This is a genomic window from Leptospira alstonii serovar Sichuan str. 79601 (assembly GCF_000347175.1).
Classification (GTDB): domain Bacteria; phylum Spirochaetota; class Leptospiria; order Leptospirales; family Leptospiraceae; genus Leptospira; species Leptospira alstonii.
Genome location: NZ_ANIK01000099.1, coordinates 1 through 45,477, shown reverse-complemented (window position 1 = coordinate 45,477; position 45,477 = coordinate 1). Strand labels below are relative to the sequence as shown.

Genomic DNA, 45,477 nt, shown 5'->3' with positions numbered 1-45,477 from the left:
TCGATTCCATGGAAGTCTTGAGAAGAGTTCCCGGAGCTTCGATCCGCTATCAAGATACGGGTTTGATTTTAAATATAGGCTTTCGAGGAGTAAATAACGATCTCGGAAGAAAAGTACTCATTTTAGAAGACGGAATCTTTACTTCTCTCAATCCCTACTCCGCGCCGGAACAATATTACACGCCTAACATCGATCGTATGGAAAGAATCGAAGTCGTGAAAGGATCGGGGGCGATCCTTTTCGGACCTTCCACAATCGGAGGAGTGATCAACTTCATTACAAAACGCCCCTCGAAAGAACCTACATTTTCCGTTTCTGCACAAGGAGGATCTTACGGATTCTTTTCTTCTCAAATATCTTACGGAGGAACTTTCGGAAATACTGGAATCGACATTTCGATTCTCAGAAAACAAGGCAACGGATTCAGGGATCACCAAGACTTTCGATTGCATGAATTTTCCTTTAAGTCCGTAACCGATCTGAATGAAAAACACACTCTTACTTCGAAATTCTTAGCCACCGCCCAAGACGCGAACATGACTTACCTCGGTCTGACGACCGCTCAATTTTGGGACAATCCTTCCTCCAACTTTGCGGAACAGGATAAACGAAAACTCCAGAGATATTCCGGAGACATCGGCCACGAATGGAAGCTCACCGATCATTCCAAACTCGTGACAAAAGTTTACGCGGCTTATACGGAAAGAAACTGGGCAAGACAGAACTACGTTCGAAACACGGGTTCTTACTTCAATAAACCTCCGGATAACGTAATCAAATTCTACGATACCGAACCTTTTGTGAACCGCCCCGGTGACACCATTTACATGTTGGACAAAATCGGGCATAGAGATCGTTCTTTCCGATTTGTAGGAGTTGAATCGCGTTATCAACAAGACTTTCAGTTTTTTGGAATCAAAAATCAACTCGACGCGGGTCTTCGTTACCACTACGAAACTGCGGACATCAAATACATAGACGGACCGTCTACTCCCGATTATGCGATCTACGGCAACGGTTTTGAAAATCCGCCGACGGGCGCCGCTTCCTCCGAATATTCTCTTTCTAAATCCGGGACCTTAAGGGATCACGAAGTCAATTATACAAAGTCCGTTGCGGGTTTTGCTCAGAACAGCTTTAAGTTCTACGATTCTTTTTCGGTCATTCCGGGCGTTCGTTACGAAACTTTCACCCAGAACAGATCGATCCTTCGTCAGCAGGTTCGCGATCCGATTACCAAAAAATCCTCTTCTCAGGAAGTGGACAAGGAGACCCAAAATGTGTATCACGTTGTGATCCCGGGTCTCGGTCTTACGTACGATATCCGAAAGGATCTGATCTGGTTTGCGGGCGCCCACAAAGGTTTTTCACCTCCGCGATATCAGGAGGCTCTCAATAACACGGGACTTATAAATCGAGTCGATCCGGAATATTCCTATAACTACGAGACCGGCTTTCGAGGAGATATTACAAAAACCTTAAATGCTCAGGTGACCTACTTCGATCTGAACTACATCAATCAGATCATCGTCTCTTCCGCCACTGTCGGAAACGTATCGACTTCTTCGCTTAAGAATGGAGGAAAAACATACAGTCGCGGTGTTGAATCGAGCATCACATTCGATCCGGCTACATTGTTCGACGCTTCTTTTAAACTTCCGATCGATTTGATTTACACTAGAGTCGATGCAAGAATCAATCAATATTCCATCGACGTTTCGAAGATCGCCCCAAATCAATCTTTGATCGATTTTGCGATCACCCAAAAAGATAAAAACGGAAATTACGTTCCTTACGTTTCCAAGGATACTGCGACTCTTGCAATCGGATTCATTCATCCGAAGGGTTTTTACGCGAGAACGGAGTATCAATATTTCTCCTCCCAATATCACGATGACACAAACACAAATGCGGTTTACTGGGCGGACTTGATCACGGACTCTAATGTCAAAAAAGCATTAAGATATTTGAATATTTCTTCCAATAGCTCGGGTCAGACCGGAAACATACCCGCATACGGACTCGTCAACGCTTCCTTCGGTTATAAGGACCCTATCAAACGTTGGAGTGTTTTTATAACGGGTAAAAACTTGGCCAACGCTCGTTACATTTCCGGACGTATCCCCGAAGGAATTCAAGTCGGTCCGTTTCGCCAGGTTAATGTCGGCGCCACTTTTGAACTCTGATCTTTTTCTTTACAACAATGTTCGACTTCATCAGCATTTAGGTCTTTTAACTCCCGATTTTGTTCATCAAGCAGCCTGATTTCTGTCAACATGATGTAAGGACTTTAAAAGGACTGATCTTGCCTGTCAGACATTGACCCACGTTGCGACCCGTATGGGAGCAACGTGTTTGAGTTCATCTCTTTGACCGGTGTTTTCCTATTCCCACTGACATCTAAAACGCGTTAGTGAATGATTTACTAACGTGAAATTCATTTTTATTTTAAGAATTACGGAACCGATTTTAAAAAAATTTAGAATTTCTGCGGCCGACTTTCCTATAATTCAGTAAGGATTCTAAATCCTTACGCGAAATCCTGTTTCCCCAAGAATTAAATAGTTTTGACTAAAAACAAAAAGATAAAATCTTCCCAAATCATGATTTTTTTTAAGAAAGTTACAACTTATAATTCTCAAAAAATAAAAAACGAGCAAAAGCTTGAAAACACCTTGTTATAACAAATACGGGTAAAGCTGTTCGCTTATGCGAATGGAGAAATTCGTTTTGAAGGAATTGTTTGAACTACCAAATAAAGAAAACATTTCCATCCCGTAAAAAAAAGTTTCTGGAAAAATAGGAAACAAAAACAACTAAAGGATTCGGATGTGGAAGAGGTTGAATATTATTCTTTAGCGGCAACGTTATACTTTATGATTGCCGCATTCGGGTTTTTCAAAAAAAATAGACAAAGAAAAATCGGCTCTCCGGTGCTGTTTTTCTTAATGTCCTGTGTTTTTTGGTCTTTTACGGCCACGATTTTTATTTCGGAAAATATACTCGCAAAGAAGTTGGCCCAATATTTTTACGCCTACTTTTCGGTAGCGGTTGCTTTCTTTTTTATGAACTTCGCCGCAAGCGCTAAGAACGGCAATTTTCCGTATGCTTACGCGGATTTTACGGCCCTTCGAAAATTGCTTCTTCGCAGTTTTGCCTCCACCGCCGCCATTGTCGTCGTTTGGGATTTGCTCGATGAATTCAAAATTCCTAATCTTTCCGAGATAGTATCTTTAGGAATTTTTTTGTTTTTCGTCTATCTTCTATTCCAAACCTTAATCCTTTTGCGTTCTTCGAAAAACAAAGAAACTTTGATCAAAATTCTTCCTTCCATCGGTTTATTACTCGTTATCAAACTTACGGAAGTGTTCCGTTATTTCGAGGGTTCCAAAATCATCGAGCCGATCAACACGATCAATTATTACTTCTTAATCCTTTCTCCGATTATCTTGAGCGAATGTATTTCGATGATCTCCGATATTCAAAAAACTCAAAAAGAATTTCTATTGAGCGACGATTCGGCCGGAGAAAACAACACGGACAAACATCTTTCCCATCGCGATTCAGTTCAGGAAAAAAGATCCCTTTTGGAAGATCTCAACATTGAAAAAGTAGAAAGCAAACTCACCGAATTGATGCAGAATGAAAAGATTCATTTGGATGAAGAACTTCGCCTTCCCTCTTTAGCTTCGGAGATGGGCCTGTCCGTACATCATCTTTCCGCTTTTTTGAACGAACATATGGGAATGAATTTCAATTCCTTTATCAATCATCATCGAGTGAAAGAGGCAAAAGTTATGCTTCTTGAGGAACCGGATCGTTCCATTCTTTCGATCGGAATGGCGGTCGGATTCAGCTCTTCTTCCGCTTTTCACAGAGCATTTTTGAAAGAAGCTAAAAAATCTCCAAAGGCGTTCCGAGAAGAGAATCTTCCGAATTACAAAAATAAGGAAGATGAAATGCAAGACTTGCGCTCCAGATATTCGCATTCCATCTAACAGCACTTTGACGAAAAAACGTCGTTAGAAAACTTTACAAAGGATCGGAAATCCGATCCGTTTTGGAAAATGAAGGATTTTAACGTCCTCAAAAAATTCCCGCGACGAGGATCGAAAAACGACGCGGTCTCGTTACCCGAAACGGAAAAGAGGTCCGCAGCGAAACCGATCGGCGTGGATTGTTTTGAGTTTAAAAAACTTTGCGATGATTTTAGCGCGGGTCGTGACGGTGAGAACGATTTCTTCCTATGATCGTATATAATCCCTTTGCGACCGTTTGAAGCATCCTTGTCATCACACCTTTCAATTTGATCTTTAGAAACAGTTCCAAAACGAGTTCCCTAAGCGCGAGATCGAAAGGTAAGTTATAATTCCGCCATAAAATCGTAAAATGAAACGGATAACTCTGTTCGGGTTTATCCTGAGAATGCGGAGCGAAATGAATCAGAGTTCCTTCCACTGTCGTTTCCTCCGAATTGATATGTTTGAATTCCACATAAATCCGAACCCTATTTTTGAGAAACGGAAGGGGAATCACCTGCAACCCCGCGAGTTCCGACCAAGTGATGTCGCTTAAAGATAAAAATCCTCTCGTTTCTCCGGCTAAAACGCCGATTTTGAGAGTTCCCCTTTTGCCGAGTCTACAGGATCCGCTTTTGGTTCTAAAAAGAATTTCAAGAGGGGAACCCGAATCCATGTATCCGCCTTCGATCGCTATATCGTGCAGTTGAATCGAATACGTGGGAGTTAAGGTTTTATCCACGATGGAAATCGATCCGTTTTCTATTTTCATATTTTGGAATACGATTTTTCCGCGTTTTGGCATGAGTCCTATTTTTTTATGGGGACTTATGATGTTCGTATAATCCATATGAAAATTTTTGAATATAGAAGAGGGAATTCTCAACTTTCCCTTAAAGAGGGAAAAAAAATCGATCTTCAGATTTAAGGAGGAAACTCTCGCATAAACCTGATCCGTTTTTAATATTCCGGGAAATTCGATCGTACAATTTTTGGAGATTACGTAAAAGACCGGAAGTAGAATTCCGGAGGAGATCCATCGGAATTTGAAATGACGAAACGAAAAAAAATTAACGAGGAGTTGCAGAACGGGACCGGAAACCAAAAACTGAATACCGGCGTAACCGATAAGAAGATAGAATAACGTTTCCCAAAACCAATTCATACGGATTTTACGCGCGTGAGAAGGCCGCGCCAAACGGAAGGCGCGTTATGCGTTCTTTGTGAATGGAAAAATCGTCGGTTTTAAAGGAAACCGAAAAGAAAAGATGATCGTTTTTCAATAGAGGCGTTTACTTCTTTTTCCCAAGAATTCTGCTTTCTATATTCTTCTTATCCATCGAAGATATTTCGAGCTCCTTTGAGAGATCGTCCAAAAATTCTCTTTCCTTTTTAGTAAGAGCCCCGTCCATCGAAACGATGACACAAGCGTCCTCGTAAAACCCGGCCGCCATAATCGGATTCCCATCCGAAAAATTACGAACCGTTTTTACGGGAAGAGGATTTTCAAACACGTCCGATAACTCGGCGATGATGGAAGTTTTTTCGCTTTGATGATCGAAGAAAATACAACCTTCTTCGAAAAGCGCTTTCACCATTTGCCCGACCAGACTTCCTTCCTTTTGATGAAAGATTCCGTCGGCCATACAAGAATAGGACCAAATGCTGACGAGAACCTTCGCGTAGTTCATCTTCAGATGGAATATTTCCTGCTCCGGGTTCATTTCTTCTCTGAACTTTTCATAGAATTCATGCCCCGGCAGGACTTTACTTGCAAGGGATGAAAGATTCTCCATTGGCATCGGGAGTTCCTCCAGGTTTTCAGAAAATTCTATCCGAACCATTGATTTTGCAATGAAAATCCGAAAAGAAAGACGTTGATTTTGACCTAAATTTTAAGAACCTGACTTTTGTGAACTCTTCTTCATCTCAAAGAAAGATATTGGTTACTTCCGCTCTTCCTTATGCAAACGGACCGATTCATTTGGGCCATGTGTTGGAAGGAATTCAAACGGACATTTGGGTTCGTTTTCAAAAAGCGATCGGAAACGAATGTTATTTCTTTTGCGCGGACGATACACACGGAACCCCCGTGATGTTGGCGGCGCGCAAAGAAGGAATTACTCCCGAACAACTTATCCAAAGAGTCGGCCAAGAACACCGTCAAGACTTAACTTCTTTCGGAATTCGTTACGATAATTATGATTCCACACATTCCAAAACGAATCAAGAAATTTCCGAAGATATTTATCTGAAACTGAAAGAGAAAGGTCATATTTCGAGAAGAAGTATCGAACAGGCTTATTGCGAAAAGGATCGGATGTTTCTTCCCGATCGTTTTATCAAAGGTGTTTGCCCCAATTGTAAATCCAAAGATCAGTACGGCGATAATTGCGAGGTTTGCGGAGCGACTTACAGCCCCAAAGATTTGATCGATTCTCACTGCGCCTTATGCGGAACTTCTCCCGTCGTTAAGAACTCGGATCATATCTTTTTCAAACTCGGAAACTTTCATAAGAAAAACGAACAATCGCCGCAACTCAAAGATAAACACGCGACCCTCCCGAATGCGGATTTCGATTTGCAATCCTGGGTGGAAACGAGCGGAGTCGTTTCCGAATCCGAAGGTGTTATAAAAAAATTAAGGGAATGGTTCGATGCAGGGCTGCAAGACTGGGACATTTCCAGAGACGGGCCTTATTGGGGTTTTGAAATTCCGGGCGAGAATAATAAATATTTTTACGTTTGGTTGGACGCTCCCGTGGGTTACATGGCTTCCTCCAAAAACTTTTTTGAAAAGAATTTTCCGAACGATCCGAATCGGTTCGATTCTTTTTGGAAAGATAGAAGTTCGGAGATCGTTCACTTTATCGGTAAGGATATATTATACTTTCATACTTTATTTTGGCCGGCGATGTTGGAAGGAAGCGGTTACAGGGCTCCTTCCAAAGTTCACGTACACGGTTTTATCGGCGTGAACGGAGAAAAAATGTCCAAGTCCCGCGGAACGTTCATCAAGGCGGAGACGTTCGTAAAACACTTGGATCCGGAACATCTTCGCTTTTATTTGGCCGCAAAATTAGGTCCCGGAATGGACGATATCGATCTTTCCTTTGACGACTTTGTGAATAAAGTAAACGCGGATCTCGTGGGAAATTTGATCAATTCCGTTTCCAGGGTTTCGACCACGATTTTGGATGCGTTGGATCGGACGTTAGGAACCGTTCCTCCGGAAGGCCGCGTTTTACTCGAGGAAATTCTCAACCAGTCCGTAAAAACGACGGGTTCCGGAGAGGATTCGATTCAGAATATTATAAAAGCTGCATACGAACAAAAAAACTACGCGAAAGTGATGAGGGAAATCACCCGTCTCGGCGACCGGGTAAATCGTTACGTCAACGACAACGCTCCTTGGAAGCTCATCAAGGAAAATCCGGAAAAGGCAAGGGAAGTCGTGACGACGACGCTGAATGCGAGTCGATTTCTTGCGATTTACCTTTACCCCGTGGTTCCTAAAATCTCCGAACAAATTTACCAGTTGTTGAATCTGAAAGATTCTCCCGGATTTAAGGATCTGGATATCTTTAAAATATTAGAAAAAACGAAAGTAAATCCGTACGAAATGATCACCAAACGCGTGGATGAAAAGGCAATCAAAGTTATGTTGGAAGAAAACAAACAATCCGAACTCCCTAAAAAGGAAGAAACTCCCAAATCCTCCGACAATTCTGGCAAGGAAGAACGAATCGAAATTTCGATCGAAGAACTTTCCAAGGTGGAACTGAGAGTCGGTCAAATCGTGGAAGCCGGTCCGGTGGAAGGCGCAGATAAACTCGTGAACGTAAAAGTGGATCTCGGCGAACTCGGGATTAAAAACGTTTTTGCGGGTATCAAAGTCGCTTATCAACCGGAGGATCTCAAAGGTTTGAAAGTTGTCGTCGTCGCCAATCTTAAACCGAGAAAGATGAAGTTCGGAATTTCGGAGGCGATGTTGCTCGCTTCCGGAGAGGGAGAATCCTTGAGTTTGTTCGTTCCTCACAAGGATGCGAAGCCGGGTGATAAGTTGAAGTAAAAATACGAAGGATAAAAAATCTCCCGAATTTTACGGAGAACGAACTAAAAGTCTCGAACAAGAAAATTTTTACGGTAAAAGTTTGTCGGAATAATTAAAATCAATTTAAGAGAAGTTGACAATGAGAAGCAGAAATTTTAGGGACGGAAACCGCGTCGTTTTCAAATGTAGAATCGAAAGCCGATTTTAGAAAAGAGTCATCCGTTCCTTCTTTCTATAAATCAAACGCTTCCGATAAGTCCGATATTAAGAAAATAAGAATCTATTTCGTAACGTAATATGCCCTTACAATTGGATATCACATACAGTTTTCAGAGACTCTTGGAAAAGAGTAAAAACGTGGGCGGTCGGCTCGTATCCAGACAACTGACTCACATCGTGGATTCTTTTATCCTTTCTAAATTTGAAAGTTCCAAAGTCGGATTAAAATCCGGAGACGAACTCTGTATCGTTGCCATGGGCGGTTACGGAAGGATGGAGATGGCTCCTCATTCCGATATCGACCTATTGTATCTGCACAACGGAATCAAAGAACAAAGACTGGAATCGATTATCTCCAAGATCAACACCTATCTCTACGATTCAGGAAAGGAAGTCGGACATTCCTGCAGAACGATCAAGGAATGTTTTCGATATCTGGATGATATGTCTTCTTATCACGCGTTTTTGGACGCCCGTTTTCTCGCGGGATCGAGAACTATATTCGAAAAGTTTAAAACGAATTTTTTGGAGAAAATTCCCGTAAAATGGACCAAACGTTATAACGAAATCAAGGAAGAAATTTTAACCTCCCGGTTTCTCAACGAAGAACGCCCCATTTTGTTAAGCGAACCGAATCTGAAAACGGATCTCTGCGGGCTCCGAGACATCCAGTATATGTTTTGGATGGAAAAACCCGTCCGAAATCTGCCTTCTCTGGGAGGATTGTCCATATTACCGGTTTTTCAAAGAGGAGAAATCCAACTCCTTCAGGAAGCCTACGATTTTATACTACGCACAAGAACCGCGATGCACAGGATCACTTCTCGAAAGACGGATCGATTGGACCTGAGTCTTCAACAAGAAGTCGCCGAGTATTTGGGTTACGGAAAAAAAGAGGAGCTTTCTTCCGTAGAAAAATTCATGCACGCATTGTATCACCATCAGAAGAATATCTATTTCATTATCCGCACGTATTTGGACTCCATCGTCGAAAAAAGAAAAAGTTCGAAAGGAGAAAGTTTTCCTTACGAGGATCTTCACTTTTTTAAGATAGACGACACGGTTTTTCCGCCCGCAACCGGAACGTTGTTTACGAACCCGCATACGATTTATAGGGACGTTATGCGTTCTTTTCGAATGATTCAGGAAAAGAATCTGCAGATTTCCGGAACTTTGTTAAACGAATTCAGATTTGCGGCGAATTTTTTGGACGACGACTTCAAGTATTCACCCGAAGTGAACGAAGACTTTTTAAAAATTCTAAGAACCCCTTCTCGGAGAGGAAATATTTTGAAGTTGATGCACGAATCGGGCGTTTTAGGCGCGATTTTGCCGGAGTTCGGGGCATGCACCAATTTTCCGCTGTTCAGTTATCATCATGAGTTCACCGTAGACGAACATACTTTATTGATTTTGCATGAACTCGATCTTCTGGATCGGGGAGAATTTCAGGACGCAGAAGTTCAAAAAGCGTATCGGGAATGTTCCAAGATAGAGTTGTTGGCTCTCGCAATTTTATTACACGACGCCGGAAAAGTGAAAGAAGGAGACCATTCGGAATACGGAGCCGAACTCGCGGTTTCGGTCGGGGACAGACTCGGGCTCGACGAAGAGGATACGGATCTCTGTCGTTTTCTCGTGGAAAAACACACTCTTATGTCCGAGTTGAGCTCCAAGAGAGACATAGGCGATCCGAAGTTGATTTTGGACTTTGCGAAAATCGTAGGAAGCAGAGAAAGATTAAGAAAACTTTATATTCTTACGATAATCGACACAAAGTCCGTGGGGACGGGCGTTCTCACCAACTGGAAAAGCTCGATCTTGAATACTCTCTATCAAAATACGATTCCTTATCTTGTAACCGACCCCAAGGACGATTTTGAGGAAGACGGTCCTACTCGCGACGTTCAATTGGAAAATTTAAGGAACTACCTCGTCGCTAAAGAAGGTTTAAACGAAGAGATCGTTAAATCCGTCGTAACGTTCGCGAACGAAGTGTCTCCTTCTTCGTATATCAACACGGTATCCAATCGTAAAATATTCAGGAATTTTAAATCGATCGGAACACTTGCTCAAAACCCGGCGTTAGGAATGATTTTCGAAACGGAACAAGATCCTGCTTTCGTGACGATCGACGTTGTAACGGCCAATCAACCTGAAATTCTTTTGGATCTATCCTGTGCCGTTTCTTCCGAAGGCCTGAGCCTTTTAGGAATGAAAAGTTATACTCTCGGAGAATATTGGATCACGACGGTTCAGTTGACCGATTCGGCGGGAGGCGGAAATCTTTCGCACGAAAAGCTGAACTGCATCGAAGCCAAACTCAAATCGATTTCTTCCGGAAATTTAAAAAGAGAAAGTATCGCCTTTCAAAGGACGGATTGGAATCCCCGCAAACCGGCTCCGGAAAGTATCGTCAATCGATCGGTTCTGTTTTACAACGGAGATCTTCCGGATGTAACGATCATGGAAGTAAGAATGCCGGACGTCGTCGGTTTGGTTTATAGAATTCTTCAGATCATTCTTCATCTGGATCTAAAAGTGCGTTATTTGAGAGTTTCGACAAGCGCCGATTATGCGTTTGATTCTTTTTACCTTCAAACATCCAACGGAACCAAACTGGAAGATCCGGATCTTCTGTTTACGTTACGGGAAAAAATTCTTACCATCCAATTCGGAGAACAAATCTTGGAAGAATCCTCCGCCTAACAACTGAAATGTGAGAACTCCCATTCTAGTGGATAGATTTCAGGAATCAGATTTCAGTAAATTTACAGAAAAGGAAAATTAACCTTTGTTAAAGTCTGATCCCTCTATTAGGAAAATGTAACTGAACCCTGATTTCTATCCACTGACCCCTAAAACGTGCGTTCCGGTTCGTTTGTTTTTTCCGTTTCTTTTTCGCTCGCGTTTAAAACCGCGCAAAGTTATACTTTCCAAAAAATCCCTTTTCAAAATGTTAAGAGCCCGGCCTATAATCTCAAAGAAAATATACAAATGTGCGGGAGTTCCGCGTCGGATTTTGGAACGGACAGTAATTTGGTTTCGAAAGAATTCAGTAAATTAGGAGAAAATAATGCAGCATCCTTTAAATCAATCCGCAAACCCGGGTCTTGCACCCTTTGATATTTCTAATTACCGAGGGAATCGGGGAAAGAATTTTTACGAAGAAGACCGAGTATTACAAACCCTTGTTGAAAAATATTCCAAAGGTTACGACGCCGCACATAAGAAAGAGATGATCGAACATCTTTTCGGTTACGGCGCGTTAGTCGGTGGAGTTCTGGACGAACTCACGGACGCTTCGCACAAGGAAGGAAAATACGGAGAGGTTGTTAAATACGATCGAACCGGAAATCGAATCGACGCGGTGGTATATTCGAACGAACAAAAACTTTCCAGAAAGATTTCCTATGATTATGGAATCGTAAATCTCAACTATCATTCTTCCTGGAAACATCCTTTTACCGACTTGCATCGTTATGCGCTCGCTTATCTCGCCAATCAAAACGGAGAAGGTGGAGTCACTTGTCCCCTTGCGATGACCGAAGGTATGATTAAGGTTTTGGAAGCGCTCGGAACTTCGGAACAAAAAGAAAAGTATTTGCCTCTTGTCGCGGGAGAAGGAAGCGACTCTCACTTTATGGCCGGTCAGTACGTGACGGAAAGAGTTGGCGGTTCCAACGTAAGCGCAAACAGAACGATCGCGAGAAAACAGGAAAACGGCAAATGGATTCTTACCGGTGAAAAATGGTTCTGTTCCAATCCGGGTGATCTCTGGGTGACCACCGCAAGAGTGGAAGATACGAACACCATCGGAATGTTTTTGGTTCCGAGAATCAAATACGACGGAACGTTAAACGGACATCATATTCTCCGTAAAAAAGACATCATCGGTTCGAGAGGAAAACTCACCGTCGAAATCGTATACGACGGTGTCGAAGCGGAGGCGCTCGGAAGACCGGCCCACGGAATCGCGAACCTGATCAAATACGTGATCGGAATTTCAAGACTACACGTATCCATAGCCGCATCCGGAATTTCAAGAAGAGCTTGGATGGAAGCTTACGAATACGCGAAGTTCAGAACCGCTTACGGAAGTAAAATATTAGAATTTCCTTCTTTACTCAAGCAACTCAGCGATCAAAGACTCAAACACACCGCTATGTTGACTTCCATCTTCAGACACTTTCATACTCCCGAGCCTTTGAAACTGGCGGGAGAAGTGTTGGCTCCTCTTTTAAAATACAAATGTTCCGCCACCTCCACCGAGATCACATACAACTCGATCCTTGTATTGGGCGGAAACGGAATCGTCGGGGATTTTTCCGCGCTTCCGAGATTACATAACGATTCCATCATAAACGAAACCTGGGAAGGAACCCATTTGTTGTTAAGCGAACACGTCCTGCGCGGTTTTAAAAGGGAAAAGGTCGCAAAGGCGTTCTTCAAATACGTGGAAGAAATCACTGATATTAGCTCGTCGGCCGCGGAAACGATCCGAAAAAAATCTGAACTTTTGCAAGGATTGTTGGACAATTCAAGTTCGCAGGAATTGGATCTGAATCGGATTTACATCGCCGATTTGGCTTTCGAGACGTTCGCTCTGGCTGCGTTATCCGATATCTCCGGTAAAAATTCTCCGAATCCCCAAAAAGATATGTCGGTTTTCCGGGACGGTTACTTGGAATTGCTGAATTCCTCCCAAACATTTGTTAAACAGGAAAGTTTTTCGGGAAATGCGGAACGTCTCAAATCGGTGATTCATTTCTAAAAGAACTTTAGAATTTACTCATGGACTCAGGTCGTCGCGGGTCCGTGAGCGATTCTGAAAAATCTACGGATTCCGTTCTCGATTTTTTACGGCTTGTTCCGACCGTATTCCGTAAAAATAACCTCGATTCGTTTCGTTGTATTACGATAAAAAACTAAGGTGCACCGCTCTTATATCATGACCGAACGTGAATTTGCGGAGAAAGTTTGGGCGAATCCGGCCCCGGCGTTGCGAGTGGCTCGCACGAAATTGAGAAATCCGCGCTTTCGCATTTGTTATACCTAACTCCCGTGAACTGACAACCACACTATTTTGAATCATACGATTTCCTCGGAAAGAATCGACGTTTTGGAATGAGTATCGACCTCCCCTAATGGATAACGGTTTTGGAAATGGAAACCGCGGATTGAATTTTCGAGAAAAAAAAGAGGAATGCGGAGTTTTTCCCGCTTTTTTGCACCAACGGTAAACTCCCATCTCTTCCGTCCCGTAAGATAAAACGGAAAAATTTTAACCTGACATCTGACCCCTAAAACGCGTGAGCGATCGAGGTGGAAATACTGCAATGCACCGTTCAAAAACGGAACAATAAAGACAAAAAACGAAATCATTTATATATTAGAAAAATATAAAATGGTGCTTTGCAGATTGAAACCGAGAGCGCGACCCGGCGGAGTAAGACAAAGAGAGTTTCGCCGGGGCACGCCCAACGGTTTCAGTAAGGAGTTCCCGCGTTTTGAAAATCCGGTCGGAGCGCGTTTTAGACGTCTTTTACCGTGCCTGCGATCAAAAGAGCCGCTCCTAAAAGGGAAACGTCTTTCAAAAGTGCGATTGTGGAAGCCTGGTTACCGGCGGCGGCGGCCGGTAAATGAACCAAAACCACGAAAATTCCCAAAAGAACCGCAAGAAGAACCGTCGCCAAATGCGTTTTGATTCCGGTAATAATGGAAACCGAAGCCGAAATCAAAGCCAATCCGGTTAGATATACCCAGACGATCGGAAAAGGAATGTAAGAAGGAACGATTCCCGTCATCGTTCCGCCCGAGATAAAGTGAAACAATCCGAAAATCGCAAAGGGAACCGCATATACGATTTTACCTATTTTTTTCATATTAACTCCTTGATTCATATCTTTCAGAGTAAAATTTTCCAAATCGGTCATTTTATCCGAAAGTCGAATTTTGAATCTTGATTGAATATTGGACTTCCGCAACTATAATTTGACCAAAAAATGAAAATGAGTTCCGACCTTGAATATAAAAATTCTCAATAAAACCGACCTGGATTGGCTTTTTGCCTTGGAAGAAAATTGTTTCGGCAGCCGCGCCTGGACAAAGGAAATGTTAGATTCCCATCTTCAGGAGTTTTCGGGAATCGGTTCGACCGATCTCTGTTACATCCTTTACAAAGTCTCAGGAGACGAAATCGAAATCTTTCGGATCGCGGTTTATTCCCGCCAAAGAAGGAAAGGAAAGGGAAAAGAACTTTTGGAATATCTTTTGAATTCCGAAAAGGATAAAACTTTTTTTCTGGAAGTCGACTCTACAAATTCTCCGGCAATCGCTTTGTATGAATCCTGCGATTTCCAAAGAATTCACGTGAGAAAACATTATTACGAAGACGGCTCGGACGCCCTGATTTATAAAAAAGCCGCGATCGACGTTTTCGAAAATTTCAGTTTCGACGTTTCGGATCCCTAAGGTTTTTCGGCGGACCCTCGGCAAAACATTCTATTATTTTAATATAACTATAAGTAGGCTTTGTTCTGCCTTGGGCATTCTCCCAAAGACAAATACGACCGATTTTTAAGAAAACTTTTTGCGCGCCCTATTTTCCATCTATCTTTGATTTATAATATTCTAATAAATAAACGATTTTATAGCTTATCTCAAAAACGACTCTTAATGTGTTTCGATTTAAAGGTTCGAGTTTACCGTTCGTTTAGAAACGCGGGAGTTCCCGCAATATCGATTCACCCAACCTACCGGATTTTTTAAATATACGAATCCGTCCTCCGACTTAACCTCGTTTTAGAACCGCCTCTTCATCCTCGACGTTATAAAATATGTTACTGATTTGAAACCAACCTTTACTATAACCGATGATTTTGAACATTGTACCGCTCGGCACGGAGGTAAGAATTTTTCCAGATGTAATTATCATGAACAACGACTTTATCGATCTTGCAAATCGTTAAGATCGTTTTCCCAAAAGAATCGTACAAAAAGTTCCGATCCCTTCCTGTCTGCCCAAGGCTCCCATTTTTTCGGTTGTTGTCGCTTTCACGGAAACACAATCCTCGGGAAGATTCAATAAACTACTTAAGGATTTTGTAATTCTTTCTTTGAGAGGTGCGATTTTGGGCCTTTCTCCGATTACGGTGCAATCCACGTTAACAAGATCGAAATGTCTCCCTTTCATCAAATCGAGACATTTGGAAAGAATGATCTTACTATCCATATTTTTCAGTTTTGGATCCGTATCGGGAAAATACCGGCCGATATCCCCCAAAGCCAAAGCCCCCAGAATCGCGTCCGAAATCGCGTGTAGGATGATGTCCGCGTCCGAATGTCCCACGAGCGCAAACTCGGACTCGCATTCGATTCCACCCAAGACCAAGGGCCGGTCCGGATTGATTTCCAGCTTATGAAAATCGATTCCGTTTCCGATTCTATACATTTAAATATTCCAAAATCATACTATTCTTTATTGGCGTAGAATAATTTTTTCTTTGTCCGAGTTGTTGTTTTTTAAAAAGCAAGTCTTTTTCGTCACCGTCGATATTTCTTCCGACAAACGATTTCACAAAAAAATGGGTTTATCCGGACCTTAAGAACTTGTCCCAAAATCTTGAAAGGAAATTTGCAGGAGTTCCTACTTTTTAAACGAAAGATCCAACATCCTTTGAACGGACATTCTCCCCTTTTTTATCACTTCCGGATCGAGATGAATTTCGTACCGATCGTATAACAAAGCGTCCCTGATTTTTTCCAGAGTGATTCTTTTCATGTGAGGGCAAACCTGACAAGTGGAAACAAAATGCCTGTCCGGAAATTCGGAACGAAGATTGTCGCCCATGGAACATTCCGTGATTAAAAAAATATTCTTCGCCTCCGATTTACGAATGAATTCGCTCATCTGAGAAGTGGAACCGGAATAATCCGAACGATCCACGACTTCGGTTTTACATTCGGGGTGAGAGATCACGGTAACGCCGGGAAACTGTCTTCTCGTAAGTTCGATGTCTTCCGCCGAATACATCTCGTGCACCATACAACTTCCGGGATGAGTGATGATTTTTTTCTTGGTAAGATTTTGAACGTTTGCAGCGAGATAACGATCGGGTAAAAAAATTACGGTATCACCTTCCAAGGATTCGACCACTTGCAAAGCGTTGGCGGAAGTACAACAGATATCGGTCTCGGCTTTTACGTCCGCCGTGCAATTGACGTACGTAACAACGGGAACACCCGGATATTTTCGTTTGAGATCGATCACGTCCTGTCTCGTGATACTCTCCGCAAGAGAACACCCCGCTTTGAGATCCGCGATGAGAACTTTCTTTTGGGGAGACATCAGTTTGGCCGTCTCCGCCATAAAATGAACCCCGTTAAAAAGAATGATATCCGCGTCCGTATCCGCCGCGACCTTACTCAGATAAAGAGAATCGCCCGTGATGTCCGAAACTCCGTGAAATACGTCCGGAGTCATATAATTATGTCCGAGAAGAACCGCGTTCTTTTCTTTCTTCAATTTTTGAATTTCTTGAATCAGAGGTAGTTTTTCTTCCACCTCGTGTTCCATATAAGTGTTTTTGAGAGCTTTTGTAACTTCTTCGAGGGTTTTCATGGGTAAGGCCAATAAACGTTAGTAGTCGAAATCCCTTTTAACTTCGGAAAGGAAGAATCCGTTCCCGTGTTACAATTAGACTGACATTGCCTCCAAAGATTCCCGCTATTTGTGGAACCGGAACGTTTGGCTGTGACGTAATCGGATTCGGTTTCAAAAGAACAGGACGAACCGGAAGGATGACTCAGGAAAAATGTGGAGTTACACTTGCTCCAACAACGCAGAAGTTCTTCCAAAATCTCCCTCTTTTGCAGATTAGCCGGTTGAATTCCGTTTTGAAATCGATCCATTTCCTGGTCGGAACATTTCTCACTGATCGACTTGGGAGATTTTAAACATAAATTCTCCTGAGAATAATAATCGAAACAGGCGGGATTTGAGTTGGAAGTTAAAATCCAACCTATAAGTTGTTGATTAAGCGTATCATCTTCCTTTTTAGAAACGATACATGTAGTTACAAAACCGAGAAGTAAAATCCAAACGGTTTGTTTGCGCTTAACAAAACCCATTACAACTCAGTTTCTTTTACGAGAAGCTTCGCTACAATCAAAAAATCGAAAACACAAGGCCGGTTCTTCAAATCCGATAAACTCGATTCTAAAATCTATTGACACGATTCTTTTTAAATTTTAAATGAACCCTTATCCCCAAAATCAAATAGGATTGGTGTTACTTTACCATGAGAAAATCATATTCTCTAATCGCTGTGCTATTTCTCCTTATATTCTTAGGAAATTGCGCACCGACCATTGACGTAGAATATCCGGTATTCCCGAAAGATAAGGAAGGCCGTGCCCTTCAAAAGTTCCTCGGAACGATTCGTAACGTAGGTTTGGCGGTTGAGCCTCCCAAGAAAAGTCTTTGGGAAGCGATCTTCGGAGAAGGTTCCAGTTTCATCGATCAAATGCCTTCTAAAGTTTTCGAGGCATTCGATAAGGAATCTTATTACAAACTTACAGACCTCAGTAAACGCGCGGACGCAATCAACGAAGCGAGCCTTTCTCTAACGGGAATCACTAAAAACAGAGCGAAGATCGGAAACCTGATCGGTGCCGAAGCGATTCTTTACATCGGATATCAAAAACCTTATACGGAATGCGGTACCGAGAACAAAGTTGATATGGTTGCGGCAGGAATGAAAGTAGCCGGATTTGCGGCATCTATGGCAACCGGAAAAGATGTAAACACCGGAAACGAACCTGTTTCTAAACCGACAGGAGTTCGGATGATGTTGATTCCTTTGGATGCCACTTTGATCAAAGTGGAAACAGGGGAAGTGAAAAAAGCGGTTGTTTCCAGCCCGGCAAAAATTTACAACAGCGTTGGAAATTTGGAATGCCCTTCCATTCTGGATTCATTCGGACAAGGTCTGGACGAAGCCGCGGCTTATATCAAAGGCAGACTTTCTCCGATCGTTAAAACGGAAAGAATCAAGGTTTTTGTAAAAGACGAAGATGAAGAAGTAAAAGAACTTCTGCAAGAAGGTCTGGAAGAAGTTTCCGGTGAGACTCCAAGTTTCAAAAAAGCAAAAGAAGCCTGGGAAAAAGCCGACAAAAAAGCCAAAGGCCAATCTTGGGGAGCGAAAGCAAACCTTGCAACCTATTACTTCTCCGCCGGTGATTTCGAAAAATCCATTAAACTCTATGAAGAAGCTATGAAACTCAAAGACGCCGATAAGAGCTATCTGAGAGAACTTAGAAAGAGAGTGGAAGCTACGTTTGCAGTTGACGAAAGCAACGCAAAGTAATCTGATTCCTTTGAAATCGCAAAATTGCAGGAAAAGCGGGCTAAGGTCCGCTTTTCTTATTTCTATCCTAACGTTTTCAAACCTCTTTCTCCTTGATTGTAGAAAAACCCCGACGGAAGAAGAGTGTGTGGAAAATCAAATGCACAACGTAAAGTTGATCGCGCAGGCCGATGAAACGGAAATTCCTCCGACGATGCAGCAAATCATGCTGAAACAGATTCTCCAACCGGAAATATCTCGGGCCATTGTTCTTCGTTGTATGTCCCATAAAACTTTGAAACAGGTTCAGTGCGAACTCGGTAAGGAAAAGTTCTTAGACTTGAAAGAATGCAAACAATTCGGGAAGGAAGAGGTGAAATAAGCCTAAGCCGTTTTGTCGGTGGTCGACAGAGATCTTAAAGAATGAAAATTACGCACTATCCTGAAACGGATTCAATTTACATCGATTTATCGAACCGTCCTTCTTTTGAAACGAAAGAAATCAACTCCGATCTAAATGTAGACCTGGACGAAGATGGCAAACCCGTTGGAATCGATATTCACGGACACGCGTCCAAATACGTGGATATTTCAACGATCCTTTTTGAAACGGCAAAGTTTTAATACGCTCGAAAATATCATTTCTAAAAATGCGGGAACTCCCTAAAATCTTCGATCGAAGCGTATTCTTTAAATTTTAAAATCAAATGGTTTCGGATTGAAGAAAACGCGGGAGTTCCCGCACTTTTCTCCTTCAATACAACCGGACCTGGATCGATCTCTCAAGGACCGGAGCTGTTTCTTCTCAGATACGCGGGGATGTCGTAGTCTTCGGCTTTTGGAGAAGAACTATTCGAAGAACGAAATTTCAGCGATCCCGGATTCCGATTGGATTCTCCATTCTCATCCTGAAAAAAATCTTTTTTCTCAGGAGAAGAGTTTTCCATACCCACAGCCTTTCTTTGAAAACCGTAATTCTCCTGAACTCTCGTAGCTAAGTCTTGATTTTGAATCAGTTTGCCGGAAGAAGAACGTTTGTTAAAACCGGTCGCGATTACGGTCACTCGAATTTTGTTGGAAAGACTTTCGTCTTCGTGAAGACCGATGATAATGTTCGCGTTCGGGTCCACTTGAGAAGTAATGATTCCGGAAACCTCGTTCCAATCCGAAATCGTAAGATCCTTTCCACCGGAAACGTTAATAAGAAGAGACGACGCGCCCGCAATCGAAGTGGAGTCTAACAGCGAATTGTTGATCGCGTATTCGACCGCTTCTTTGACCTTACCTTCTCCGCTCCCCTCTCCGACTCCCATAACGGCGTCGCCTGTGTCGCGCATGATCGTTTTAACGTCGGCAAAGTCCACGTTGATCAGTCCCGGATTGTTGATGATGTCGCTGATTCCCCTCACCGCGTTGAGAAGAATATCGTCTATCACCTGAAAGGCGAGATCGATCGGAGTATTTTTATCCACGACTCTGAAGATGGAATCGTTATTGATGAGAATCAAAGTATCCACGTGGGAACGAAGTTGTTCGATTCCTTTACGGGCAAGTTCCATTCTTCTTCTACCTTCAAAAGAAAAGGGAAGAGTTACGACTCCGACAACGAGACATTTCATTTCTTTGGCGATCTTTGCGATCACAGGGGCGGCTCCGGTTCCGGTTCCTCCGCCCATTCCGGCGGTGATAAAGACCATGTCGGCTCCGCGGACAACGGACTGGATTCTTTCCTTGTCCTCTTCTGCGGCCTTATAGCCGAGTTCCGGATCGCCTCCGGCTCCCATACCGCGAGTGGCTTTCGTTCCTAAGATGATTTTGTTTTCCACAGGAGAACGAAGTAAAACTTGTTCGTCGGTGTTTAGAATCGCAAACTCGACTCCTTTTAGAGTGGAGTTGGACATTCTTGTAACCGCGTTCATTCCGCCGCCGCCGACTCCGAACACCTTGATCACCGCGGGGTTTGTTTTTGTTTCTTCTTCAAATCGGATCATATTGTTTTTCCTTACGGGTCAAAGATTGTCTTCAATCCATCGTTTGATTTTTTTCGACCAACCTTCCGAACGGTCCACGGATTTTTGATCCATGTCCGTCATTTTATCTGCGTATTTGATCATTCCGATCACCGTGGAGAATTCCGGAGAAGACGCTTTCTCCGCGAGTCCGCTGATTCCACCCGGCCTCGCTCTGGATGACGTTAGACGAAACACGTCTTCGGCGAGAGTGTCGATTCCTTCGAGAAGACTTCCTCCTCCGGTGAGAATCACTCCTCCCGCGAGAAATCCTTTTTTACCGGATTTTACGAGTTCCTTATCCGCCATCTCGAAAATTTCCCTCATTCTCGGTTCGATGATGGAAACTAGTTCTTCTCGTAGGACTTGTCTTGCGGGTCTTCCGCTGATCGGAGGGATTTCGATCGTTTCGGTGGGATCGATTTCGGATAGAACGGTATGCCCGTATCTTTTTTTAAGCAGTTCGGCGGTTTCTAATGTGGTTTTGAGTCCGATGGAAATATCGCTCGTAACGTTGATTCCTCCGAAAGGAATCACGCAAGAATAGGAGATTCCTCCGTCCACATATACGATCAAATCGCAAATTCCCGCGCCGATGTCGAGAACCGCGGTCCCGAGGTCTTTTTCTCCCGAAGTCAAAACCGCTTCGGAAGAAGCGAGACTGGAAAGAATCATCACCTCGCAACCTAAACCCGACGATTCAACACATTTTTCTAAATTATGAATCGCTGTTATTCCGGCGGTCACGATGTGAACTTCCGCCTCTAAACGGACTCCGGTCATTCCGATCGGATCTCGAATACTCGACTGGTCGTCCACCGAAAATTCTTTGGAAAGTACGTGTAAGATCTGTTGATCGGCGGGGACTCGAATCGCTTGAGCGGCTTCGATCACTCGAACGACGTCCGGTTCCGTCACGGTTCTGTCCCGGTTCGTGATTGCGACGACTCCCTTGGAATTGTCCGCCCTGACCGTTTTGCCCGTGATGTTTACGGCTACGCTTGAAATTTCTTGACCGGACATAAGTTCGGCTTCGCTCACCGCTTCGATGATGGAACGTGTTGTGGATTCTATGTTGATGATGGATCCGTTTTTAACTCCGGAGGAAGGATACACGCCGGTTCCGATGATCTCCACTTCGTATTCGGAGATAGGCCGGGCCACGACTACTTTCGTCAAAGAAGTCCCGAGATCCAATGCGGCGATGATCCTAGGTTCCGACATATCAGTGATAGACCGCGTCTTCTCCTCTGATATCCACCAGTTCGGATTGGATCCGATCTTTTTCAAAATATGCTAATATAGCGTAGAGTTTTCTGACTTGATCCTTATGAAGAAGCGTGCCGATTTGAATTCTCAATTGAATCGGTTCATCCGCAAAGAAAAAAATTTCCCCGTCCTCCTGCAATAGAACTTCGGAGATTCTCGGCTTTAAAGCGGGATACATTCGAAAAGCCTGTTCTACGGAATTGTAAAGATCGCGGAAACTCGCGTCTTGAATCGCTCCGTTTTTTACGGGAAAATTTCCGGAAAGAACACAAAGATCTTTTTCGCGAACGTCGTCTTTGGAAAGAAGTCGCAACTCCGAATCGATCTCGTAGAGATGTCCGTCGGAGTTCACGACGTAGTCGGCTTTTCTTTCCGTAAGTTCTATGAGAAGTTGGTCTTCCGACTTTTTAGTGATACGAACGAAATTGACCCTGGGAAGTCTGGAAAGTTTTTTTTCCAGAAGATCCAAGTCCAGAGTATCAAAGGAGGTTCCGGGTTGAATTTCGAGCATTCTTACGATTTCTTCCGTTCTGAGCTTTTCATGTCCCGTAATGATTAACTTATTCAATTCTCTGGGAATCATCCCTTGATAACCAAACCCGAGAATCATTCCAACAACGCTCAAAATCCCAATTAGGAGAGCCAAAAGCAGGATGTTTCTCCTTTTCTGCACAAATTCTTGTAAAAAGTCAATCAGATTATGTCTCATAATAAATTCTTCGGGGAAATTTCTTCTGTAGTTTCCATATCGGGATTTTTGAATCAGCCTACATCTTGTTTTTGTGTGTGGGAACTCCTCATTTAAAAAAAAGAAGGTCGCCTCGAAACAACCGCCTTATAAAATCCGATCCTATAATAAACCCATTCGTTTTATGAATCTTTCTAAACACATAGCAGTTCTTACGGGCATTATCTTCTTCTTAGGATTTTCACTGGGAATGTATATTTCCGTGATTGAAAAAGCCGGAACCAAGGACGAATATCCTTATACCATGAAAATTTACTATCCTCGCTTGGAAGGAATTCATCCGGGTGCGCCGGTTCGAATTTTGGGAGTAGAGAGAGGGATCGTTCGGAGTTTAGACGTGGTTTCTATCGACGAAGTAGGAGATCAGAGATTTCTAAACAAAGACCAGACAAAGGCGATCGAGATCGTCATTCGCCTCAGGGAACCGATCACACTTTGGGACAATTATAAGATCACGTTTCAGACCAATACGATTCTTTCGGGAAGAACCATCGATATAGATCCGGGTTCTTTCGACAAAGAAGACACGGCTTTTTTTCAACCTACATACTTGGAAGAGGAACAAAAACCTCCCGACTTTCTACCTTCCGCCGATTACTTTGAAGATTTTTTCGCGGCGTCCACCGGAGTGATCCGAGAAAACCGGGAAGATATACGAGCCTCTTTCAATAATTTCTACGAGATTTCGGAAAAACTGAAATCGAATCGGGGAACAATCCCTCGGATCATCAATTCTCCGGAAACGTACGATAACGTGTTGGAACTTCTTTCCGACGCGAGAATTTTCGGAAACGACGCGCGCCGTTATATGGAAGGATATCGTAAGATAGAACGTTCGGCTCCGATTCCGCTCTCGATCAATTTATATCGCAAAACGACCCTGATCGGGAACGTAGGAGGCAACTACTATTTCAAAAAATTATAATATATTGTTTTACGGATATGACATCAAATTTACCATCTCGGACTATACCTCCAAATTCCAGGCCTCGAATCATAACTCTTCTCCCGATTTCAAACCATGACCCAAATATTATAATTTCATAATTATAACAAATACCGATTCGCATTAACTTTTTAAGTATTATTTCGAAATCGCCCGCGTAAATGAAAATCGAGCGGTTGGTCGAACTCGTTCGTTTTCGATTCCAAAGCCGAGCACCTATGTCCAAAACGGAAACTTTCAATCGACCCTTCCGATAGAACGCCGCCAATTCTCCTCGACGAGAATCATTCCCTCTAAGATCCTTGTTATGTATGGAACTGAGTTTTCCTTCTCCCGGAAATCCTATCTTCGATTACGTTCTCCTCCCTTGTTTTATCTTTCTCTCTCGAGTCACCGACGTATCGATCGGAACGATCCGAGTCATTCTTCTCACCAGAGAGAAAAAGGCGATCGCGGCCTCTCTCGGGTTTTTAGAAGTTCTTCTCTGGGTCATCGTAATCACTCAGGTCATCAAAAATCTAAACAACGCCCTTTGTTATCTCGCTTATGCCGGGGGATTTGCTACCGGCACTTTTATCGGAATGATTCTCGAAGAAAAGCTGGCAATCGGTTTTTCTCTTTTGAGAATCATATCTCCCGAAAACGGGGACACAATCGCAAACAAACTTTCAGAAGCCGGATATAGGGTTACGACGATGAACGGTCAAGGAAGCCGCGGTCCTGTAAAAATCGTTTTTACGGTTTTAAAAAGAAAGAAAATCAGTCAGGCAATGACAATCGTCAAGAAGGTGGAACCCGACGCATTCTATTCGATAGAAAACGCGCGTAGTACAAATACTGCAGCGTTTGAAGATTCTCCAGGACTTCTCAGAAGAGGAATCCTGGAAAGAATCCTAAAGGTTAGAAAGTAAGATTTTCGTTTTAAGCCGTTTTACGTTTTATACTGGAATTTTAACGTAAAGTTTTTTGATTTCTTTTTGAATGAATTTCGGAAAGTTCATCTGATATTCGTGAACCAGAAGTTTCCAATCGTCTTTCCGAATGAATTTTCTGCAATTTGCAGATCCGCAGCCGCACTCGAAGGTCTGATCGAAGTTTACGATGAAATTTGCGTAGTCGATGGTAAGCTCTTCTCCCGCTCGAATTTCTCTTTTTGCTACGATGTTGTCGTCCTGATCATACCACATATTCGGATCACAGGAGTGATTCATAAAATTGGAGTGATTGATTACGTACTGATCGCTGGTCGGCCCGGTGACTAGACCGAAGTCCACATCGTATCCGTATTTCATGAAGATGTCCTTTTCGGAATCGGGAAGCGACTCGGCTTCGTCGACCGTCAGAACTTTCCATCCAAATTCTTCGTCCTCGATCCACTCGCTGTAACTGAACAGCAAGGTTCCTTTGGGGATGGTCTCCGTTGCGAAGGTCCCGTTCTCCCCGAATTTGTTGATTCGTTTCTCGATCATGCAGATGATCCCTGCGTTTATCGCCAATGGCAAAATTTTTATCTATCAAGAATGGTATAAAAAAAACTTCAATTAAAATACTAAATTCGAGTAATATTTAATGCAACTTCCGTCGAGCTTGTCTCAAGAGGAAAATTCCATTCCAAAAACGTAAATGATTTTTCTAAGACCGACTTTCAAGCAAACCTCCGGGGATCCATGGCTCCAAAAAAATTTCCTTCTTTCGTTTGAGACAAATCCGTTCGTAAAATTTTGAAACCACTTCCTCCGATCTCTAGGACCAAAGTGGATTTGTGAAAGAGCCGATTGTGATTTCCGGATCTTTCTATGTTCGAGTGGACTTTGCCGGTCTCTAAAAAACAAAACGCGGCAACAAATTGTTCTTCGCTTGAGTCGGATCTAAAAGCACGATTATCAACAGGATCGAATTCGATTTTTTTTCAGACGATCCGGAATACGGATTTAAAACACATACCGATCGAACTAAATATATGTATAGCCATTTATTAATGCGACATGCGGATCCGTATCCGAATTTCATAAATGTGCTTTTTCAAAGATAAACCAAGGGACTTTGTAAAATGATTCCAATCGCCGATTTAGTAAAGAATTTCGATACTTCGAGTTCGAGAAGAATTTTCTAAATGAAATTCTTTCTAAAAACAAAACCGGAAGAAGCTCCGGATACGCTCACACATCTTTATCTCAATCCTGAAAATTCTTCCTGGGCCAATCTGGGTTATTGGAAAAACACGAGCGATTATCCGACCGCTTGCAGAACATTGGCTCGCCTTCTCGGCAAAAGAGCGGATCTCAAACCCGGACTCAAAGTACTGGATCTGGGTTTCGGATGCGGGGATCAATTCTTCGTCTGGAAGGAAGAATTTTCCCTCGACTTTGCCGATCTGATCGGAGTCAACACCTCCGTGGTCCAAGTCGAATTTGCAAAAAATCTGATAGAGTCTCGATCCGATTCTTCTCCTAAACTGATCTGTTCTCCCGTCGAAGAAACGATCGTCTCCTTTCCGCACCAGTCCCTGGACCGAATCCTTTGTCTGGACAGCGCGTATTTCTTTTCCGATCGAAAAAAATTTTGCGAGCAGGCCTTTCGTGTTCTGAAACCGGGAGGTCGTCTCGTTTCCGCAGAACTGATTTTGAAAAACTCCAAACTGGGAATCCTAGACTCTTGGCTGAGAGATCTGATTTGTACATTCAGTTCGATCCCGAAAAACAATCGAGTCACACCCGATTCCCTTTCCGGGCTTTTAAAATCTTCCGGGTTCGTCTTGGACGGTTTTGATTTTTTAGAGGGGGACATCTTCGAAGGTTTTTCGAATTTTCTCAAAAATAAAACGAATCTCCCGCCGAGAATCGCTCGTAAATATTCTCGCTTTGCGGAGTTTCTAGGCGGGGAAAGAATGAAGAGATACTTTCAGTTCGTCCTTTACGCGGCGGTCAAACCCGCTTAACGTGGGTTAAGTTTTGACACACGCGTATCCAATGCGAAAACGCGCGCGTCGTTAAGAACGCATTGAATTTGCCACCCAGCGCCTTACGTCCAAGGATGTGGAAACCCCCGCTTCTAAAAGAGGAATTCCGTATCTTGCATAGGAACCGCAAAACCAGATTTTTCTTCCCGGTTGTTCTTGAAGAGCCTTCAACTCTTCTACGGTCTTTTGATTTTTCAGATCGATGATCGGCCTTTCAAATCGGGAACGGGAGATCAGAGTTCCCTGTTTGGCTTCTTCCAAAGGATTCCAAGTCTGAAAAATTTCGGCCTTTCCGATTTCGGGAAGCACCTTGTTCAATCGAATCGTGGCCGACGGTTTGTCCGTTTCCGGGGAAAGCGTAAAACATAGAGGCGCCCAATGTCTTTTTTTATTGGGCATAAAGGAAGAATCGGTGTGCATCAAAATTTCAGATTCTTCGTATCGAAACGCGGAAAGAAGTGTTTTCTCCCGAGCCATCTCGTCCGGAAGAAGTGAAATCGCCTGATTGGCCGGAGTCGCGACCACTACGCGATCGAATTCCTCCTTTCCGTTATCGAAGGAAACAAAAACTTTTTTACCGTTGAGCTCGATCTTTCTGGGATTGGATTTTAATCTAAGTTCCTTCGCTCCCGCCGAAAGTCTTTTCGTGATATCCCTGGTTCCCCGACTCGCGGTTAAAAAACGAAGAAACTTAAAACCCTTCGCGTGATAACCGATCACCGTTTCCGCCGGATAATTCTTCGCGCTTTTGAGAGTGCAAGTGTTGATGGTAGCGAACATGGGAATCAGATACTTATCTTGAAACTCTTTCGAATATCCGAATCTTTGTAAAAAACCCGAGATCGTAACTTGTTCTCCTTTGAGAGATTCCCATTGATTTGCGGATTGACCGTAAAAACGGATCGTATCCGAAAAAATTTTCCTGGATTCCCCGTTCTTAAAACAAACCGGAGAAACGAACGGATAAAAATTTCCACCGAACCCGAAAGTGCTGAATTGAAAGTAAGTCGACCCGTCCCTTTCGTTTAAAGAAAAAGAATAATCCACGGGCCTGAATGCAATTCCCGCTTCGTTGTACATTTCGATTAAACAAGGATAATAGTTTTGTTTGAACGCCCGGAAAGGAACGTCGAAACGAAAAATTCCGTCCTTTAACTCGACGTCCGTTCCATGCGCGTCCATTCCGGGAAGCGAATGACGTTCCATCAGAACCACATCGTGTTCCTTGCTCAAGTACCAACATGCGCTCAGTCCCGCGATTCCACTTCCCAAGATTGCGATTTTCATATTACGTTCTTAAAATTAGATTCTTTAAAAGAAAACATAGGATTTTTTTCTTTCGAGATGAAAATCATATCGGAATCCCATACTCTGTAACCGTTCCATTCCGAAATCGAACCTTTCTTTCGGGAGATCCGAATGTTCCACTTTAGAGTCTTGATTTTAGTCTGTGCCGTATTCTTTTTTTCCACTTTGATTGCGAATCCTAAAACGGAAAAGGCCACATTTGCGGGCGGTTGTTTTTGGTGTATGGAAGGCCCGTTCGAATCCCTTCCCGGAGTTATCTCGGTTATTTCCGGTTACTCGGGAGGAAAAGAAGTCAATCCGACTTACGAAGACGTGGGACACGGAAGAACGGGTCATAGAGAAAGCGTTCAGATCGAATTCGATCCTTCTAAAATTCGTTACGAAGATCTCTTAAAGGTTTTTTGGAAACAGATCGATCCGACGGACGGCGGAGGACAATTTGCGGACCGAGGGAATCAGTATAAAACCGGAATTTTTTATCGCGATAAAACTCAGAAAAAAGCGGCGGAAGAATCCAAACAACGAATCGAAAAATCCGGAAAGTTTTCCGGGCCGATCGTGGTTGAAATCATTCCTTTTACTTCTTTTTATCCCGCGGAAGGATATCATCAAAATTATTATAAAACCAATCCCGAACATTATAAATCGTATCGAAAAGGTTCGGGGAGAGAGGCTTACTTGGAAAAAATTTGGGGAAAACATTAAAACGAAAAAAAATCGGAGTCTACGGTTCGACTCCGATTCTTAGCGTTCTTAAATTCGGTATTAGCAGAGACGAATCAAAAACATCGTGAGGTCTTTGCAGTTTATCTCTTCCCTGACCCGGCTGGGCCAAATCTTTTTCGATTGTTTTTCTGTAAATCGCCTTAAGATGATTCTTTAGAGTTCCTGAATGTACTCCGAGTTGTTGAATCAAACAGGCTCTCGTTTGACCCGCGACTAAACGTTCGCAGATTTTAGCTTCCTGGCACGTTAGGCCGTATTCCTTTTGAAGTTGCGGTAAAAGAGATTCTCTGACTTTTCCGTTTTGAACCTCCTCCGCCGAAACCAAATTCTCTTCGGATACGGCCGTTACGATCTCCTCATCCGAAGGAAGATCGACTTTACATAAGAAATTTGAAATATTCCCCGCCTCATCCCGAAGAGGTGTGATTCTTTCCTTCCAAGAAATCGTCTCCCCCGATCCGTTTCGATTTAAAAAATTCCCTTCGTATTCCTTTCCGGAAAGAATGGTCTTCCACAATTCTTCGTAAAAATCGGAATCGTGAACACCGGCTTGAAATAATCTAGGATTTTTCCCAATCAATTCGTTTCGGTTATAACCGGAAATGGTTTCAAAAACGGGATTGATATATTCGATCATACCACATCGATTCGTGATAAACATCGCGTGAGGATATTGATAAAAATAAGAAATTAAAATCGAAGAAAGATTCATATTTCTCTCACCTCCTCAATTTTTACTTTCATGATAGACATAGATCTCCTCCATCTCTTAAGGAATAAGCGATTCTTGTGTATATTAAACCGCTATAAACACACCTAAGTATTTAGTTTGATCCGTCAACTAAGTGCCCCTAGAAAACGCTCAGAAATACGGATAAAAATCGGAAAATGATATTCCTTTAGTAATGGACGATCGAATTTGAGCATTTACATTCTCCCAATTCATATCTTTTTATAAAAAGAATCTGAATTCTTCTTATACAATGTTAAAGGAACCAAGAAATATTTATGAAACAAAGTTTAATGTCGAAAAAGAATCTGATCGGAATCGGAACCCGTACAAAAAATGAGAACGAAATGGGAGCGAACGGAAAAATTCCAAAACTCTGGGAAAGATTTTTCCAAGAAGTTTTTCCGAAACTAAACGACAAGGGAGATTCCATCTACGCGGTTTACAAGGATTATGAAAACGATGAAAATGGAGAATATTCTTATTTCATCGGAGTCGCTTCCGATGAAATAAGTTCTTTTGAAAATGTTCAACTTCCGGAAGGAAAGTATATGGAGTTGATTTCCTCCAAAGGGAAAAGTCCGGAGATCGTAATTCAACTCTGGCAACAAGTTTGGTCCGATTCGGAAATAAAAAATCGAAGAGCATTCAAAGTGGATTACGAAATTTATCCGATCGATTTTTCTACGACTCTCGAAACTCAGGTTCGTCTTTTTCTCTCGGATAAATTTTAGATGTCAGCGTATTAGGGTTCAGTGGATAGTTATTAGGAATCAGGGGACAGTGAATAGGGGTCAGATTGACCTTGCCGATTGCCTTAAATCCACTCGATAGATGGAGTGACAGCTTCGGTTCCACCGATAAATTTGGCCGCATGACAGATCTTCAACTTGTTATAGGCGACAAAAAATTATCCTCCTGGTCCATGCGACCTTGGATTCTATTAAAAGAAAAGAATATTCCTTTTACCGAAATTTCGCTGACCCTGAATACTCCCGAATTTCAAGAAAAGATAAAACTTTATTCGAATGCGGGTAAGGTGCCGGTTCTCGCGGACGGTGAAGTCAAAATCTGGGACACATACAGCATCGTAGAATACTTGGCCGAAACCTTTCCTGAAAAAAATCTTTGGCCGAAAGACAAAACCTTACGGGCCTTAGCTCGATCGATTGTCGCGGAGATGCACTCCGGTTTTACCGATCTTAGAAAAAATTTACCGATGAAAATAGTCGAAAAACTCCACGGCAAATCTTTTCCCGAAGAGGTTTGGAAAGATATTCAAAGAATCGAATCCATCTGGAAAGAATGTCTACACTCTTACAAAGGACCTTTTCTTTTCGGAGAAGAATTTACGATCGCGGACGCGTTTTATGCGCCCGTTGTGGGAAGGTTTATCACCTACGGAATCGAACTAGGGCCGGAAGCCACCGAATATATTTCCAAAATCAGCAATCTCCATTCTTACAAAGAATGGATCGAGGGCGCTTTGAAAAACAGTTAATTTGAATATACTATTTTTCTAAAATATCCCAACTGCAATGCGGCATAACTCAAAGCGAAAGCGATTATATGTTACGATCCATAGAGAGCGAAATTGAGTTTATTCCCCGAATTGCATCAACGCAGAGCTTTCAATTAACGCTCTCTGAACTCAATCTCACTCCCTGAATGCCGCCCCATAGGAAGGCATTCACTGAGTTTCCACGGGTCGTTCGATAGATCGCGTTTCAGGTCGTGAAATAGAAGGCGGGAAGGCTCGGGAGGCTTTTCTCTATCATAAAATCATACTTTTTGCAAGTAAAAAGCCTCATTCTTGTCGGAACACTTGCATTTTATTGTGTAAAATCCTGTCCACTAATCCCTAACAACTATCCACTTGAAACGTGCGTTTTGATCCTTCCTCTTCCAAAATCCTTCTCTACTTGCGGGTAACGTTATATATGAGTTCAATGCAACAGTATTCGATAAAATTCTAATATTTCTGATCGTATCTCCTATGACTTTGTAAATGGAATGATTCCATTTTTATCCGTATAAGAAAATAGGATACTAAAACCTATCCCCTAAACGTTTCAAACTCATTCATAATTTCTTTACTAATTCATTTTGTTTTCGATTTTTTACTTGATTGATTTCTCCCTATAAGTTAAATTCCACCGCGTTTCTAATTGAAAATTGATAAGGTGAATAAAATGAAAAAAGTGAATTTAAGAATTTTGTTAATATTAGCGTTTCTGATAACGAACGTTACATATGCGTCCGGGGGAGGCTCTTCCAGCAAACCTTTGTCCGGCAGTTATCCGATCATACTGGCTCACGGCTTGTTCGGTTGGGGAAACAATTCTACGGTTGTCGATTATTGGGGTGGTAACGCCGCATATCTTCGGAATCAAGGCGCGTATGTATTGACTCCTTCCGTCACGGCTTTGAATTCAAGCGCAAGTAGAGCCTCTCAGTTAAAGACCGCAATTCTCGCGGCTATGGCTGCGAACAATTACACCGGCAAGGTTCATATCATAGGACACTCGCAGGGTGGACTGGACGCGCGTTATATGGTTTCCAATCTTTCTATGAGCGGCAAGGTTGCCACCTTGACTACGTTAAACACTCCTCACCAAGGAAGTCCGGTCGCCAATATCGTCGCGGCAGTAATTCCGAGTTGGGCCTTGCCGTACGTTTCAACGGTTCTCAACGCGGTAATCGGTTTTGTATATGGAGATTCCAGTCAGAACGCGACCGCAGCCTTAAAACTCCTTACGACCGACGGCCTCAAAGCGTTAAACGCGGCGGCTCCGAACGTTGCCGGAGTTAAATATTTTTCTTACGGATCTACGATCAGCTTTCCGGATTTGATTCAACATCCCGCAATGGGAATCTTGCATCCAATCTGCGCGATCGGCGCTCCTTTTTACGGAATGAGTATCGCAAACGACGGAGTGGTTCCCGATTCTTCCCAGAGATGGGGAACATGGAAAGGAGGTCCTTCCACTCCTATTCTTACCACCGGAATCGATCACTTGGAAGCGACTAACGCGCTTTATCTGGGACAACTCTGGTATGACACCAACGCTTACTTTTTGAAAATGGCGAACAACGCTAAGACCAACCAGTAATCGGTTTTAAAACTTCCCGAAATCGTTTCCGGTTTCGGGAAGTTCCTAAAGTCCTTCCAGCATGGGCGCTTTATTGTAAAATTATAATATTTTAATTTTCTGAAGTTTTTTCCAACCAATAATAAAAAACGGGAAGGATCACCAAAGTAAGTAACGTAGAAGATACGATTCCCCCGATCACCACCGTAGCCAGCGGTTTTTGCACTTCCGATCCGAGTCCGGAGCCGAACGCCATCGGCATAAATCCGAAGGACGCCACAAGGGCCGTCATAATCACGGGACGGATTCTGCTCGTAGCTCCTTTCAGAACCGCCTCCTTTAACGAAATGTTCTTTTCCTCCCGAATCCTGTGGATCGTATCCAACTTAACGAGTCCGTTTAACACCGCGATTCCGGATAACGCGATACATCCGACAAAAGCGGAAACGCTCAAATCCATTCCCCTTAAAAATAAAAACCAAATCCCTCCGGTCAATGCAAACGGAACGCAAAAGAATACGAGTAACGCCTGACGCACCGATCCCAAACCCAGGTACAAAACCGTAAAGATCATCAAAAACGTGGACGGAAGAATGACGGATAATTTCTCTTTCGCCTTCGAAAGATTTTCAATCTGCCCGCCCCAAAACACGGAATATCCCCGAGGTATATTTATCTCCGAAATTTTTTCCTTCGCTTCGGAATAAAATCCTTCCAGATCCCTTCCCCGCAGATTGACCGAAACCGCAACGAACCTTCTGGATTTATTTCTGGAAATGGTCATGATCTTTTCTTCTTTTTGGATCGAAGCGAGAAGTCTGATCGGAATCATTCCTCCGTCCTGCGTTCCCACGCCTATATTCGATATTTCGGATTCCCGGTTTCTAAATTCTTCGGAGAGCCGGATTTTAATCGGAAATCGAACTTCTTCCTCGTAGTATCCCCCCAGTTCGAATCCGCTCATCGAAGCCTCGACTGCGTTGTTAAACGAAGGAAGAGATATATTATAATATTTTAATTGAGTCGGATCGGGAACGATGTCGATCACCGTGGATTTTCGAAGGGCCATGATCGGGTCCAGCTCCACTTCCGCCGCTCCCGGAATCTTATGTAGGGTTTCTTTCAAGGAATTTTGCAGATCCAAAAGAATATTCAGATCCTTTCCTAAAATTCTTACGCTGATATCCGCCCTACTTCCTTCGAGAAGTTCGTTGAACCTTGCTTCCAACGGTTGACTGAGAGTCAGCTCGGATTCCGGAAAACGGTCCTGAACTTTTTTATGAATTCGGTTTAAAAAATCCTCCCAATTTTTTTCCTTCAACAGATCGTCCAAAGATTCCTTTTTAAGAATGATAAACGTATCCGCGTTGAAGGTTCCCATCGGATCGTTCGCGACGGAACTCGTTCCGATTCTCGAAAACACGCTCCGAACCTCCCGCATTTCCATCAGAAGTTTCTCCACTTCCTTCTGTTCCTCGAGACTTTTTTCCACGCTGATGTCCCCTTGTCTTACGATTACGAGCATCAGATCTCCCTCCATCAACTTAGGAAGAAAGACCGTTCCCATTCTAAAATATACGAACAAAGTAAGTATAAAAAACGCGAGCGAACCTATTACGATCGGTTTAGGATTGTTTAATAGAACCGGAAGATACGTTTCATACAACGTTACGATCCCGCTCTTTTTAATCTCTCGGTTTGCGGTATGTTTAGCAGGTACGATAAAAAAGTACAACAAAGGAGGAAGAAAAAACACGGCCAAAATCAGGCTAAAACCCAATGCGAGCAGGACGGTCTCAGCCATCGGACGAAACATTTTCCCCGGTATTCCGTCTAACGTTAAAATCGGAACATACACGAGCATGATAACGACAACTCCGAAAGACACCGGTTTTAAAACTTCCAGGGACGCGTTTAAGATCGTCCGGATTTTCTCTTTTCGATCGGTAATTCGATCTTTTTCAAATCGAGTCAATACGTTTTCGGTAATCACGATGGAGGCGTCCACAAGAAGTCCGAAATCGATCGCGCCCAAACTCATCAGGTTTGCGGAAATTCCGAAAACCTTCATAAAGATCGCGGTCAAAAGCATCGAACCGGGAATGATCGCCGCAACGATGATCGAAGCCCTTATGTTAAAAAGGATAAAAAATAAGGTTAGGACTACGAGAATCGCACCTTCGGAAAGATTTTTAATTACGGTCCGAATCGTAGAATGGATCAGGAAAGATCTTTCCAGAAGGACTTTGACCTGCACGTCTTCCGGAAGATTTAAACCGGACACGGCCCGATTCAGATCCGCGTTCACTTGATAACTGTTTTCTCCCCGCAACATCATCGCGGTTCCTAAAACGATTTCCTTTCCTTCGGAACTCGCTCCGCCTAATCGTTGTTTGCCGTGCTCCTTTACCTGCGCTATATCGGAAACCCGGATCGGAAAACCGGTAAACGTGCGGCGAACCGTAACTTCGGACAAAGAGTTCAGATTTTTTTTGATTCCATAGGCTCGAACGATGGCGAGTTTTCCGTCGTTTTCGATGAAACCTCCGCCGAAACTTTCTCCGATCGTGGACAATTCTCCGATCAACTGATCGATTGTGATTCCCAAAGTTCTCATCTTGATAGGATTCAGATCGATATGAATTTCTTTTTCATATCCTCCGTTGGAATCGACTTCCACGATTCCCGGCACAAGAGCCTTTAACTGAGGGCGAACCGTATAATCCTGTACCGTTCTCAAATAAAGCAAACGTTCCTTTTCCGGAAGAGAAGCGAGTTTGCTTCCCGGTTTTGCCTCCACCGTATAAAAGAAAATTTCTCCGAGTCCCGTCGTATTCGGAACGATCGTGGGAGCGATTCCCTTCGGAAGTTTTTCCTTTGCGCTTGCGATTCTTTCCAAAACCATACCTCGGGCCTGATAGATATCCGTACCCTCTTTGAAGATCAAAGATATATTAGAAAGTCCGAATTTAGATACGGAACGAACGTCGATCAGATTCGGCATTCCCATGAGTTCCGTTTCAAGCGGAAACGTAACCACCTTTTCGACCTGTTCCGGATCCAAAGAACCCGTCTTGACGATTACGATCACCTGCGTGTTGGTGATGTCGGGAACCGCGTCGATCGGAACTTCTTTCAAAGTAAAAAAGGAATAGATGAATAAGAAAAATACGATTCCCGTCGAAAGGATCGGATTATTTAAGCTGATATTCAAAAGTCTGGACAGCATGTTTAAACGTTCCTATAATTTCTTTTTCGTTGGTCATGTGCAGCAGATTGAGCAGCGCTTCGAGGTGAACGATTTGCGCGTCCAAAATCGCGTGATGTGTTTCGTGCAGTTGGTTTTCCAATTCCAGATAACTCATCATCAAAATTCTTCCCTTTTTAAATTCCGCGTCCGCATAAATCAGATCTCTTTCGATTTCGTCTAACTTTGAAAGATTAAAAAGTTTGAGATTGATCTTCGACTGTTCGTAATCCAGAAAAGCCTGTTTAAAAGCGGTTTTGACGAGATTTTCCTGATGATGAAAAATTTCCTGCTTGGACTTTATATTGACCTCGGCCGCTGAAATCTTATTTTGAAACTGATCCCATACGGGAATCCTGAACTTAAGACCGAAGTCGTAAAATCGGTTGGCGACCCCCGATCGGTCCTCTCCCACCTGACTGACGATGGAATAATCCGGATACTTTTCCAAATTCGCAAGGTTGAGTTCCGTTCTCGCCTTTTGAATTTCCTCTTTGGCGGCCATAAGAGTCAGATTTTGCGAAACCGCTTTGGTCTGAAGTTCGTTAAAATCGAACGCCACTCCTTCCGAAAAAAAAGGAATCGCCAACGAAGGAACCGATTCGAGCATGAGATATAAATTCATAAACTCGTATTGTTTATTCGCGTCCAATTCGAGATCGTTGAAATGTTTTCGAAGAGCCAGGATTTTTCTTTGAATGATGAACAGATCCGTCTTTGCCTGAGGAGTGATAAAAGGTCTCGCGCGGATATAACTTTCCAAAATCGATAATCTTCTGAGACGTTCCTTGACGTGATTTTTTTTGCCCGCGGAAACCAGATAACGATAGGCGAACTTAAGCGCGTTAAACCGAATTGAATTGCTCGCTTCCGCGAGTTGAATTCCCTTAATCTTCGAATCGTTATCCACTAAAAGTTGACGCAGTTCCTTTCGACCCGGAAAATACACGGGCTGCTCGAACTGAAGCGCATACTCGGCTCCGCTCTGGTTGGCCGCGCTTCTTTGACCGTAATCCAAGGTCAAAGAAGGATTCTGAGTTTTTCCCTGTTGTTTACGCTGGTAAAAAAGGGATTCCAAATCCGCATTTAAGGAAAGGAGCAAGGGAGAATTTTTTTCCGCCAAATCCAGAATGGTTCGAACGTCCAACTCGGAACTAGTTTCGGATCGAATCGGAACGACTAAAATAACGGTAAAAATTACAAAACTTATCGAAACGAAGTCGATCCGGGTTCCGTAAAAAATATTTTTTATCGAGCGCGACACTAGTTTAAAAAAACAGAATATACTTTTGTGAGTTTCGGGAGTTTGACTCCGTTTCATTTGCATAATTTACCTCACATTCGAGTCTCTTGGATTGGGGAGAAAAATTTACGCTTTAGAACGGAACAAGCCGTAAAAAACGTTTACTTCGAACTCTTGAAACGGAAGAACGTATATCGGTTCCATCCGATTTCAAAACCGAAAGAATAAGGATTGTGGAAGTTAAAGATTAAATCAAAAGACGAACGGATGCGAAAGTTTGAATATAGTTCGAACCGGTTTCGACAAAATCGAAAACGAATTCCATCCGTGTTGAGAAAGGAAAGAATGAAAAGAACGGATTTGCAGCGTAAAGACGCGACGGTATAAAAAACCTTAGAAGTTTAAAAAGGTTGGAATCCGTTTCCGAAAGAACGATCGAACCCGAATCCCACTCGCAACCGGAAGCCTCGTCCGAGTTCGAATCTTGATGACAAGAAGCGGAAGACTCTGTCGTTTTTTCAATCTTAGAATCGAATCCGCAGATCGGTCCACAATCCAAAGCCAACATAAGAACGGCTAACAATGTACATCCGATCCATGTTTTAAAAATCGCGGAGCTCATACTCTATCAACTCAATGCGTATCCGAACTTGTCAACGTAAAATAAGGGCGCCTACTGCGCAAAACACATCGAACAACCGTCGCGACTTTCCGAAAGAAATTAAACTTTAGGTTTTCCAGTTCGATCCACCGTGATCAAACCCGACGGCAATCCAAAGTAAAAGGCGCAGTACCGCGCTCCGGCGCGACTACGCTTTCGCTTCGGTCCCTGCGGGACCGCGTTCCGCGTCGCTCTGATCGCTGGCGCGTATTAAAATCTTCCGAAAAAGAAGGAAATCCGATTTCTAATTCCAAAAATTGAATATACTGATAAACAACAAGAAATGGATTTACAATCCCTTTCCATTCTGAAATCAAAAAAACGGATCGTATTACTGATTTCTATAAAATTAAGTACCGTTAATTTTTATCGCAAAAGACCGCTTCAACGCAAAATATTAGATACTTATTATATAGAAATGAGTAGAATTGTTGAAAAATCCCATATTACAGATTAACAAAACCGCTTCAACCGCCCATTTCTGTGAAACAAAAACGGATGGAAATTAATTTTTCAACAACTCAATTCTACTTTGACATACCTATCTTTTTAGAATGAAAACTCAACGCGTTTCAAATTGATAACGAAAGAGATCGTAATCGTGAAAGTCCTTGTGAACGTCGATATTGAGATCCAAAATCTTACCTTGTTTTAAATCGTACACCCAGCCGTGGAGTTGAAGATCGTTTCCCCGGTTCCAGGAATTCTGAACGATCGTAGTCATACAAAGATTGTAGACTTGTTCTCTTACGTTCAGTTCCACGAGCCTCTGGTGTTTTTCATCCTCGTCTAAAATCCTCGAGAGTTCCTTTCGATTCATTCTATATACTTGTTTGATATGTCGCAACCATGCGTCGATCAAACCGTGATATTTTCCGTCGATCGCGGCCTTAACTCCGCCGCAGCCGTAATGACCGCAGACGACGATATGCCTTACTTTCAGAACCTCGACGGAGTATTGAAGAACGGACATCAGATTCATGTCCGTATCGATCACTAGGTTTGCGATGTTTCTATGTACGAAAAGTTCTCCCGCGCTCGTCCCCGTCATTTCATTGACCGAAATCCTGCTATCGGAACACGATATGAGAAGATATTCGGGCGTTTGACCCAATGCAAGATTCTTAAAGTAATCCGGATCTTTTAAAAGTTTTTCTTCCACCCAAATCCGATTGTTTTCAAAAAGTTTTTGATAACCCTGCTGAGCGATCAAGTCCAGAGGTTTGTTCTTGATTTTTTCATAGGGAGAAGCCACGTCGATGATTTCCAATTTGATGTTGCGGGATTCGGCTACGATCTTGAAGTCCTCGATGATTTCCAAAACGTCGGGATCGATGTATTTGGACTTGGTGCCGTCGATGATCAGATGTGCGTTATCCGGCACTCTGTCGAGTTTGTACAACATACTCGATTTATTCAAAAACGACACGTCTTCGGAAAGGTCGATCTTCACTTCGACTCCGTAAGCCATTTCTTTTTTGTTGAATTCGTAAGGGTTAAGAATGTTCCTTCTTACGATAAAAAAGACGGAAAATAAACAACCGATCCCGATCCCGATCAGAACGTCCGAAAAAACGATTCCAAGCAAAGTCGCGATAAAGGGAATAAACTGATCCATTCCCTTTCGATACTGGGTTCTAAGGATCCGATAATCGGTAAGTTTGTAACCGACGACCAAAAGAACCGCCGCCAAAGAGGCCAAAGGAATTTTTGCGATCCAACTCGGGATCAAAATCAGAGACAAAAAAATAAACAAACCGTGAAAGAACGCGGAGAATCTAGTTTTCGCTCCGGCCTGCAAATTCGCGGAACTTCGAATGATCACGGACGTAATCGGCAATCCTCCCAGAATGGCGGAAATTAAATTTCCGGTTCCTTGAGCGACCAACTCGCGGTTTTTGGAAACGATCCTCCTTTGCGGATCCGACTTTTCGATCGCATCCAAGTTCAACAGGGTTTCAAGACTCATGACCAGACAAATCTTTATCGCTGCGAGATAAATCGCCTGATTTTTCCATTGGGAAAAATTCGGGAAATTATCGCCCTGAAAAAGATCCATAACCCCGTTTAATTGAATCGGCTGAATCAAATGTTCCGGGCCGATCGCAATGCCTAATTCGAAAAATCGAAAGACTTCGTTTAACAAAACGCTGATCAGAATCGCAACCAAAGATCCGTGAATTATAAATTTCTTATGGAGTTTCAGTTTTTCCCAGATCAAAATCAAAAACAAGGAAACGGAAGACAAGACGATCGCTCCGGGAGTAAATCGATAAAACGCGTTCAAAATCTCGGAAAAAGTATTCTCCCGGTCCACTTGAAAAAAAACCATATCCCCTTCGTAATCCATATCGTAACCGATCGCGTGGGGAATCTGCTTTAGAATCAAAACCGCCCCGATCGCCGCCAACATCCCCTTGATCACCGAAGACGGAAAAAAATTACTCAAAATTCCAGCTTTCAAAAAACCTAATGTGATTTGCAAAACTCCCGCCAAACAAAGAGCGAAAAGAAAGTCGTTAAAACTTCCTAATGTTCTAATCGAATCGAGGACGATTATGGTAAGTCCCATAGCGGGGCCGCTCACGGATAAAGGCGATTTACTGATCAGTGAAATTACGACTCCCCCCACTATGCCGCTGATCAAACCGGAGACGACAGGAGCGCCCGATGCAAATGCGACTCCGATACAAAGAGGAAGGGCGATTAAAAAGACGACTAAACCGGAGGAAAGATCGTGCCTCAAATCGTTCCAGGAAACGCGAGGAAAAGAATGTAAGATGTTCATAATATGCTCCTTCGGGTCAAAGCCCGAAAATTTCGAAATTGTTATTTAAATCGAAAAGCGGAGTTTTTCTGGAGGCGGGTTTTCTATTTCCGAAAAATGTTGAACAAGAATCCATTCGGCTGAATCGCCGTAACGAGCGGTTTCTAAATCGTAACCGAACACAAACTTATCTTCTTGCGATACGAGATCGTCCAGTTTTAATTCGGTTGTTTTCTCCGTTTCGGATTCCGAAGTTTCCGAAGGTTCGCTCGCAGCCTCGACGGGAGAGGAATTTTTACCCGAAACGTTGAGTTGAATCCACGCGGTCGCGCAGTAGAAAATCAGAAATGCGCAAAGAAAAGTAAAGAATTTACGACTCAAATGGTTTAGAAGTTTCATAGATTTTCAAATTAATACACTTTAGAAATCTTTCTGCAATGGAGAATCAATTTTTGAATCAATCGTCCGTTTAAATTTCAAGATCCCAATTAGATTTAATAAATTATTTTATGACTATTTCAAGCATTTTTTAACATTATAATAAACTTTATCTTTTTATAATTTGAATTTTTCGTTTACTGAATTTTTCTGAAGGAGATATTTATCTCAAATCGATTTTAAAAGACGCATTACTGATGGAATATTTACAGAAAACCGATAGGGAAATGGACACCGTCACGTCCGTTGAACAGGTAGATCATGTTATTACAAAATATCTCTTAGAACAAGAACTCATTTTCAAAATCGATCCTTTTGACAAAAAAGCGGTCATTAAAAGAATCCTAGAAGAAGGTGAAAAGATTCTCATTCAACTTTCGAATGCGGAGGATATTCCGGCGGAAAACTCTTTTACTCTTTATATGATTCTCGCCAAATACATCCAATTGGAATGTATTTTTCTTCAAAAATTGGAAAATTCGCTTTTCACCGCCAAAGTGGGTGGACTTGCGATCGCGAGAAAAAATAGGGAAAACCAAAGGTTTCCGGTCGAACCGGGGTTTATGTATGTGACTAACGTAATTTCTTCCAAAAACGTGATCGAAGCGAATATGTTCAACATTCCGACCTTGGTTAAAGTAAATTTCGAAGATTATAAGAACCGTCTCAAACAAAAAACGAAAGATATTGTCGATATCGATACGTTCAGGCCTGGTTTGGATCGCAAATTTGAAATCGTTAAAAAGACGTTCAAATACCTTCTCATTGAAAACACCCAAGATCCGAACTCGTATAAGAGCGACTCGCCGGGAAGAATTAACTATGAAAAGGAAGTGGACGACGATCTATCCTCCTGTTTTAAAAATTACAAGGATCAAAAAATTATTTCCGAACTCATCGTCCCGATCGTTTACCTGAATCACGCGGAAGAAAATATCCCGATGGGTTATTTTTCAATACAGAGCAAAGAACAGACCCTCACGGAAAAGGACGCCTTGGAACTTCAAGTTCTCGCCAACGATATGATAGAGAGAATTAAAGAATCCAACACGATGAAAACGACCGAACATTTTCCGATTATCGAGGCTTCCAAATCGGGAATCAGAGTGAAGATCGAAAACCCTCATCTGATTGAAACTCTGCCGAAACAGGACGGGTTTGTATTCGACATTTTTTTTAAGATGCAGGCTCCGTTTACGGTGCACGGTGTGATTCGTTGGCTCGCAAAAGACGAAAACAATCACCTCATTTTAGGGATCGAACTCGCCGGAAAATCGGATTTACCCGGGGAACGGGCTCGTTACGAGTCGAACATTGAATTGTTGGCAAAGGAACCGTAAAAACTTCTCCGGAATCAAACTCGGGCGACTTCACTCTTTACGAATCCTCGGCAAATTTTGGAACAAGTTATAAGTGAATTAGAAAATTCTAAAATTGAGTTTGATACGGATCCAAATACTCGTGATCCTTTCTCCAAGGACGAGTCCCGTGAAACTCGACTCCCGCGGCTTGTTTCGCATTTAAAACGATCTCTTTCCCACGGTGTCGTATAACGCATTTTACGCTGCCGATATCGCTTTGTTCGATATATCTCGGGCTTCCGTCCGGATCGCGGTAGATATAACCCGCGATTTGATCCTTATCCATCTCGCTTTCCACGGATATCTCATAGTCGTCGAGACGCGTTTTAAATCGAAGTTTCGGATATTCCACTTTTGTAGAACTTCTCAAAGAACGAAAAATGGAATGCTGATGAATCTGAACTCCTCCCTTCAGAAGTGTGACGAAAGTCAAGGTAGGGGTAAGCGGCTGAGGGCGAACCGTCACGATTTCCATGGACCAATCGTCCGGATCGTCGTCAAACTTGGGAACAAAGGTCCAGAACAACTCGGAAACTCGATTGGTTCCCCAGATATGATTGAAATGTCCATTCGCATTTTGGAATGTAAATTTGCGGTCGGCAAGTCGAATCCAACCGGCGACTTCCGTAAAAGGAGAAGAAACGATACTTCTCGTTTTGGGAATCGGAGTTTTTTCCAGCCAACGCGGAAGATGTCCGACCGGTTCCAGTTTATGCATAAATTCCAAATCCCAGGCCAGATCTTCCGATTGCGAAATTTGAATCTTACCCCGCATATGATCGGGTCCCACGGATGCCTCCGGAAATTCGATCGCATTTTCCCCGATCAATACGTCCTCATAACGAAAGGCCTGCGCCGTGGTCCGATGATTTTTCGGATTTTTGCGATCGAACAGGGATGCCCATAACGCTCCCATTGGAAACAGATCCCGATTGTTTCTGGGATTGAGAGTGGAATATCTGACCCAAAAAGCCTGGTCGTTTTCAGGAATGAGAATGGCCGCAAACCAGATTTCGAATCTGGGTTTTACAAAACTCGCCGCGAATTTGGAAATAAAACTTTCTCTTAAGTTCATCTTTTTGTAACACCCGAGCGAGCTTTTTTAGATCGAAAAATTTAAGCCCGACTCTTTTTTCTTTCCTTGAGATATTCGATCACCGCCGGCATGACAGAAATAATAATAATCGCGAATATTACAATTTTAAAATTTCTTTTTACAAAACCCAGATTCCCGAAATAATACCCGCCGAAAATGAAAATAGAAATCCATAGAATTCCACCTATCACATTATATGCAATAAATTTAACGTAAGTCATCGTTCCTATTCCGGCCACAAAGGGCGCAAAAGTGCGTATGATCGGGATAAATCTCGCGATTATGATCGTTTTTCCGCCGTAAACCTCGTAAAACCGATGCGCCTTTTGCAAATGTTCCTTTTTGATCATCGGTATTTTCTCTTTTTCTAATATTTTCTCTCCGGTAAAGCTCCCGACCGAATAGTTCACGGTATCTCCTAAAATCGCGGCGACGATCAAAAGGATCAACGTACTTCCCAAATCCAGAGAACCTCTCGCAATAAACGCTCCGATTGCAAAAAGTAGGGAATCACCCGGAAGAAAGGGCGTTACGATCAAACCGGTTTCGGCAAAAATAATCAAGAATAGAATAACGTAGGTCCCGCTTTGATACGTCTGAATGATCGTATCCAAATGCGTTTCCAGGTTTAAAAAGAAATCGAGAAAAAACTTAAGGGTTTCCAAATTGCCTCCCTGCTCGAAAGGAGCGAGGTTTGATTGTAAATTGATTTAGGATAGGATTTACCGAGGATGGGTAAAGTCAAACGTGTAAAACTTTAAAAAAGCAAACGTTCTATTCCCGGATTATAACGAAAAATTTTCGTTGGATAATTCAATCGAATCGAATGGGAAGAAACACCCTTTCGATCCGGTTTGATCCTCGCGTCGAATTCCACCTCGTCTCCCACGTTAAGATCCATCGACTGAAACTTTCGAGACAAATAAAACAACTGAGATTGGATCACCGATTTTCCGGAGATCAAAAGACAAATGTCCTGCAATAGAATTCGGGATTGTTCCGGATTTTTATGATGCAAAATCGATCCCACCGTCCCGCGGAATCGGGTTCTTTTACGTGGAAGAATGTAGGCCGCGTCTTGAGTCATCATTTTATCTTTCCACATGTTTCCAAACTTAAAGCCCGTCCCAAAACCGTAAATCGACCGGATTTTATAATTATCCTTTCTTACAATTTTTGAAAAAAGATTCTTTCCGTACTGCAATCCGATATTTCGATCTTTTTCATAAAAGTACAACCTTTTTCCCTTTGTGATTTTGAAAAAATTCAATGGGATTTTTTTAGGAGTTGGTTGAAACCCACGATTCGAATGTCGCATACGGCCGCTCGATTGTGATTTTCGATCGGGATGCGAGACAAATCGGTAAAAACATTAAAAAAATTGAATTTTTCCCTCTTTGCGATTTAACCCCGGAACCGTATTCGGAAGAGGAGAAAAAATGAAAACTAAAGTTCAATACAGCCCGGCCCAAAAAGCGGTGATCGAAGAGGACACAAGATTCGTACAAGTCGTCGCCGCCGCGGGTTCCGGAAAAACAAGCACGATGGTGGGTATCATCGAAAGAATCTTAGTCGAAAACTTATTTCCGGAAGAATCCGTCTTGGTCTTAACATTTTCGAGAAAAGCGGCAGGAGAAATTTCGGATAGGATTCGAAGGTCTACCGAAAAAGACTCCATACGAGTTCAGACATTTCACGCATATTGTTTGTTTACGCTCAGTCGATGCCATCCCAGATTCATATTACAAAAGCCGAAAATTCTTCCGCCGGAAGAGAAAAATCGATTCTATCGCGAATTTTTAAAAAAAGAAAAAAACGAAGTCGGAGGGATTCCCTACGAACTTTTTTGGGCGGAGAATATCCCTTATATCCGCGAAAATTTTTCCGAACTTAGGAAAAATCTCCAGTTCGCTTATCAAAATTACAAAGAAAAAAACGGCTTTTTGGATTTCGAGGATTTAGTAAGAATATTTTTGGACGGTCTTAGAAAAGAGGAAGAATGGACGTATCAAACCAGAAACACACTTCAAAAAATCATCGTGGACGAATTTCAAGACACGGACTTGGAACAACTCGAGTTCCTAAAATTGTTATCCCAAAACGCATCCATCGTCGTAGTCATTTAGTCTCTACTTTCCCCAAATCCTTAGTTTTTTTAGGGTTAAGATGAACCTTTTGATGACTACAAACTCGAAGTAACTCTTCTATTCCGTATACTCTAATAGCTTTAAGTGCA

The 45,477-nt window shown here is 42.7% G+C and carries 36 protein-coding genes and 2 pseudogenes; 18 read left to right on the top strand and 20 right to left on the bottom strand.

The window, feature by feature from the left end:
• The coding region (locus tag LEP1GSC194_RS17665) for a TonB-dependent receptor family protein (protein WP_036043641.1) at positions 1-2,186 on the top strand (2,186 nt) is incomplete at its 5' end.
• 645 nt (positions 2,187-2,831) lie between these two features.
• Positions 2,832-3,998, top strand: a complete 1,167-nt coding sequence (locus tag LEP1GSC194_RS17660; RefSeq protein ID WP_036043626.1) for a helix-turn-helix domain-containing protein — start codon at positions 2,832-2,834, stop codon at positions 3,996-3,998.
• A gap of 211 nt (positions 3,999-4,209) precedes the next feature.
• On the opposite strand, the gene LEP1GSC194_RS17650 is transcribed toward LEP1GSC194_RS17660, so the two are convergent.
• On the bottom strand, positions 4,210-5,184 hold the full coding sequence (locus tag LEP1GSC194_RS17650; RefSeq protein WP_020774848.1) for a hypothetical protein: 975 nt from the start codon (positions 5,182-5,184) through the stop codon (positions 4,210-4,212).
• A gap of 127 nt (positions 5,185-5,311) precedes the next feature.
• Positions 5,312-5,815 carry a hypothetical protein gene (locus LEP1GSC194_RS17645; protein WP_020774865.1) on the bottom strand — a complete coding sequence of 168 codons (504 nt, stop codon included), beginning with the start codon at positions 5,813-5,815 and terminating at the stop codon, positions 5,312-5,314.
• 116 nt (positions 5,816-5,931) lie between these two features.
• Between LEP1GSC194_RS17645 and metG the strand changes: the two genes are divergently transcribed.
• The 3 genes from metG (at position 5,932) to LEP1GSC194_RS17630 (ending at position 13,066) form a co-directional block, all read left to right on the top strand.
• Positions 5,932-8,091, top strand: a complete 2,160-nt coding sequence (gene metG, locus LEP1GSC194_RS17640; protein ID WP_036043621.1) for a methionine--tRNA ligase — start codon at positions 5,932-5,934, stop codon at positions 8,089-8,091.
• Between the two features lie 279 nt (positions 8,092-8,370).
• A complete protein-coding gene (locus LEP1GSC194_RS17635) occupies positions 8,371-11,001 on the top strand; it encodes a [protein-PII] uridylyltransferase family protein (protein ID WP_020774857.1) in 2,631 nt (876 codons plus the stop codon).
• Positions 11,002-11,368: 367 nt separating this feature from the next.
• Complete coding sequence (locus LEP1GSC194_RS17630) at positions 11,369-13,066, top strand: acyl-CoA dehydrogenase family protein (RefSeq protein WP_020774839.1); 1,698 nt, start codon at positions 11,369-11,371, stop codon at positions 13,064-13,066.
• Between the two features lie 760 nt (positions 13,067-13,826).
• On the opposite strand, the gene LEP1GSC194_RS17620 is transcribed toward LEP1GSC194_RS17630, so the two are convergent.
• Positions 13,827-14,177 (bottom strand): DoxX family protein, encoded by a 351-nt coding sequence (locus LEP1GSC194_RS17620; RefSeq protein WP_036043636.1) that lies wholly within the window; start codon positions 14,175-14,177, stop codon positions 13,827-13,829.
• Positions 14,178-14,316: 139 nt separating this feature from the next.
• Between LEP1GSC194_RS17620 and LEP1GSC194_RS17615 the strand changes: the two genes are divergently transcribed.
• On the top strand, positions 14,317-14,766 hold the full coding sequence (locus LEP1GSC194_RS17615) for a GNAT family N-acetyltransferase (RefSeq protein ID WP_017809446.1): 450 nt from the start codon (positions 14,317-14,319) through the stop codon (positions 14,764-14,766).
• Between the two features lie 493 nt (positions 14,767-15,259).
• Here the strand turns inward: LEP1GSC194_RS17615 and ispF are convergent, their stop codons facing one another.
• The 3 genes from ispF to LEP1GSC194_RS17600 all read right to left on the bottom strand — a co-directional run bounded on the left by ispF (position 15,260) and on the right by LEP1GSC194_RS17600 (position 17,424).
• Positions 15,260-15,745 (bottom strand): 2-C-methyl-D-erythritol 2,4-cyclodiphosphate synthase, encoded by a 486-nt coding sequence (gene ispF / locus LEP1GSC194_RS17610; RefSeq protein WP_020774861.1) that lies wholly within the window; start codon positions 15,743-15,745, stop codon positions 15,260-15,262.
• A gap of 195 nt (positions 15,746-15,940) precedes the next feature.
• Positions 15,941-16,915, bottom strand: coding sequence for a quinolinate synthase NadA (gene nadA, locus LEP1GSC194_RS17605; RefSeq protein WP_020774846.1), 975 nt, complete (start codon positions 16,913-16,915; stop codon positions 15,941-15,943).
• Positions 16,912-17,424 (bottom strand): hypothetical protein, encoded by a 513-nt coding sequence (locus LEP1GSC194_RS17600; RefSeq protein ID WP_020774825.1) that lies wholly within the window; start codon positions 17,422-17,424, stop codon positions 16,912-16,914. The genes nadA and LEP1GSC194_RS17600 overlap by 4 nt, the downstream gene beginning before the upstream one ends.
• Before the next feature lie 170 nt (positions 17,425-17,594).
• On the opposite strand from LEP1GSC194_RS17600, the gene LEP1GSC194_RS17595 reads away from it, so the two are divergent.
• Genes LEP1GSC194_RS17595 through LEP1GSC194_RS17585 form a run of 3 tightly spaced genes read left to right on the top strand, consistent with a single transcriptional unit; the run spans position 17,595 to position 19,265 of the window.
• Complete coding sequence (locus tag LEP1GSC194_RS17595) at positions 17,595-18,662, top strand: lipoprotein LipL41 (protein ID WP_020774852.1); 1,068 nt, start codon at positions 17,595-17,597, stop codon at positions 18,660-18,662.
• Entirely contained in the window at positions 18,634-19,023 is a 390-nt protein-coding gene (lep, locus tag LEP1GSC194_RS17590; protein ID WP_017807612.1) for a LipL41-expression chaperone Lep, read from the top strand. Before LEP1GSC194_RS17595 ends, lep begins: the two co-directional genes overlap by 29 nt.
• A gap of 41 nt (positions 19,024-19,064) precedes the next feature.
• A complete protein-coding gene (locus tag LEP1GSC194_RS17585; RefSeq protein WP_017807613.1) occupies positions 19,065-19,265 on the top strand; it encodes a DUF2283 domain-containing protein in 201 nt (66 codons plus the stop codon).
• 158 nt (positions 19,266-19,423) lie between these two features.
• On the opposite strand, the gene ftsZ is transcribed toward LEP1GSC194_RS17585, so the two are convergent.
• The 3 genes from ftsZ to LEP1GSC194_RS17570 are packed head-to-tail and all read right to left on the bottom strand — an operon-like array spanning position 19,424 to position 22,628.
• Positions 19,424-20,632: a cell division protein FtsZ gene (gene ftsZ / locus LEP1GSC194_RS17580; RefSeq protein WP_020774849.1), complete on the bottom strand. Its 1,209-nt coding sequence runs from the start codon at positions 20,630-20,632 to the stop codon at positions 19,424-19,426.
• 18 nt (positions 20,633-20,650) lie between these two features.
• Positions 20,651-21,874 carry a cell division protein FtsA gene (ftsA, locus tag LEP1GSC194_RS17575; protein WP_020774844.1) on the bottom strand — a complete coding sequence of 408 codons (1,224 nt, stop codon included), beginning with the start codon at positions 21,872-21,874 and terminating at the stop codon, positions 20,651-20,653.
• Between the two features lies 1 nt (position 21,875).
• Positions 21,876-22,628 carry a cell division protein FtsQ/DivIB gene (locus tag LEP1GSC194_RS17570; protein WP_020774831.1) on the bottom strand — a complete coding sequence of 251 codons (753 nt, stop codon included), beginning with the start codon at positions 22,626-22,628 and terminating at the stop codon, positions 21,876-21,878.
• 163 nt (positions 22,629-22,791) lie between these two features.
• Here LEP1GSC194_RS17570 and LEP1GSC194_RS17565 point away from each other — a divergent pair, with 163 nt between their 5' ends.
• Positions 22,792-23,592 carry an MlaD family protein gene (locus LEP1GSC194_RS17565; RefSeq protein ID WP_036043618.1) on the top strand — a complete coding sequence of 267 codons (801 nt, stop codon included), beginning with the start codon at positions 22,792-22,794 and terminating at the stop codon, positions 23,590-23,592.
• A 332-nt stretch (positions 23,593-23,924) separates the two neighbouring features.
• A complete protein-coding gene (locus LEP1GSC194_RS17555) occupies positions 23,925-24,524 on the top strand; it encodes a DUF2179 domain-containing protein (protein ID WP_020774864.1) in 600 nt (199 codons plus the stop codon).
• Between the two features lie 27 nt (positions 24,525-24,551).
• On the opposite strand, the gene LEP1GSC194_RS17550 is transcribed toward LEP1GSC194_RS17555, so the two are convergent.
• Positions 24,552-25,082: an SET domain-containing protein gene (locus tag LEP1GSC194_RS17550; RefSeq protein WP_036043615.1), complete on the bottom strand. Its 531-nt coding sequence runs from the start codon at positions 25,080-25,082 to the stop codon at positions 24,552-24,554.
• Between the two features lie 644 nt (positions 25,083-25,726).
• Between LEP1GSC194_RS17550 and LEP1GSC194_RS17540 the strand changes: the two genes are divergently transcribed.
• Positions 25,727-26,551: a class I SAM-dependent methyltransferase gene (locus tag LEP1GSC194_RS17540; RefSeq protein WP_020774829.1), complete on the top strand. Its 825-nt coding sequence runs from the start codon at positions 25,727-25,729 to the stop codon at positions 26,549-26,551.
• Between the two features lie 51 nt (positions 26,552-26,602).
• On the opposite strand, the gene LEP1GSC194_RS17535 is transcribed toward LEP1GSC194_RS17540, so the two are convergent.
• Positions 26,603-27,859 carry an NAD(P)-binding protein gene (locus LEP1GSC194_RS17535; protein ID WP_020774845.1) on the bottom strand — a complete coding sequence of 419 codons (1,257 nt, stop codon included), beginning with the start codon at positions 27,857-27,859 and terminating at the stop codon, positions 26,603-26,605.
• A gap of 132 nt (positions 27,860-27,991) precedes the next feature.
• Here LEP1GSC194_RS17535 and msrA point away from each other — a divergent pair, with 132 nt between their 5' ends.
• Positions 27,992-28,585 (top strand): peptide-methionine (S)-S-oxide reductase MsrA, encoded by a 594-nt coding sequence (gene msrA, locus LEP1GSC194_RS17530; protein ID WP_036043612.1) that lies wholly within the window; start codon positions 27,992-27,994, stop codon positions 28,583-28,585.
• Between the two features lie 60 nt (positions 28,586-28,645).
• Here the strand turns inward: msrA and LEP1GSC194_RS17525 are convergent.
• A pseudogene (locus LEP1GSC194_RS17525) lies at positions 28,646-29,318 on the bottom strand (PAS domain-containing protein).
• A gap of 296 nt (positions 29,319-29,614) precedes the next feature.
• On the opposite strand from LEP1GSC194_RS17525, the gene LEP1GSC194_RS17520 reads away from it, so the two are divergent.
• The 3 genes from LEP1GSC194_RS17520 (at position 29,615) to LEP1GSC194_RS17510 (ending at position 32,449) form a co-directional block, all read left to right on the top strand.
• Positions 29,615-30,070: a GyrI-like domain-containing protein gene (locus LEP1GSC194_RS17520; RefSeq protein WP_017809024.1), complete on the top strand. Its 456-nt coding sequence runs from the start codon at positions 29,615-29,617 to the stop codon at positions 30,068-30,070.
• A 140-nt stretch (positions 30,071-30,210) separates the two neighbouring features.
• Entirely contained in the window at positions 30,211-30,837 is a 627-nt protein-coding gene (locus LEP1GSC194_RS17515; protein WP_020774841.1) for a glutathione S-transferase family protein, read from the top strand.
• Positions 30,838-31,528: 691 nt separating this feature from the next.
• Positions 31,529-32,449 (top strand): lipase family alpha/beta hydrolase, encoded by a 921-nt coding sequence (locus LEP1GSC194_RS17510; RefSeq protein ID WP_020774837.1) that lies wholly within the window; start codon positions 31,529-31,531, stop codon positions 32,447-32,449.
• Between the two features lie 91 nt (positions 32,450-32,540).
• Here LEP1GSC194_RS17510 and LEP1GSC194_RS17505 read toward each other — a convergent pair whose 3' ends face one another.
• The 5 genes from LEP1GSC194_RS17505 to LEP1GSC194_RS17485 all read right to left on the bottom strand — a co-directional run bounded on the left by LEP1GSC194_RS17505 (position 32,541) and on the right by LEP1GSC194_RS17485 (position 40,745).
• Positions 32,541-35,657, bottom strand: coding sequence for an efflux RND transporter permease subunit (locus LEP1GSC194_RS17505; protein WP_020774833.1), 3,117 nt, complete (start codon positions 35,655-35,657; stop codon positions 32,541-32,543).
• On the bottom strand, positions 35,623-37,002 hold the full coding sequence (locus tag LEP1GSC194_RS17500; protein ID WP_020774858.1) for a TolC family protein: 1,380 nt from the start codon (positions 37,000-37,002) through the stop codon (positions 35,623-35,625). Before LEP1GSC194_RS17500 ends, LEP1GSC194_RS17505 begins: the two co-directional genes overlap by 35 nt.
• Before the next feature lie 163 nt (positions 37,003-37,165).
• Positions 37,166-37,540 (bottom strand): hypothetical protein, encoded by a 375-nt coding sequence (locus LEP1GSC194_RS17495; protein ID WP_017808792.1) that lies wholly within the window; start codon positions 37,538-37,540, stop codon positions 37,166-37,168.
• 601 nt (positions 37,541-38,141) lie between these two features.
• On the bottom strand, positions 38,142-40,367 hold the full coding sequence (locus tag LEP1GSC194_RS17490; protein ID WP_020774828.1) for a SulP family inorganic anion transporter: 2,226 nt from the start codon (positions 40,365-40,367) through the stop codon (positions 38,142-38,144).
• Between the two features lie 45 nt (positions 40,368-40,412).
• The gene (locus LEP1GSC194_RS17485) at positions 40,413-40,745 is read right to left on the bottom strand and encodes a hypothetical protein (protein WP_017808794.1); all 333 of its coding nucleotides are present in this window, start codon (positions 40,743-40,745) and stop codon (positions 40,413-40,415) included.
• Between the two features lie 236 nt (positions 40,746-40,981).
• On the opposite strand from LEP1GSC194_RS17485, the gene LEP1GSC194_RS17480 reads away from it, so the two are divergent.
• Positions 40,982-42,124 (top strand): DUF1577 domain-containing protein, encoded by a 1,143-nt coding sequence (locus LEP1GSC194_RS17480; protein WP_020774834.1) that lies wholly within the window; start codon positions 40,982-40,984, stop codon positions 42,122-42,124.
• A gap of 88 nt (positions 42,125-42,212) precedes the next feature.
• Here LEP1GSC194_RS17480 and LEP1GSC194_RS17475 read toward each other — a convergent pair whose 3' ends face one another.
• The 3 genes from LEP1GSC194_RS17475 to LEP1GSC194_RS17465 all read right to left on the bottom strand — a co-directional run bounded on the left by LEP1GSC194_RS17475 (position 42,213) and on the right by LEP1GSC194_RS17465 (position 44,331).
• Positions 42,213-43,220 (bottom strand): hypothetical protein, encoded by a 1,008-nt coding sequence (locus LEP1GSC194_RS17475; RefSeq protein WP_036043610.1) that lies wholly within the window; start codon positions 43,218-43,220, stop codon positions 42,213-42,215.
• 41 nt (positions 43,221-43,261) lie between these two features.
• Positions 43,262-43,906 (bottom strand): DedA family protein, encoded by a 645-nt coding sequence (locus LEP1GSC194_RS17470; RefSeq protein ID WP_020774835.1) that lies wholly within the window; start codon positions 43,904-43,906, stop codon positions 43,262-43,264.
• A 92-nt stretch (positions 43,907-43,998) separates the two neighbouring features.
• Positions 43,999-44,331, bottom strand: coding sequence for a hypothetical protein (locus tag LEP1GSC194_RS17465; RefSeq protein WP_036043630.1), 333 nt, complete (start codon positions 44,329-44,331; stop codon positions 43,999-44,001).
• A 349-nt stretch (positions 44,332-44,680) separates the two neighbouring features.
• Here LEP1GSC194_RS17465 and LEP1GSC194_RS17460 point away from each other — a divergent pair.
• Positions 44,681-45,361, top strand: a pseudogene (locus tag LEP1GSC194_RS17460) (UvrD-helicase domain-containing protein); the annotation flags it as partial.
• Positions 45,362-45,477: the final 116 nt, after the last annotated feature.

Excerpts from the sequence above, each read along its gene's own strand:
- LEP1GSC194_RS17650 (WP_020774848.1), bottom strand. The coding sequence starts at position 5,184 with ATGAATTGGTTTTGGGAAACGTTATTCTATCTTCTTATCGGTTACGCC.
- LEP1GSC194_RS17645 (WP_020774865.1), bottom strand. The coding sequence starts at position 5,815 with ATGGAGAATCTTTCATCCCTTGCAAGTAAAGTCCTGCCGGGGCATGAA.
- LEP1GSC194_RS17635 (WP_020774857.1), top strand. The coding sequence starts at position 8,371 with ATGCCCTTACAATTGGATATCACATACAGTTTTCAGAGACTCTTGGAA.
- LEP1GSC194_RS17630 (WP_020774839.1), top strand. The coding sequence starts at position 11,369 with ATGCAGCATCCTTTAAATCAATCCGCAAACCCGGGTCTTGCACCCTTT.
- LEP1GSC194_RS17620 (WP_036043636.1), bottom strand. The coding sequence starts at position 14,177 with ATGAAAAAAATAGGTAAAATCGTATATGCGGTTCCCTTTGCGATTTTC.
- ispF (WP_020774861.1), bottom strand. The coding sequence starts at position 15,745 with ATGTATAGAATCGGAAACGGAATCGATTTTCATAAGCTGGAAATCAAT.
- nadA (WP_020774846.1), bottom strand. The coding sequence starts at position 16,915 with ATGAAAACCCTCGAAGAAGTTACAAAAGCTCTCAAAAACACTTATATG.
- LEP1GSC194_RS17600 (WP_020774825.1), bottom strand. The coding sequence starts at position 17,424 with ATGGGTTTTGTTAAGCGCAAACAAACCGTTTGGATTTTACTTCTCGGT.
- LEP1GSC194_RS17595 (WP_020774852.1), top strand. The coding sequence starts at position 17,595 with ATGAGAAAATCATATTCTCTAATCGCTGTGCTATTTCTCCTTATATTC.
- LEP1GSC194_RS17585 (WP_017807613.1), top strand. The coding sequence starts at position 19,065 with ATGAAAATTACGCACTATCCTGAAACGGATTCAATTTACATCGATTTA.
- ftsZ (WP_020774849.1), bottom strand. The coding sequence starts at position 20,632 with ATGATCCGATTTGAAGAAGAAACAAAAACAAACCCCGCGGTGATCAAG.
- ftsA (WP_020774844.1), bottom strand. The coding sequence starts at position 21,874 with ATGTCGGAACCTAGGATCATCGCCGCATTGGATCTCGGGACTTCTTTG.
- LEP1GSC194_RS17570 (WP_020774831.1), bottom strand. The coding sequence starts at position 22,628 with ATGAGACATAATCTGATTGACTTTTTACAAGAATTTGTGCAGAAAAGG.
- LEP1GSC194_RS17565 (WP_036043618.1), top strand. The coding sequence starts at position 22,792 with ATGAATCTTTCTAAACACATAGCAGTTCTTACGGGCATTATCTTCTTC.
- LEP1GSC194_RS17555 (WP_020774864.1), top strand. The coding sequence starts at position 23,925 with ATGGAACTGAGTTTTCCTTCTCCCGGAAATCCTATCTTCGATTACGTT.
- LEP1GSC194_RS17550 (WP_036043615.1), bottom strand. The coding sequence starts at position 25,082 with ATGATCGAGAAACGAATCAACAAATTCGGGGAGAACGGGACCTTCGCA.
- LEP1GSC194_RS17540 (WP_020774829.1), top strand. The coding sequence starts at position 25,727 with ATGAAATTCTTTCTAAAAACAAAACCGGAAGAAGCTCCGGATACGCTC.
- LEP1GSC194_RS17535 (WP_020774845.1), bottom strand. The coding sequence starts at position 27,859 with ATGAAAATCGCAATCTTGGGAAGTGGAATCGCGGGACTGAGCGCATGT.
- msrA (WP_036043612.1), top strand. The coding sequence starts at position 27,992 with ATGTTCCACTTTAGAGTCTTGATTTTAGTCTGTGCCGTATTCTTTTTT.
- LEP1GSC194_RS17520 (WP_017809024.1), top strand. The coding sequence starts at position 29,615 with ATGAAACAAAGTTTAATGTCGAAAAAGAATCTGATCGGAATCGGAACC.
- LEP1GSC194_RS17515 (WP_020774841.1), top strand. The coding sequence starts at position 30,211 with ATGACAGATCTTCAACTTGTTATAGGCGACAAAAAATTATCCTCCTGG.
- LEP1GSC194_RS17510 (WP_020774837.1), top strand. The coding sequence starts at position 31,529 with ATGAAAAAAGTGAATTTAAGAATTTTGTTAATATTAGCGTTTCTGATA.
- LEP1GSC194_RS17505 (WP_020774833.1), bottom strand. The coding sequence starts at position 35,657 with ATGCTGTCCAGACTTTTGAATATCAGCTTAAATAATCCGATCCTTTCG.
- LEP1GSC194_RS17500 (WP_020774858.1), bottom strand. The coding sequence starts at position 37,002 with ATGCAAATGAAACGGAGTCAAACTCCCGAAACTCACAAAAGTATATTC.
- LEP1GSC194_RS17495 (WP_017808792.1), bottom strand. The coding sequence starts at position 37,540 with ATGAGCTCCGCGATTTTTAAAACATGGATCGGATGTACATTGTTAGCC.
- LEP1GSC194_RS17490 (WP_020774828.1), bottom strand. The coding sequence starts at position 40,367 with ATGAACATCTTACATTCTTTTCCTCGCGTTTCCTGGAACGATTTGAGG.
- LEP1GSC194_RS17485 (WP_017808794.1), bottom strand. The coding sequence starts at position 40,745 with ATGAAACTTCTAAACCATTTGAGTCGTAAATTCTTTACTTTTCTTTGC.
- LEP1GSC194_RS17480 (WP_020774834.1), top strand. The coding sequence starts at position 40,982 with ATGGAATATTTACAGAAAACCGATAGGGAAATGGACACCGTCACGTCC.
- LEP1GSC194_RS17475 (WP_036043610.1), bottom strand. The coding sequence starts at position 43,220 with ATGAACTTAAGAGAAAGTTTTATTTCCAAATTCGCGGCGAGTTTTGTA.
- LEP1GSC194_RS17465 (WP_036043630.1), bottom strand. The coding sequence starts at position 44,331 with ATGATGACTCAAGACGCGGCCTACATTCTTCCACGTAAAAGAACCCGA.